At 55.9% G+C, this 56,913-nt stretch carries 56 protein-coding genes and 2 other annotated features (1 of these 58 only partly in view); of the genes, 22 read left to right on the plus strand and 34 right to left on the minus strand.

Annotation, left to right across the window (positions count from 1 at the left end):
- Positions 1–159 precede the first annotated feature (159 nt).
- The 3 genes from SOR61_RS01070 to SOR61_RS01080 form a co-directional block, all read right to left on the minus strand.
- On the minus strand, positions 160–831 hold the full coding sequence (locus SOR61_RS01070; protein ID WP_320610848.1) for a DUF1129 family protein: 672 nt from the start codon (positions 829–831) through the stop codon (positions 160–162).
- A complete protein-coding gene (locus SOR61_RS01075; RefSeq protein ID WP_320610849.1) occupies positions 794–1,162 on the minus strand; it encodes a PadR family transcriptional regulator in 369 nt (122 codons plus the stop codon). Before SOR61_RS01075 ends, SOR61_RS01070 begins: the two co-directional genes overlap by 38 nt.
- Positions 1,163–1,278: 116 nt before the next feature.
- Entirely contained in the window at positions 1,279–2,577 is a 1,299-nt protein-coding gene (locus tag SOR61_RS01080) for a chloride channel protein (RefSeq protein ID WP_320610850.1), read from the minus strand.
- Positions 2,578–2,742: 165 nt separating this feature from the next.
- On the opposite strand from SOR61_RS01080, the gene dusB reads away from it, so the two are divergent.
- Positions 2,743–3,732 (plus strand): tRNA dihydrouridine synthase DusB, encoded by a 990-nt coding sequence (gene dusB, locus SOR61_RS01085; protein ID WP_320610851.1) that lies wholly within the window; start codon positions 2,743–2,745, stop codon positions 3,730–3,732.
- 262 nt (positions 3,733–3,994) lie between these two features.
- Complete coding sequence (gene fusA, locus SOR61_RS01090; protein WP_320610852.1) at positions 3,995–6,058, plus strand: elongation factor G; 2,064 nt, start codon at positions 3,995–3,997, stop codon at positions 6,056–6,058.
- A 60-nt stretch (positions 6,059–6,118) separates the two neighbouring features.
- Here the strand turns inward: fusA and SOR61_RS01095 are convergent, their stop codons facing one another.
- The 5 genes from SOR61_RS01095 to SOR61_RS01115 are packed head-to-tail and all read right to left on the minus strand — an operon-like array spanning position 6,119 to position 11,001.
- Positions 6,119–6,619 carry a hypothetical protein gene (locus tag SOR61_RS01095; protein ID WP_320610853.1) on the minus strand — a complete coding sequence of 167 codons (501 nt, stop codon included), beginning with the start codon at positions 6,617–6,619 and terminating at the stop codon, positions 6,119–6,121.
- 12 nt (positions 6,620–6,631) lie between these two features.
- Complete coding sequence (locus SOR61_RS01100) at positions 6,632–7,915, minus strand: hypothetical protein (RefSeq protein WP_320610854.1); 1,284 nt, start codon at positions 7,913–7,915, stop codon at positions 6,632–6,634.
- On the minus strand, positions 7,900–9,684 hold the full coding sequence (locus SOR61_RS01105) for an ATP-binding protein (RefSeq protein ID WP_320610855.1): 1,785 nt from the start codon (positions 9,682–9,684) through the stop codon (positions 7,900–7,902). Before SOR61_RS01105 ends, SOR61_RS01100 begins: the two co-directional genes overlap by 16 nt.
- A 27-nt stretch (positions 9,685–9,711) precedes the next feature.
- On the minus strand, positions 9,712–10,422 hold the full coding sequence (locus SOR61_RS01110) for a response regulator (protein WP_320610856.1): 711 nt from the start codon (positions 10,420–10,422) through the stop codon (positions 9,712–9,714).
- Positions 10,423–10,455: 33 nt separating this feature from the next.
- A complete protein-coding gene (locus tag SOR61_RS01115) occupies positions 10,456–11,001 on the minus strand; it encodes an NUDIX hydrolase (protein ID WP_320610857.1) in 546 nt (181 codons plus the stop codon).
- A 217-nt stretch (positions 11,002–11,218) separates the two neighbouring features.
- Here SOR61_RS01115 and SOR61_RS01120 point away from each other — a divergent pair, with 217 nt between their 5' ends.
- From SOR61_RS01120 to SOR61_RS01145, 6 genes are all read left to right on the plus strand, one after another.
- Complete coding sequence (locus tag SOR61_RS01120) at positions 11,219–11,470, plus strand: hypothetical protein (protein WP_320610858.1); 252 nt, start codon at positions 11,219–11,221, stop codon at positions 11,468–11,470.
- A gap of 314 nt (positions 11,471–11,784) precedes the next feature.
- Positions 11,785–13,086, plus strand: coding sequence for a UDP-N-acetylglucosamine 1-carboxyvinyltransferase (locus tag SOR61_RS01125; protein ID WP_320610859.1), 1,302 nt, complete (start codon positions 11,785–11,787; stop codon positions 13,084–13,086).
- A gap of 99 nt (positions 13,087–13,185) precedes the next feature.
- Positions 13,186–13,668 (plus strand): 23S rRNA (pseudouridine(1915)-N(3))-methyltransferase RlmH, encoded by a 483-nt coding sequence (gene rlmH / locus SOR61_RS01130; RefSeq protein ID WP_320610860.1) that lies wholly within the window; start codon positions 13,186–13,188, stop codon positions 13,666–13,668.
- Between the two features lie 41 nt (positions 13,669–13,709).
- Entirely contained in the window at positions 13,710–15,452 is a 1,743-nt protein-coding gene (locus SOR61_RS01135; protein ID WP_320610861.1) for a phospho-sugar mutase, read from the plus strand.
- 125 nt (positions 15,453–15,577) lie between these two features.
- Positions 15,578–16,711, plus strand: a complete 1,134-nt coding sequence (locus tag SOR61_RS01140) for a D-alanyl-D-alanine carboxypeptidase family protein (protein WP_320610862.1) — start codon at positions 15,578–15,580, stop codon at positions 16,709–16,711.
- Positions 16,712–16,819: 108 nt separating this feature from the next.
- A complete protein-coding gene (locus SOR61_RS01145; RefSeq protein ID WP_320610863.1) occupies positions 16,820–17,038 on the plus strand; it encodes a hypothetical protein in 219 nt (72 codons plus the stop codon).
- A 14-nt stretch (positions 17,039–17,052) separates the two neighbouring features.
- On the opposite strand, the gene SOR61_RS01150 is transcribed toward SOR61_RS01145, so the two are convergent.
- Positions 17,053–18,663 (minus strand): class I adenylate-forming enzyme family protein, encoded by a 1,611-nt coding sequence (locus SOR61_RS01150; RefSeq protein WP_320610864.1) that lies wholly within the window; start codon positions 18,661–18,663, stop codon positions 17,053–17,055.
- Complete coding sequence (locus SOR61_RS01155; protein WP_320610865.1) at positions 18,663–19,118, minus strand: hypothetical protein; 456 nt, start codon at positions 19,116–19,118, stop codon at positions 18,663–18,665. The genes SOR61_RS01150 and SOR61_RS01155 overlap by 1 nt, the downstream gene beginning before the upstream one ends.
- A 187-nt stretch (positions 19,119–19,305) precedes the next feature.
- Between SOR61_RS01155 and spoVAD the strand changes: the two genes are divergently transcribed.
- Positions 19,306–20,334, plus strand: a complete 1,029-nt coding sequence (gene spoVAD / locus SOR61_RS01160; protein ID WP_320610866.1) for a stage V sporulation protein AD — start codon at positions 19,306–19,308, stop codon at positions 20,332–20,334.
- Positions 20,331–20,699 carry a stage V sporulation protein AE gene (gene spoVAE / locus SOR61_RS01165; protein ID WP_320610867.1) on the plus strand — a complete coding sequence of 123 codons (369 nt, stop codon included), beginning with the start codon at positions 20,331–20,333 and terminating at the stop codon, positions 20,697–20,699. The genes spoVAD and spoVAE overlap by 4 nt, the downstream gene beginning before the upstream one ends.
- A 49-nt stretch (positions 20,700–20,748) precedes the next feature.
- Here spoVAE and SOR61_RS01170 read toward each other — a convergent pair whose 3' ends face one another.
- Positions 20,749–21,648, minus strand: coding sequence for an FAD:protein FMN transferase (locus SOR61_RS01170; RefSeq protein ID WP_320610868.1), 900 nt, complete (start codon positions 21,646–21,648; stop codon positions 20,749–20,751).
- Positions 21,649–21,938: 290 nt separating this feature from the next.
- Between SOR61_RS01170 and SOR61_RS01175 the strand changes: the two genes are divergently transcribed.
- Both SOR61_RS01175 and SOR61_RS01180 read left to right on the plus strand, forming a co-directional pair.
- Positions 21,939–23,084, plus strand: a complete 1,146-nt coding sequence (locus tag SOR61_RS01175) for a nucleoside recognition domain-containing protein (protein WP_320610869.1) — start codon at positions 21,939–21,941, stop codon at positions 23,082–23,084.
- A 25-nt stretch (positions 23,085–23,109) separates the two neighbouring features.
- Complete coding sequence (locus SOR61_RS01180; protein WP_320610870.1) at positions 23,110–23,319, plus strand: hypothetical protein; 210 nt, start codon at positions 23,110–23,112, stop codon at positions 23,317–23,319.
- Between the two features lie 147 nt (positions 23,320–23,466).
- Here SOR61_RS01180 and SOR61_RS01185 read toward each other — a convergent pair whose 3' ends face one another.
- The 4 genes from SOR61_RS01185 to SOR61_RS01200 form a co-directional block, all read right to left on the minus strand.
- The gene (locus SOR61_RS01185) at positions 23,467–23,832 is read right to left on the minus strand and encodes a type II toxin-antitoxin system PemK/MazF family toxin (RefSeq protein WP_320610907.1); all 366 of its coding nucleotides are present in this window, start codon (positions 23,830–23,832) and stop codon (positions 23,467–23,469) included.
- A 208-nt stretch (positions 23,833–24,040) separates the two neighbouring features.
- The gene (alr, locus tag SOR61_RS01190; protein WP_320610871.1) at positions 24,041–25,165 is read right to left on the minus strand and encodes an alanine racemase; all 1,125 of its coding nucleotides are present in this window, start codon (positions 25,163–25,165) and stop codon (positions 24,041–24,043) included.
- Between the two features lie 235 nt (positions 25,166–25,400).
- Positions 25,401–25,724, minus strand: a complete 324-nt coding sequence (locus SOR61_RS01195) for a hypothetical protein (protein WP_320610872.1) — start codon at positions 25,722–25,724, stop codon at positions 25,401–25,403.
- A gap of 57 nt (positions 25,725–25,781) precedes the next feature.
- On the minus strand, positions 25,782–26,621 hold the full coding sequence (locus tag SOR61_RS01200; RefSeq protein WP_320610873.1) for an NAD(P)H-hydrate dehydratase: 840 nt from the start codon (positions 26,619–26,621) through the stop codon (positions 25,782–25,784).
- A 152-nt stretch (positions 26,622–26,773) separates the two neighbouring features.
- Positions 26,774–26,996: a binding site (T-box leader), on the plus strand.
- A 47-nt stretch (positions 26,997–27,043) separates the two neighbouring features.
- Here SOR61_RS01200 and pheS point away from each other — a divergent pair.
- From pheS to SOR61_RS01215, 3 genes are all read left to right on the plus strand, one after another.
- Complete coding sequence (gene pheS / locus SOR61_RS01205; RefSeq protein ID WP_320610874.1) at positions 27,044–28,069, plus strand: phenylalanine--tRNA ligase subunit alpha; 1,026 nt, start codon at positions 27,044–27,046, stop codon at positions 28,067–28,069.
- A gap of 18 nt (positions 28,070–28,087) precedes the next feature.
- Complete coding sequence (gene pheT / locus SOR61_RS01210) at positions 28,088–30,487, plus strand: phenylalanine--tRNA ligase subunit beta (protein WP_320610875.1); 2,400 nt, start codon at positions 28,088–28,090, stop codon at positions 30,485–30,487.
- A 99-nt stretch (positions 30,488–30,586) separates the two neighbouring features.
- The gene (locus SOR61_RS01215; RefSeq protein ID WP_320610876.1) at positions 30,587–30,838 is read left to right on the plus strand and encodes an IreB family regulatory phosphoprotein; all 252 of its coding nucleotides are present in this window, start codon (positions 30,587–30,589) and stop codon (positions 30,836–30,838) included.
- Between the two features lie 214 nt (positions 30,839–31,052).
- Here SOR61_RS01215 and tyrS read toward each other — a convergent pair whose 3' ends face one another.
- From tyrS to yfmF, 16 genes are all read right to left on the minus strand, one after another.
- Entirely contained in the window at positions 31,053–32,285 is a 1,233-nt protein-coding gene (gene tyrS, locus SOR61_RS01220; RefSeq protein WP_320610877.1) for a tyrosine--tRNA ligase, read from the minus strand.
- 71 nt (positions 32,286–32,356) lie between these two features.
- Positions 32,357–32,621 (minus strand) — a binding site (T-box leader).
- 63 nt (positions 32,622–32,684) lie between these two features.
- Entirely contained in the window at positions 32,685–34,382 is a 1,698-nt protein-coding gene (gene recN / locus SOR61_RS01225) for a DNA repair protein RecN (protein ID WP_320610878.1), read from the minus strand.
- 22 nt (positions 34,383–34,404) lie between these two features.
- Positions 34,405–34,866 (minus strand): arginine repressor, encoded by a 462-nt coding sequence (locus SOR61_RS01230; protein ID WP_320610879.1) that lies wholly within the window; start codon positions 34,864–34,866, stop codon positions 34,405–34,407.
- Positions 34,863–35,738: an NAD(+)/NADH kinase gene (locus SOR61_RS01235; RefSeq protein ID WP_320610880.1), complete on the minus strand. Its 876-nt coding sequence runs from the start codon at positions 35,736–35,738 to the stop codon at positions 34,863–34,865. Before SOR61_RS01235 ends, SOR61_RS01230 begins: the two co-directional genes overlap by 4 nt.
- Positions 35,735–36,550 (minus strand): TlyA family RNA methyltransferase, encoded by an 816-nt coding sequence (locus SOR61_RS01240; protein ID WP_320610881.1) that lies wholly within the window; start codon positions 36,548–36,550, stop codon positions 35,735–35,737. Before SOR61_RS01240 ends, SOR61_RS01235 begins: the two co-directional genes overlap by 4 nt.
- A complete protein-coding gene (gene dxs / locus SOR61_RS01245) occupies positions 36,540–38,393 on the minus strand; it encodes a 1-deoxy-D-xylulose-5-phosphate synthase (protein ID WP_320610882.1) in 1,854 nt (617 codons plus the stop codon). The genes SOR61_RS01240 and dxs overlap by 11 nt, the downstream gene beginning before the upstream one ends.
- Before the next feature lie 35 nt (positions 38,394–38,428).
- Entirely contained in the window at positions 38,429–39,301 is an 873-nt protein-coding gene (locus tag SOR61_RS01250) for a farnesyl diphosphate synthase (protein ID WP_320610883.1), read from the minus strand.
- A 5-nt stretch (positions 39,302–39,306) separates the two neighbouring features.
- Positions 39,307–39,540 (minus strand): exodeoxyribonuclease VII small subunit, encoded by a 234-nt coding sequence (xseB, locus tag SOR61_RS01255; RefSeq protein ID WP_320610884.1) that lies wholly within the window; start codon positions 39,538–39,540, stop codon positions 39,307–39,309.
- On the minus strand, positions 39,522–40,742 hold the full coding sequence (xseA, locus tag SOR61_RS01260) for an exodeoxyribonuclease VII large subunit (RefSeq protein WP_320610885.1): 1,221 nt from the start codon (positions 40,740–40,742) through the stop codon (positions 39,522–39,524). The genes xseB and xseA overlap by 19 nt, the downstream gene beginning before the upstream one ends.
- The gene (locus tag SOR61_RS01265; RefSeq protein ID WP_320610886.1) at positions 40,739–41,680 is read right to left on the minus strand and encodes a DNA-binding protein; all 942 of its coding nucleotides are present in this window, start codon (positions 41,678–41,680) and stop codon (positions 40,739–40,741) included. Before SOR61_RS01265 ends, xseA begins: the two co-directional genes overlap by 4 nt.
- 2 nt (positions 41,681–41,682) lie before the next feature.
- The gene (nusB, locus tag SOR61_RS01270) at positions 41,683–42,168 is read right to left on the minus strand and encodes a transcription antitermination factor NusB (RefSeq protein WP_320610887.1); all 486 of its coding nucleotides are present in this window, start codon (positions 42,166–42,168) and stop codon (positions 41,683–41,685) included.
- 186 nt (positions 42,169–42,354) lie between these two features.
- Positions 42,355–42,726 (minus strand): Asp23/Gls24 family envelope stress response protein, encoded by a 372-nt coding sequence (locus SOR61_RS01275; protein WP_320610888.1) that lies wholly within the window; start codon positions 42,724–42,726, stop codon positions 42,355–42,357.
- Between the two features lie 101 nt (positions 42,727–42,827).
- A complete protein-coding gene (folD, locus tag SOR61_RS01280) occupies positions 42,828–43,673 on the minus strand; it encodes a bifunctional methylenetetrahydrofolate dehydrogenase/methenyltetrahydrofolate cyclohydrolase FolD (protein ID WP_320610889.1) in 846 nt (281 codons plus the stop codon).
- Between the two features lie 2 nt (positions 43,674–43,675).
- Positions 43,676–44,548 (minus strand): prolipoprotein diacylglyceryl transferase, encoded by an 873-nt coding sequence (gene lgt, locus SOR61_RS01285; RefSeq protein ID WP_320610890.1) that lies wholly within the window; start codon positions 44,546–44,548, stop codon positions 43,676–43,678.
- Positions 44,545–45,825, minus strand: a complete 1,281-nt coding sequence (yfmH, locus tag SOR61_RS01290; protein WP_320610891.1) for an EF-P 5-aminopentanol modification-associated protein YfmH — start codon at positions 45,823–45,825, stop codon at positions 44,545–44,547. Before yfmH ends, lgt begins: the two co-directional genes overlap by 4 nt.
- A gap of 2 nt (positions 45,826–45,827) precedes the next feature.
- Entirely contained in the window at positions 45,828–47,111 is a 1,284-nt protein-coding gene (gene yfmF, locus SOR61_RS01295; RefSeq protein ID WP_320610892.1) for an EF-P 5-aminopentanol modification-associated protein YfmF, read from the minus strand.
- A 207-nt stretch (positions 47,112–47,318) separates the two neighbouring features.
- Between yfmF and ylxM the strand changes: the two genes are divergently transcribed.
- The 7 genes from ylxM (at position 47,319) to SOR61_RS01330 (ending at position 51,439) form a co-directional block, all read left to right on the plus strand.
- Complete coding sequence (gene ylxM, locus SOR61_RS01300; RefSeq protein ID WP_320610893.1) at positions 47,319–47,687, plus strand: YlxM family DNA-binding protein; 369 nt, start codon at positions 47,319–47,321, stop codon at positions 47,685–47,687.
- A 4-nt stretch (positions 47,688–47,691) separates the two neighbouring features.
- On the plus strand, positions 47,692–49,050 hold the full coding sequence (gene ffh, locus SOR61_RS01305) for a signal recognition particle protein (RefSeq protein WP_320610894.1): 1,359 nt from the start codon (positions 47,692–47,694) through the stop codon (positions 49,048–49,050).
- A gap of 69 nt (positions 49,051–49,119) precedes the next feature.
- On the plus strand, positions 49,120–49,359 hold the full coding sequence (gene rpsP / locus SOR61_RS01310; protein WP_320610895.1) for a 30S ribosomal protein S16: 240 nt from the start codon (positions 49,120–49,122) through the stop codon (positions 49,357–49,359).
- 12 nt (positions 49,360–49,371) lie between these two features.
- Positions 49,372–49,602 (plus strand): KH domain-containing protein, encoded by a 231-nt coding sequence (locus SOR61_RS01315; RefSeq protein ID WP_320610896.1) that lies wholly within the window; start codon positions 49,372–49,374, stop codon positions 49,600–49,602.
- A gap of 55 nt (positions 49,603–49,657) precedes the next feature.
- A complete protein-coding gene (gene rimM / locus SOR61_RS01320; protein ID WP_320610897.1) occupies positions 49,658–50,149 on the plus strand; it encodes a ribosome maturation factor RimM in 492 nt (163 codons plus the stop codon).
- Between the two features lie 3 nt (positions 50,150–50,152).
- A complete protein-coding gene (gene trmD / locus SOR61_RS01325) occupies positions 50,153–50,914 on the plus strand; it encodes a tRNA (guanosine(37)-N1)-methyltransferase TrmD (protein WP_320610898.1) in 762 nt (253 codons plus the stop codon).
- 30 nt (positions 50,915–50,944) lie between these two features.
- On the plus strand, positions 50,945–51,439 hold the full coding sequence (locus SOR61_RS01330) for a hypothetical protein (RefSeq protein ID WP_320610899.1): 495 nt from the start codon (positions 50,945–50,947) through the stop codon (positions 51,437–51,439).
- A gap of 75 nt (positions 51,440–51,514) precedes the next feature.
- Here the strand turns inward: SOR61_RS01330 and SOR61_RS01335 are convergent, their stop codons facing one another.
- The 3 genes in view from SOR61_RS01335 to SOR61_RS01345 are tightly spaced (at most 5 nt apart) and all read right to left on the minus strand, a layout consistent with a single transcriptional unit that may run on beyond the window.
- Positions 51,515–53,332: an NADH-dependent [FeFe] hydrogenase, group A6 gene (locus tag SOR61_RS01335; protein WP_320610900.1), complete on the minus strand. Its 1,818-nt coding sequence runs from the start codon at positions 53,330–53,332 to the stop codon at positions 51,515–51,517.
- 5 nt (positions 53,333–53,337) lie between these two features.
- Entirely contained in the window at positions 53,338–56,421 is a 3,084-nt protein-coding gene (locus SOR61_RS01340) for an FAD-dependent oxidoreductase (RefSeq protein ID WP_320610901.1), read from the minus strand.
- Positions 56,418–56,913, minus strand: partial view of an NAD(P)H-dependent oxidoreductase subunit E gene (locus SOR61_RS01345; protein WP_320610902.1) — the 3' portion only. Its footprint extends 47 nt past the window's final position; 496 of the gene's 543 nt are visible here — the last part of the coding sequence; its start codon lies beyond the right edge, outside the window; its stop codon occupies positions 56,418–56,420. The genes SOR61_RS01340 and SOR61_RS01345 overlap by 4 nt, the downstream gene beginning before the upstream one ends.

A 56,913-nucleotide genomic window follows, 5' to 3' on the forward strand; every position in this document is an offset into this window, starting at 1 on the left:
ACCGCTATATCCACTTTTACAACTATGAACGTATCCAGTTAAAAACCGGAGAGGCACCGCTGGCGCGGCGCCTCTCCACCTAAAACTTATTTTTCCTACCAGGGCGCTTTTTGTACTGTCCGCACAATTTGGAGCAGTTCAAACTCTGGGCGGAGTCTTTTATACTTTCACACGTTGTAAAAAGAAATATCCTAAGAAAAGCGCTCCAATTACTATAACTGCCACCGGTAACCAAACCATAATGGCAGGTTCTCTCAGGAAGATCGTGGGCAGGAAAATCGCAGACAACACAGCAAACATTCCAATCCATGTGACCAAAAAGGTTGTTTTCTTCCCCCACCTGGGCTCCTTTTTCTCAAGTGCTGTTTTCCCAATGTAATACACAAGAAACCAGGCTATCCCTATGACCACCACGCAGGAAATCATCTCTCCCACAGTCAGGGGCAGGTGAGAAATGCTGCTGTGCTGGGTCAAGGCCGACACGAAAGCCTTTACAAACCAAAGCACCATCATGATTCCTGACGTCAGAAATAAAATCTCTAGTGTTTCCTTTCCCCGCTCTTTCCATGTCCGCTTAGGAAGCGCCGAAACGATTTCATCGCAAAACTGCTTATAATCTGGACCGATCACCTGCTCCATGGTCTCTCCCCGTTCCTGGCCATCCAGAAGCATATCGAGAATATCCCGCCGCACTTCTTCCTGAAGCTGCTCGCTGATATTCTGTACCCGTAGGTACACCACGATGTCCGTCATTCCAGACTGACTATCCGGATGGAGCATTGTCTCCCGCTGGTTATTCTCCTTGAGAAGTTCTTTCGTCTTTCCTTTCATAGAAATCCTCCCTTTCAAACCCTGGCAGGGATTCCACTGCCTTCTTCATCTCAAAAAAGCTGCTTTGAAACGTCTTCAGTTCTTCCTTTCCTTTGGGGGTCAGTCTATAATACTTGCGTTTCGGTCCGATTCCAGAGTCCCGGTATCGAGCAGATACAAAGCCGCTCTTTTCCAGACGAAGGAGAAGCGGATAGATGGTTCCTTCCGAAATCGTCCCAAATCCGTAGCGCAGCAGCGACTGGGAAATCTCATATCCATAGGTCTCCTCTTTTGCGATAATGGCAAGGATGCTCCCCTGTAAAATGCCTTTGAGCATTTGCGATGGAATCACGATATGACCTCCCCTCTACCATGTATTACATGGTACATCTATATTGTAATACATAGTAGCCAGAACTGTCAAGCCCCTCTTTCATTTTGGAAAGAGGGGCTTGTTTCTGAACGATCTTATTCTCTTCTTATACTTTCCTCCTCGGGAATGGTCCCGGAGGCATCAGGGATCTTGGAGAAGGCAAACTTCTGCTTGGCATACAAGCCACTGTATCCCGAGAACAGGAAGCTCACTGCCACTGCCAATAAGAACCCACCGGGATTGCTGAACATGAAAATCTCAAATCCCAGGACCAACGCTGTCAACGGGCAGTTGGTCACACCGCAAAACAGGGATACCATACCGATCGCTGCCGCATAAGGCGCAGGAAGACCCAGAAGAGGCCCCACCACACAACCAAAAGAGGCGCCGATGGCAAAGGAAGGAACGATCTCCCCGCCCTTGAGCCCTGCCCCCAGGGTGATCGCGGTCAGCAGAAGTTTCAGAACAAAATCCCACGGGGCAGCTTCCCCTTTCCGGATGGCCTGGTCGATCATCCCCTGTCCGCTCCCCAAGTAAAGTTTACTTCCGATGAGACAGGTTAAAAGAACCACCACGGATCCTCCCACAACCACCCGCAGGTAGGGATTGGAAAACCATCGGTCCAGCAGGGTACGCACCCCCAGAAAGGTGTAGCAGACCAAAATACTCAGCAGTCCGCATGCGATCCCCAGGATCAAAACCCCGCCATAAAACAGGGGATCCGGCGTAGAAGCAGACAGATAGTAGGAGACTGCACGCACCCCCATCCATTGGGCAATGGTTCCGGCGGTAATGGAAGACACCACACAGGGAAACAGCGCCCCCAAAGGCAGCAGGCCCACACAGGAGATCTCCAGGGCGAAAATCGCAGCGGAAACCTGGCTGCCAAACACCGCAGAAAAGCCGGCGCTCATGCCGCACATAATGGCCAGGTCCTGAAACTCCTCTCCCATATGGACTCCCTTGCGGACCAGTTCTGACAGCGACCCCCCCAGCTGAAGGGCTGCCCCCTCCCGCCCTGCCGATCCACCGGAAAAGTGTGTCAGCAGCGTAGCGGCAAAGATGACCGGTGCCAGCAGGCGTGACACCGGCTGTTCTCCTCGGGCTGCCTGCACAATGAGGTCAGTCCCCCCTGCCGTCTTAATGCCGCCTTTCCGATACATCCAGACCACCAGCAGGCCGGCCAGCGGGAGCAGGAACATGGCCCAGCTGGTCTCATTCCGCACCGCCGAGGCAACTCCTAAGAGTCTGCCAAAAAGGCCGCCGATCACGCCGACCACTACGCCCGACAACAGGCCAAACAGCAGCCCTCGAATGTGTGCCCGGAGATTCTCCCGGCTGAATGCCATTTCCGCATACAGATCCCGGAGCAGGCCAACAGGTTTCTTCCCCAAGGTTCTCCCCCTCTTCTTGTATATTCGTATCCTCCGTTTTCTCGTTTATCATACCATATTCTCTGCCCTTTGCAATCGGAAATCTTCTGCCAGCCTTGTCAGGAAGATGCGCTCTATGGTATCATAACTCATAAACTGTATTCTATGAAAATGAGGTGATTCTCCTTGCAGATCGGTTCCGTTTCCATTGATTCCAAGCTGGTGCTGGCCCCTATGGCGGGGGTGACTGACCTGGCCTTCCGGAGCATCTGTCGGGAGCTGGGCGCCGGATATACCATCACAGAAATGGTCAGCGCCAAGGCCCTGTGTTATCAAGATAAAAAAACCATCCCGCTTCTGCGCCTCGGCCCTCAGGAACACCCTGCCGGTGTTCAGATTTTTGGCAGTGACCCTGTCTGCATGAAGGACGCCGCTGCCATCGCCGGTGAGGTCTCCGGCGCTGATATCATTGATATCAACATGGGATGCCCCGTTCCCAAAATCGCCAACAATGGCGACGGTTCCGGCCTGCTCAAAGACCTGGACAAAGCCTGCCAGGTGGCAGAAGCTGTCATCCAGGGCGCCGGAAGCCGTCCCGTCACGGTAAAGATGCGCCTCGGCTGGGACAAGGGAAACATTGTTTGTCTGGAGCTGGCCAAACGTCTGGAACAGCTGGGGGTGGCCGCCATCACGCTGCACGGCCGTACCAAAGTGCAGATGTATGCCGGTACCGCCAACTGGGATTACATCCGGGAAATGAAGCAAGCCCTTTCTATCCCTGTCATTGCCAACGGCGATGTGTTTTCCGGGCAGGATGCGGCCCGTATTTTGAAGTATACCGGTGCAGACGCTGTGATGATCGCCCGGGGTGTGTTCGGTAACCCCTGGATCTTCCAGCAGGCCAGGGCAGCCGTCGAGGGAAAACCGATTCCCCCTCTTCCTCCTCTGGCCCAGCGGTGCGACACTGCCGTCCGTCAGTTTCAAATGGCGGCAGAATATAAAAGCGAGAAGATCGCCTGCCTGGAGGCCAGAAAGCATTATGCCTGGTATCTGAAAGGGGTCCCTCACGCCGGTTACTGGAAAAGTGAGATCTCCAAAATCACCACGCTGGAGGATGTCTACCGTGTGACCGCAGGCATCAAACGGGAACTGAAGGATCCGGACGAAGGCCTGTAATACTCCACTCCTGGTCTGCACTTCTTTGCTGCAAAGCAAAAAAACTTTGGATTTTCTTTCTCTTTTCCCTTGATTTTTATGAAAGCGTATTCATGTGTAAGAAAAAACCCCTCTTTTTTTAGGTTTCTTTCGTAAATTTCTTATTTTTTTGTTGTCAGCAACTCGCTCTTGTTGTATACTTTACTTTATGGAGACAAATGACCCCGTTTTGCCACGGGTGACATTATTCCGTCCTATTTGTAAATAAGGAGAGAACACTGTTATGAGCTATTCCACCGACAAAATTCGCAACGTTTGTCTGCTCGGCCACGGCGGCAACGGCAAAACCTCTCTGGCTGAAAGCATGCTTTTCCTCACGGGTGCGATCGACCGTATGGGTAAAACCACCGACGGAAACACTACCTGCGACTATGATCCAGAGGAAGTCAAGCGTCAGATTTCCATCTCTATGGCCTGCGCTCCTCTTTCTTATGAGAACCATAAACTGAACGTGCTGGACACCCCGGGTAACTTTGACTTCGCCGGTGAAGTCTGCTCCGCTCTGTACGCTGCCGATGCAGGCGTGATCGTCTGCTCCGCCAAGGACGACCTGAGCGTTGGCGCTGACCGCGCATGGAAGATGCTCCGTGAACGCAACATGCCCCGCATCATCTATATCTCCCGCTGCGACGAAGAGAACGCCGACATGAACGCCACCGTCGCCGCTCTGAAAGACAAGTTCGGCACCGCTGTGACTCCCATCGTCTACCCCATTATGGGCGCTGGCAACGTCGTCACCGGTTTCGTGGACCTGCTCCACAAGAAGGCATATGACGCCAAGGGTGAGATCGCCATCCCCGCTGATGTCGCCGGCGATGTGGACAACGCCTATGCAGAACTCATGGAAGCTGCTGCCGGCGTGGACGAAGAGCTCATGGAAAAATACTTCGACGCTGGTGAGCTTTCCGCCGAAGAGATCATCCGCGGCCTCAAGGCCGGCGTGAAGGACGCCAGCATCGCCCCCGTGGTGTGTGGCAGCGCCATCACCGGAATGGGTACCAAGTACCTCATGAACTGCATCATCGACCTGGTTCCCAACCCCGCAGAAGCTGCTCCCGTGGCTGCTGAGGACGAAGCCGGCGAGGCAGTTGAAGTGAAGTGCGACCCCGCTGGTCCCACGGTAGCTTTTGTCTTTAAGACCGTTTCCGACCAGTATGGCAAGTACTCCTTTGTGAAGCTCCTGTCCGGCAAGCTCACCTCTGACATGAGCCTGGTGAATACCACCACCGGCCAAACTGACAAGCTGGGCCGTCTCTACGTGATGAAGGGCAAGAAGAACGAAGAAGTCAAGGAACTGGTATGCGGCGATATCGGCGCCATCGGCAAGATGGATCGTCTGAAAACCGGCGAAGCTCTGTGCGATCCCAAGTTCGCTGTGAAGCCCGCTGCCATCCCCTTCGCAGAGCCCTGCTTCTCCAAGGCCATCTCCCCCAAGACCCGCGGCCAGGACGACAAGGTCGCTTCCGGCCTCATTCGTATGAACGAAGAAGATCCCACCTTCACCATCGTCAACAACGCCGAGACCCATCAGGTGGTCCTGTCCGGCGCTGGCGATATTCAGCTGGACGTGCTGGTCTCCCGTCTGAAGAGCCGCTTCGGTGTGGACGCTGAGCTGTCTGACGCTCGCGTGGCATATCGTGAAAAGATCCGCAAGAAGGTGGAGGCCCACGGCCGTCACAAGAAGCAGACCGGCGGCAGCGGCCAGTTCGGTGACGTTTGGATCCGTTTCGAGCCCCAGGACGAGTCCGAAGAGATGATCTTCGCAGAAGAGGTCTTCGGCGGCAGCGTGCCCAAGAACTTCTTCCCCGCCGTGGAAAAGGGCCTGCGTGACGCCGTGAACAAGGGCGTTCTGGCTGGCTATCCTCTGGTTGGCCTGAAGGCTACTCTGTACGACGGTTCCTATCACCCCGTTGACTCCAACGAAATGGCCTTCAAGACTGCCGCTCAGTTGGCTTACAAGGAAGGCATTGCCAACGCAAATCCCACCATCCTGGAGCCCATCGGTGAGCTGAAGGTCACCATTCCCGACAGCTACCTGGGCGACGTTATGGGCGACCTGAACAAGCGCCGCGGCCGTGTGATGGGTATGAATCCCACGCCCGACGGCGATCAGATCCTGGAAGCTGAGGTCCCCATGGCTGAGATGACCACTTACGCCATTGACCTGCGCTCCATCACCCAGAGCCGCGGCTCTTTCTCCTTCCACTTCGTGCGCTATGAGGAAGCTCCTCCCGCAGCACAGCAGAAGGCCATTGAAGACGCAAAGGCAATCCAGGAAGAAGGCTAATCCTTTTGTCTAACAAAAAACGTGCGTACCGAAACGGTACGCACGTTTTTTCGATTTCTTTTACGATCCAGAATACAGAGACAGTTCTCCAGACCCACAGTCCAGGAGAAATACCCCTGCGTCGGTATCGATCTTCCACATGGGGGTCAGCACAGCCCGCGCCCCTTCCCCGCTGTAATGGTATCCCTCTGTAATCGAGGTGATCTCATGGCAGGTTTTCTCCAGTTTGGAAAGCCCCTGGACAAAGTCTACCAAGAGGGTCGCCGGCTCTCGCATCACCTGTATGTCGCAGTTTTCGGGAAACCCTTCTTTGGGCAGGTTCTCCGGCTCCATGATCATGGCAGTATCCCCGGGGCTTTGCGACAGAAAAATACTGTCCCATGGGATGATCTCTGGTTCCACGTCGATCCCGTTTTTTTTCAGGTATACAGTGGCTTGTCTGTATGTGATCTCTTCATAGGCATGGGACTGACGGTTTTGCACGAAGACGATCCCCAGCAGGCATATGTTTAACACAGCCAGCAAAAAGATAACAGTCAGCTTCAGTTTTGAGCGCTCCATACCGCACCTCCTTTAGCCCTGATCCCTGGGGATCCACCCCGCTTGAACAGCCCCTTTGCCGCCATCGTCACGATAGTAGAGCTGCAGCTCTTTGCCCGTCTGGCCCATGGCGTGTGCAGCTGCGGCCACCTGCCGCTCAGGGAGCACCGGGCTGCGTTCTTCGCCAACCGAATACTGCCGGAAATAGATCGTGTAGGAAATCAGATGCGTGCCCCGGAAAACAAAGCGCGCGCTCCAGCCATCCTCTCCCAGATAAACCGGGATGCCATCCAGAGTATAGGTGAAGCGCAGCTCCATCTCCCCTTCCGGCAGCACCGTGATGCTCTGACAGCGCATCTCTCCCAGTCCGCTCCAGACAGGACGCAGGCTCTGCAAAACTTCTTCTGCCTTGATCTGCAGGTCCTTGCTGCGTGATGACAACGCCTGGTATCTGGAGTCTCCATTTTCTGAACCATGGAACACAAGGCTTCCGTTCTTCTGGATCCTGAGGGTATCCGACCCCTCCTGGATCACTTCTCCATCCGCAGAGTGATAAAAGGATGCAGCCTGTTCATGGAAGCCCAACAGCTCCAGGATCCGATTCCTCCCAATGGTGTCGATCCCCTCCAGAGGGTTGGATGCTGTATACACCGGGCAGGCAGTCGGCAGATCCCCGATCATCATAAAGGGAGCCACGACCTCTGCGATCTCAGGGACCTCAAAGGCAAAGTGAACCTCTCCCTCCTTCTGCTTTTCGATGTTCCTGGGAAAAGAAAGGCCCGATTCCTTAATACGCGCCTTATAAAAATGCCCTGTTTTATCCTGGTAATAGTACACCGTATCGGCCCAGCCGCTGTTCATCGTCACAAAGAACAAGCGCGCCTCCCGTTCCTCCTGGTTGTCCTGCCCTGCAAAGGAAACATCGTAAAGAAAGTCATAAAACACCCAGGTGTCTGCCTGTTCCACCGCTTGTTTCCACTCATCCAGAGAGGCTTCCCTGGGCCGTTCCATAGACGCAACCGATTTGGTCAAAAACGCAGAGAACCCCTCTTGATAGAGGGCATTCACAGCGTTCTGGTCATACTGAACACCGTACCGCGTCCCCTGGGTTTTTACCATCATTCTGACCGGGGTTCCCCGATAGAGGGCGGTATCCTGCATGCCGTTGAGTGTCTGAGCGGTTTGGTTTGTCGTCCAATGAAAGGCATCTTGAAACATCCCTGTTTTTTTCACCAGAAACAAGGCCGTGCAGAGCAGAAGCAGGATCAACAGGTTTTCCAGCCGGTCAATGGTCCGCCGGTTCAAGGTTCTCCGCATCGCTCCGGCCCTCCTATATTCAGTTCCATTCGAATGGTGGTGCCAGGCTGCTGGCGATCCACCAGGGTGAGCACTCCTTTGTGCTGCGCTATGATCTCCTGCGCAATGGAAAGGCCCAGGCCGGTTCCGCCAGATTCTCTGGATCTGGCCTTATCCACCCGATAGAACCGTTCGAAAATACGCTCTCTGTCCTCTTCCGGGATGCCGATGCCGTTGTCCGAAACCTCCAGCCAGACCCAGTTCCCTTCTGTTCCGGCGGTCATCAGAATCCTGCCCCCATCCGGCGTATACTTGATGGCGTTGGACAGCACATTCATGATCACCTGCAAAATGCGCTCCCGGTCCGCCACAATGAAAGGCACCGCATCCTCTCCACGCAGAGCCAGGTAGTGCCCGTGGCGCTGCGCTTCCAGAAGGATCGCCTGGTAACTCTCCTTCAGCACCTGCCCAAAAGAGAACCGTCGGAGATTCAGCTGGCTCTGTCCAGAGTCAAAGCGGGACAAGGTCAGAAGGTCTTGTACGATATGGGTCATCCGGTCGCTCTCGTTGAGCACCACCTGCAGGAAGTTCTTTCTCATATCCGTGGGAAGGTCGGGGTTTTCCCACAACGTTTCTGCATAGCTGCGAATGTTGGTCACCGGTGTTCTGAGTTCGTGGGACACGTTGGCCACAAACTCCTGCCGCATGGCCTCATTCTTCACCTGCTGGGTCACGTCATGGATCACTGCCAGCACACCCACCTGCTTCTCTCTGTTGTAGGGAACCAGAAGAAGGAACAGGCTGCGGTCCTCCCGCACCATTGCCCGGTCCAGGCAGTCGCTCTCCATATTCAGTACAGTGTCCAGGGGGGCGATCTCCTCAAACAGATCCTCGTAGCGTACTGCGCCTCCCACCGGAATGGAGAGGGCCAGCATCTCTTCCGCAGCGGGATTGGAATGGATCACTTCTCCCGCCTGGTTAAAGGCCACCACTCCATCGGTCATGTGGAGAAAGAGCGTGCTCAGCTTGGTCCGTTCGTTCTCCACTTCCCGGATGGTATTTTTCAGCTGGTCCGCCATATCATTAAAGGTATTGGTCAGGACACCGATCTCGTCATGGGATTCCACCTGGATCTCATGGTCAAAGTCCCCCTCGGCCACACGCTTGGCGCCCCGTGTCAAGGCCAGGATGGGATTGACCATGGCGCGGGAAAGCAGGAAGGAAAGGAGCACAGAGATCACAAGACCAAAGGCCAGCGCCTCAATGATCAGCTGGAAAAGCTGTGTGTTGAGTTCCCGCACGGTATTCCGCTCATCCAGAATATAGATGATATAGTCCTGCCCGCCGCGCTCAATGGGCAGGGCCAGGTCCATGTAGTTTGTGGTCAGGTCGCTCTGGTTCCCTTCCTTCCCCTCCGTCATGGCGATGTAAAGGTTCGGCGTAATGCTGAGGGATTTGCCTTCATCCTCGTTAGAACCCACAAGATAGGCCCCTGTGGTACCATCCAGGATGTAATAGTTCCGGTTTCTTCCGTCCACTCCCAGCGCTCCCATTTTGGCTGTGAGCACCTGATTCAGCGCCTGGACGCCGTCTGTCTCTCCGTCCGTTTTCGTCAAGAGGTCCCGCACAAACTCCGTGTCATTGCTGAACACATCCGCCATCTGGGAGTAAAACTCGTTGAGATAGAAACGGTTCACCGAGTTGATCAGAAATGCACCCGCCAACGTCATCAAACAGACGACCAGCAGGGTCATGATCAGTGCGAGCTTGATATGCAGGCTGCGCAGCAACGTTCCTCACCCTCCCTCTGTCTTTCTTTATCCGTCGTTCTGAAACAGATACCCTGCTCCCCGACGGGTGATGATATATCTGGGCCGGGCAGGATTGTCCTCCACCTTTTCCCGCAGGCGCCGGACCGCAACATCTACCGCCCGCACATCGCCTACATAGCCCTCATAGTTCCACACTGCCTCCATCAGTTCCTGACGGGAAAAGACCTTTCCCTGATTGGAGGCCAGGTATGTCAGAAGTTCAAACTCCCGTTGGGTCAATTCCAGGTCGTTCCCGTCTTTCCTGGCCAAGTTGGCTCCCTGGTCGATCACCAGACGGCCGAAGTCCAGATAAAGCGCCTCCTCTTTCTCTGTTGGCTCACTCAACATCCCGACCCGACGAATGTTCGCCTTGATCCGTGCCATGAGTTCACGAATGGAGAACGGTTTGGTGATGTAATCGTCAGCCCCCAGGTCCAGCCCGAGAATCTTATCCTGCTCGGCTTCCCGGGCAGTAATGATCAGAACAGGGGTGCTCTTGCCCTTGTCCCGAATGGTCTTGCACACTTCAAACCCATTCATGCCAGGCAGCATGAGATCCAACAATATGAGATCTGGATTTTCCTCCAGGGCCAGCTGCAATCCGGTAACGCCATCGAAGGCTTCCAGCGTCTCGTAGCCTTCCTTCTGGAGATTGAACCGCAGAATATCAACAATATTCTTTTCGTCCTCCACGATCAGCACCCGTTTTACGTCCATTGCACATCTTTCCCTTCTTCCAATGCCGCGTTTTTACTTTTTTCTCTCCTCAAGCAGCAGCGACGCTTTCAGGATCCCCGCCAGAGACTTTCCATCCCGGATCTCGCCCCGCCGCACCATATCCATGAGCTCAGAAAACGGGATCTTCACGGTTTCTACAAACTCACCATCATCCGGATGGACAGGGCCTTGTTTTAGATCCTCTGCAAAGAAAAGGTAGATCTTCTCTGCAAAGATCCCTGGGGAGGAATAACTGCATCCCATGGGAAGAAAGGTTCCGGGTATCAAGCCGGTCTCTTCCTCCAGTTCTCTGAGGCCCGCTTCTCTGGGGTTCTCTCCCTTTTCCAGTTTACCAGCCGGAAGCTCCAGCACCACTTCCCCCATGGGATAGCGGTACTGGCGGACCAGAAAGACATTCTCCTGGGTATCCATGGCAAAGATCGCCACCCCGCCCGGGTGTTCCACCACTTCCCGGTTGGTGATCCTTCCGTCCAATAGCCGCGCTTTGTCCCGGCGCACATTCACGATAATTCCTTCATATACCGTCTGCTGAGAGACCATCTCTTCTTTCAGTTCCATATTTTCACCTCAACCATTTCAAAATCAATTGCGAATCCACGCCCTCTTCCTCGTTGAGCGACAAGGCAGGGCCTGGATGTTCGAGCCAGTTTAACCCTATAATTATAGCATATTCCCCTTTCTTATGCCAACGTTTTTCCCTGGTAAGCTTTACATTTGCACGCCGCCCCTCCTTTTTCTATAATGATGAAGATCCCATCATTCTGAAGGTTTTTCTATGACCATTTCTGTCAGCGGTGCAGGGGCTGTCCTCTACTTTTCCTACCAGGAACTGCACGCTCACCCCGCCTTTTCCGGGACACTGACCCGGGAGACTGCCCACGCCCTGGTCCACGCTGCCCTGGCCGCTTCGGCGCAGCCGATCCCTTCTTCCATGGAAGTCAGCTGCTTTCCCGCCCGACATGGCGTGCTTCTGTTCGCCTTTCCTTCCATGCCGTTTCGACCGTTTTCGGCAAGGAATTTTTCATAGACTGATGAAATAATTTCACTAAAATCTCATATTTTGTTAAATTTCATCTTTCATTTTCCTGTGCATAATGGTATAATGGCTAAAAGTGTGACGACGAGTCCTTTCGTCGCCATTAACATGTTGTGCCAAAATCTATGGTTTTGATTTACTTCCTGCACAAGGTTCGCACCCCTCTCGCTTCTTTTTGCGTTGTTCATACATGGGGTGCGCGAAAAGCGGAAATGATAGATACGGCGTTCCCCAGCGTTTTGCTGCGCCGATCTCTTCCTATATACATCGATAGAATCGACTGAGCATGAAAAGAAGGTGCCGTTTTGACAAAATATGTGATCTGCGGTGGAAAGCCTCTCCATGGTGAGGTTGAAATCAGCGGCGCAAAAAATGCCGCTGTGGCTATTCTCCCTGCTGCCCTTCTGGTAGACGGCGTCTGCCGGATTGAAAATGTTCCCAATATCAGCGACGTAACCCTGATCCTTGGCATTATGCAAGACCTGGGTGCCAAGGTAAAAATGATCAACCATACCACAGTAGAGCTGGATTGCTCCTGCGTTTATAAACAGAATGTGCCCTATGAATTAGCCCGGCAAATTCGCGCCTCTTACTACCTGATCGGTGCGCTGCTGGGTCGCTTTGGGCGGGCAGAAGTGCCCCCTCCTGGCGGCTGCGACCTGGGAGTACGTCCCATTGACCAGCACTTGAAGGGGTTCTCTGCCATGGGCTCTGAGATCCAGGTGGAAAACGGCTTTATTTATGCCGCTGCTCCCTCTGGCCGTCTTCACGGCGCCCAGGTCTATCTGGACGTGGTGTCCGTGGGCGCTACCATGAACATCATTCTGGCTGCTTCCCTGGCCGATGGTCTCACCATCATTGAAAACGCAGCCAAAGAGCCTCATATTGTTGATCTGGCCAACTTCCTCAACTCCATGGGGGCTGATATCATGGGGGCTGGAACCGACGTCATTAAGATCCGCGGCGTGAAAAAGCTGCGCGGCGGTTCCTATTCCATCATTCCTGACCAGATCGAAGCGGGCACCTATATGACCGCAGTTGCTGCCGCTGGCGGTGAGGTCCGGATCAATAACATCATCCCCAAGCATCTGGACTGCATCACAGCCAAGCTGGTTGAGATGGGCGTGGATATCAAGGAAGACGGAGATTCTCTCATCGTCCGCCGGTTTGGTAAGCTCACCCGAACCAACGTAAAGACCATGCCCTATCCCGGCTTCCCCACTGACATGCAGCCTCAAATCGCAGCTGTGCTCTGCCTGGCAGAGGGCACCAGCATCCTCACCGAGGGCGTTTGGGACAATCGCTATCGCTATGCAGACGAGTTCCGCCGCATGGGTGCCAACATCCAGGTGGATGGGAAGATCGCTGTGATTGAAGGCGTGCATCAGTTGACCGGCGCACCGGTTTGCGCCTGCGACCTTCGTGCCGGCGCCGCCATGATCGTAGCCGGTCTGGCCGCCCACGGTATCACCGAGATCGACCAGGTCTATCATATCGAGCGCGGTTACGAGGGTATTGTGGAAAAGCTGGAAAAATTAGGCGCAGATATCCACATTAAATACTTGCCGGACGATGACTGGCGCAGCAATGGAAGTAGTGTCGGCTGACCTTCTTGCGTCAGCCCGGGTCCGTTATGCCCCAAATACCAACGGACAGCGGGTTTCCGCTGTCCGTTTTTCATTTTTTATCCCATAAGGAGGTTTCCTATGCTTTCCATTCAGCTGCTTTGCGTGGGGAAACTAAAGGAAAAACATTTTTCTGCCGCCTGCGCAGAGTACGAAAAGCGGTTGAACCCATTCTGTAAGCTTTCGGTCATAGAGTTGCCGGAAGAACGCCTCCCCGATACCCCATCCCCTGCACAGATCGAAGCGGCATTGGAAAAAGAAGCTGCAGCCATTTTTCAGAAACTCCCAAAGGGGGGAAAGCTGATCGCCTTATGTGTAGAAGGCGGGCTTCTCTCCAGCGAGCAGCTGGCCTCTCAGGTCAGGAAATGGACGGTAGAGGGGACCTCCTCACTGACACTGGTGATCGGCGGCTCTTTCGGTTTACATTCCAGCGTCAAAGACAGAGCCCAGCTGCGCCTATCCATGTCCCCTATGACCTTCCCCCATCATCTGGCACGGGTCATGGTGTTGGAGCAGCTCTACCGATGCTTCCAAATCAATGCCGGTACCCGTTACCATAAATAGTCCCTGCTGCGGGCTGTAGTATCCAGAAAGGAGATCTCTCCATGTCTTATGAAACCCACTATTCTCGCTGGCTCAACAGCAGCGCGCTCACTCAGGAAGAACGCAACGAGTTGAAGCAAATTGCCTCTGATCCCAAAGAAATCGAAGACCGGTTCTATGGTCTTCTGGAGTTCGGCACCGCCGGCCTTCGGGGCGTCATGGGGCTCGGCTTGCGCCGTATGAATGTCTACGTCATCCGACACGCGACCCAGGCCTTTGCCCAGGTGATCCTGGCAGAAGGCGCTGACGCTGCAAAAAAAGGGGTAGCGATCTGCTTTGACTGCCGCCACCACTCTCAGGAATTTGCTCGGGAAGCTGCCTGCGTGATGGCTGCCAATGGTATCCCCGTCAGACTCTTTTCCGCCATGCGCCCCACGCCGGAGCTCTCCTTTGCTGTCCGGGAATATGGATGCATCGCCGGCCTCAACGTGACCGCCAGCCACAATCCCCCGGAATACAACGGCTATAAGGTTTACTGGTCGGATGGCGCACAGCTGCCTCCCCAGCATGCCGCTGCCATCGCCCAGGAGATGAATCGTCTGGATGTGTTTGACGACGTCAAAACCATGTCCTACGACGCTGCCACCGAGCAGGGCCTCATCTCTCTGCTGGGGCAGGAAACCGATGACCAGTTCCTCTCCCATGTTCTCGATCAAATCAATGACAAAGCCTCTGTGGCCAAGGTGGCTGACACCTTCCGTATGGTGTACACCCCCTTCCATGGAACCGGCTACCAGCAGATTCCCTATGTTCTGAAAGAACTGGGCATTCAGCATCTCTACTGTGTCCCTGAGCAGATGGTGATCGACGGTTCCTTCCCCACAGTCTCTTCCCCGAACCCGGAGACCCCCGAGAGCTTCGCCCTGGCCGTCGAACTGGCCAAAAAGGTCGATGCGCAGCTGATCCTCGGCTCCGACCCTGACGCAGACCGGGTGGCCATTCAGGTGAAAAACGGACAGGGAGATTACGTACAGATCACAGGAAACCAGACCGGCGTTCTGCTGCTGGACTATCTCATCGGCGCCAAGAAGCGGGCAGGCACTCTCCCCTCTGACGCGGTCGCCCTGAAATCCCTGGTCACCACCAACATGGCCAGAAAAGTGGCAGTGGCCAACGGGCTGCGGTGCTACGACACCTTCACCGGCTTTAAATTCATGGCCGAAAAAAAGAACCAGCTGGAGGCCGCTGGAGAAGGCCACGTGATCTTCTCCTATGAGGAGTCCATTGGATACATGATCGGTGACTACCTCCGGGACAAAGACGCCATCACCGCTTCCCTCCTGCTCACAGAGATGACGGCTTGGTATGCCAGCCAGGGTATGACCCTTCTGGATGCTCTGCAGCGTCTCTACGAGACGTATGGCTACTACGGCGAAAAGACCCTGAACCTGGTGATGCCCGGTCTGGAGGGGATGACCAACATGAAAACGATCATGGCAAAGCTGCGCCAGGCCCCCCCCAAGCAGTTGGCCGGCACCGCCGTGGAATTCCATCGGGATTATCAAAGCGGCACAGAGACCAACACTGCCACCGGCGAAACCTCTGCTATGGAGTTGGTTGGGTCCAACGTCTTGAGCTACCTTTTGACCGACGGCACCACCATCGTGGTTCGTCCCTCCGGCACTGAGCCGAAGATCAAGGTCTATATTTTGGCCACAGGTCCCGACTGGGCATCCTGCCAGAGCAAGATGGACCAGTACCAAATCTGGGCCAACTCCCTTCCCGCTCTGGCGCAGAAAGACTGATCCTGTTTATACCCCCCTGCGGCGTATGCCGCAGGGGGGTCTTTGTTTTTTGTCAAAGCATAAAGTTTCCTCCTGGTGCATACCCTTGCAGTAATCAAGTTTCCCCTGGTCAGGAGGTTTCTCCCATGAAAAAATTCTGGATTTGCACCCTTTGTATCCTTTTCCTATGTTCTCTTCTTCCTGTTTCCGCTGCCGGTCCGGAGACCAACGCCAAAGCAGTGCTTCTCATGGAAAAGACGACCGGAGAGGTCCTCTATGAAGAACATGCTCACGACCAGCTGGAACCTGCCAGCGTCACAAAGGTGATGACCATGCTCCTGATCATGGAAGCGCTGGATCAGGGGCAAATCACCAAAGAAACCATGGTCCCTGTCTCCGCTGCTGCCGCCGGAATGGGCGGTTCTCAGGTCTATATGAAGGAAGGAGAATCTTTCTCCGTTCATGATATGCTCAAAGCCATTGCCGTGGCCTCTGGCAACGACGCCTCTGTGGCCATGGCAGAATATCTGGCGGGAAGTGAAGATGCGTTTGTCGAGAAAATGAACGCAAAAGCCAAGGAACTTGGCATGAACGACACCATCTTCATGAATTGCACCGGACTGCCAGCGGAAGGACACATCACCTCCGCCTACGACATTGCCTTGATGTCACGAGAGTTGATCCTCCATCATCCGGACATCCGAACCTACACCACGATCTGGATGGACACTCTGCGGGACGGTACCTTCCAACTGTCCAACACCAATAAACTCATTCGATTCTATGACGGAGCAACCGGTCTGAAAACCGGTTCCACCGACTCCGCCCTCTACTGTGTCTCTGCCACAGCAGAGAAAGAAGGGATGGAACTCATTGCTGTCGTTTTGGGCTCTCCTACCTCCCAGGACCGCTTCGAGACAGCCAAGGCCCTTCTCTCCTATGGATTTGCCGGGTTTTCTCTGGTGACTGCTGCGCCCTCTGAGCCCCTGTCCCCCATCCCTGTGACGTTGGGTACCCAACCCACTGTACAGCCCGTCCTCACCAAAGAAACGAAGCTCCTGCTGCCCAAAGAGGATGCCGGGAAACTCACCACCACCCTCTCTCTCCAGGATACCATCGAAGCCCCCGTTGCCAAAGGACAGGAGATCGGCACGCTGACCGTCCTGGTGGATGGAAAAGCCAAAGAAACCATTCCCATCGCAGCCCAGGAAGAGGTACCCCGTCTCTCTCTCTGGCAGGTGTATACTGCCCTTCTGTCTCTGCTCTTCTGTTCCCAGTAAAACTTCAATAAAAAGACGAATGCACGCCCTGTGAACGGATCGTACATTCGTCTTTTTTCATCCGAAAGAATATTTTTTCCCTACTATGCTGCCATGAGGTGATCATCTATGACCCCTTCTCAAGAAAGCACGTTTATCACTCTTATGGCGAATTTGCTGGCAGAACATCTATCCGAAGAAGAGGCTGCCAACGTCGCCTCCATTCTCACCCAACTGGGCGGTTCGCTCGCTTTCGTCGCAGCAAGAAAAGCGCTGCAACAGCAGCGAAAAACAAAAAAGGATTCTTCTACCAAGGACAAAACAACAAACGACGCCTCTAACTCGTAAGTCAGGCTTTTCTTTTATAGATGCGTTTCCTGTTCCAAAGCAAGATAGTCCAGCTTGCCTCGGTCAGTCAAGGGGAGTTCCTCTCGGAAACAGTAGGCAGCAGGCAGCATGTAGTTGTTCAGCTGTTGCTTACACAAAGCCCGCAAAGTTTCCTCCAGTTTACCCTGGTCTACTCCAGAGGAAGGGACAATGTGAGCAACTGGCATCATCTCGCCTTTGGGACTCTCTCCCCCCACCACAGCGCAGCTTTCCACCGCTTCATTGCGCAGCAGGCATTCTTCAATGACCGAAGGAAAAATCTTAAATCCATTCCGGGAAATCATGCGCTTACGACGCCCTGTGATCACAAGGCTGCCGTCTTCTTTACGGAATCCTTCGTCTTTGGTCCAGACCCAGAGAAGGCCTTCCGGACCTGGTTGCAGTACCTGGCTATTCGCTTCAGGCATGCCATAGTAACCGTTCATCACCGTGTTGCTATGGATCAGGATCTCTCCCTGCACCCCATCCGGGACCGCTTCCCCGGTTTCCGGGTTCACCACAGCGATCCGGCAGCCTTGCATGGGCTTACCCACACTGCCCACCTCAAAACTATCCTCATGATTCAGGCAAACGATGCCGCAAACTTCCGACATCCCGTACTCTTTGATGAGCCGCCCGGAAGCGCCCCGCTGGGACAGGTAACGGTTAATTCTCCGCTCCATCTCAGCAGTCATGGCATCGCCCCCGCTTCTGGGTACCTTCAAAAACGAAAGATCCGCCTGCTCCGTGGCTTTGCTCCTCAGCAGCAGCTGCCAATAGGACGTCGTGCCGGACACCTGCTGCGGCCGGTAGCGGACCAGCAGATCCCCCAGCTCGTGGGGCAAAAAGAGCGGAGCCAAAATCACCGTCATCCCCATGCACAGGGGCACATGGATACACTGGCACAAACCAAAGGCAGAAAACACCGGCAGAAGGGTCAAGGTAGCTCCTCCCGGACCATACTCTGTTTTCGCCGCAGTATACTGCATGAGAGAGCAGGAAAAAGCCCGCCGGGACAAGGTCACACCCTTGGCAGGTCCCGTAGTTCCTCCGGTGTAGGTAATGGCCACCGGTTCTTCCCACCGCTCGGTCTCCGGCTCTTCTTTGGAGGGTTCTGCAAGGAATGCTTCCCAAGATACACATCCCCCTCCTGCGCGGGCACGCCAGCTTCCCAGCCGCAGTTTCTCTCCCAACTGGTGGGGAACATAGGGAGAAACAGGAAGGACCACAAAATGCTCCGTGGGTGCTTCTCCCCGGTTGGCATAAATTTTGGAAAAAGCCAGTTCCAACACTATGACCACCTTGGACCCTGCCCTGGTCAGGTAGGGCTCCACTTCGCTGGGTGCCAGTTTCATGTCCACCCAGTTGGCCACAGCGCCAATGCGATCAATGGCGTAAAAGGCAATTACGCTCTCCGGCGTATTTAAGGTGAACAGCGTCACAACGTCCCCCGCCTGAACGCCCATGGCCCGCAAGCCGGCCTCAGCGCGAAGAATCGCCTCAAAAAAGCTCTGGTAGGACAGGCTCTGCTCTCCGCATCGCAGCGCGATGCTCTCTCCTCGATGGAGGTTCTCCCTCCAGAGGTCCTGATAAATGGCGTGTTTCATCAGTCAAGGAGGGTCAGTTTCGGACCGCCGTCCGGATTCCGGTCCGGGCCATCAGGCCCTTTTTTATTGACCGCGATGCTGTCCGGATTGATGGTAGACTTTCTCAGCATCAGCCCGGGAATCCCGGATGCAGCAGCCAGCGCAGCGCACTGCGACTGCATGTAGGGGAAGAGCTGATCATAGACCTCAGCATGGACCTGGCGCTTTACCTCATCGGTAAACGCCCCATTGCACTGGAAGATTCCCACCAGCTCAATCGTCATCACAAATTTACCGCCTGCAAACTCCTTATCGCGGAAGGTCTGCTGCAGTTTTCCCATGCAGCGGCTGCCGTCTGCGGCAAAGTTTACGTTCAAAGAAAAAGAGCTGTCCAGCTGTACTTGTCCGGACCGATCTAACTTATTCACCAGGTGGATCTCCTGCACCTTTTGTGTCAGCAACGATGCGTTTGCCATAGAAAAAGGCTCCTTTCTATCCTGTGTGTCATAGGAGGGTTTTTGTTATTATAGTACAGCCCAGAAAGAAAAGTCCAGTTTTTTTCCGATTTCCTTTTTCCAAGACAGGGGAATCTTCCGCTTTCCTGCATACTTCTTCCGGTTTTGCACAAGCTATCAAAACCATCCGAACAAGGAGGAATCTGACGTGGATACAAAAAAGCTGGGGCGGCAGACCGTCCGCTTTGCGCACCCTCCTTCCATTGTTGGATACGGCAGCGCCGCAGGCCACATGGAAGGACAAGGTCCCTTGGGACACTGCTTTGACTTCATCAGCGAAGACGACCGCTTTGAAGAGAAGAGCTGGGAAAAAACGGAGACCGCCATGCAAAAACAGGCTCTCTCTTTTGCTCTGTCCAAAGCAGGGATCAAAGCCAGCCTGTTGGACTATGTGTTTGCCGGAGACCTTTTAAACCAGTGTATTGCCACCTCCTACTCTCTTCGCGGGGAGAATGTCCCCCTCTTCGGTTTGTATGGAGCCTGCTCTACTATGGCGGAAGGCCTCTCCCTCAGCGCCATGCTCATCGACGGCGGATTTGCTTCCTATACCGCCGCCCTGACCTCTTCCCATTTCTGCTCTGCGGAGCGGCAGTACCGCAGTCCCCTGGAATACGGCGGACAAAAGCCGCCTACCGCGCAATGGACGGCAACTGGTTCTGGCGCTGTCATTCTCTCTCGTCGGGGCCCTGGCCCCTTCCTTACCCATGTCACCACCGGAAAGGTCATGGACAAAGGGATTACCGACGCAAATAATATGGGCGCTGCCATGGCTCCCGCTGCCTATGATACCATTCGCACCCATTTCGAGGAGACAAACCGTTCCCCTGATTTTTATGATTTGATTGTCACCGGGGATCTGGGAAGCTTAGGCGCAGAAATTGTGGCCGACTTTTTCCGCAGCGACGGTGTTGACCTGCATAAAAATTACCGCGATTGCGGCGTACTCCTCTTTAATCCATCCCGGCAGGATGTCCATACCGGCGGTTCCGGCTGTGGATGCAGCGCATTGGTGTTAACCGGATATCTTCTCCGGGAAATGAGCCAGGGTAGGATAAATCACCTGCTCTTCTGCGGCACGGGTGCCCTCCATTCTCCCATCTCTACCATGCAGGGAGAGAGCATCCCCGGGATCTGTCACGCCGTATCCATCAGCACCGAAAAGGAGGAGAACCTATGAGCAGCCCTGCAACCTATGTCGCTGCATTTCTCTGCGGCGGCGTACTCTGTATGATCGGTCAAATTCTCATCGACCGCACCAAGCTGACCCCCGCTCGGATCCTCATTGTCTATGTACTAGCTGGACTGGTGTTGGGTGCCACCGGACTGTATCCCCACTTGATACAGTGGTGCGGCGCCGGCGCCACCGTTCCTCTCACTGGGTTTGGCTATAACCTGGCCTCCGGTGTATCCAAGGCGGTAGCCGACCACGGCTTTCTGGGCGTACTCACAGGAGGGGTCACTGCCGCCGCAGGGGGGATCACCGCCGCAATTTTCTTCGGATACCTGGTTTCCCTGCTCTTCCATCCCAAGCCAAAGCAATAACGCAAAACAGCATCCTGCAACAGGATGCTGTTTTTTATCTCGTTTCAGTTCACGTTTCCGTAAGATACGCGCCAAAGCCAGAAGATTGGGTCATCGTGCCATCTTCTGTGACAAACAACGCCTCAACCCCTTCCAGGCTCTCAATCAGCGCCATTCCTTTTTCCTCTCCCAGAAGCAGGCAGGTGGTGGACAACGCATCTCCCTGTACAGAAGTGTCAGAGAGGATCGTCACCGAAGCCAGACCATTCTCTGCCGGGAAGCCCGTATACGGGTCCAAAATATGGTGGTACCGCTGGCCATGGTAGATAAAGTACCGCTCGTATACCCCAGATGTCACCAGGCTCTTGTCCGAGGCTGCTACCGTGCACAGCAAACTGCCCTGGGCCTGATTGGGGTCTTGCACCCCGATCAAAAAGGCCTGTTCCTCAGACTGCCCACCGATCAGCAGGATGTTGCGACCCAAATCCAGCACAGCGTGCTCCACGCCATTGGCAACCAGGACTTCCTTCACTTTGTCGGCAATGTAACCTTTGGCAATGGCCCCTAAATTGACTTTCATCCCTTCCCTTGCCAAGTAGGCTTTTCCATCCTCAATGAGAAGGTCTTTGCTGCCAATGAGGGGCAATGTCTGTGCCAATTCTTCCCGGGTGGGATAATGCCCTGTTTCCTGATCGTGGATGTCCCACAGATCGATCAGCGGACCCGCCGTCACGTCAAAGCGGCCTTCGGATAGAGTCGCATACTCTTTTGCGGTCCGCAGCACCTCTTCGGTCTCCGGTGCAATGGTTACCCAGGATTTTCCTGCCGCTTTGGCCAGCTTATCCAAATCGCTGCCCTCTTTTTCTACGCTGAGGAGAGCCTCCAACCGGGAAATTTCATCAAAGGCCAGATCAATGGTCTCCGGGTCTTCCCAGTCAAACAGGGTGATTGTAACCACAGTGTCCAGCATAAAGTTCGTCTTGGATATGGATTGCGGCTCCTTCCCTGCGCATCCCGCAGTAGTTAACAGAAGAAGCAGCGACAACAACAATGCCATTCCTTTTTTCATCGGGTCTCTCCCTTCCTATCGATAAGTTGATCGCGTCTTCAATGAAACCCTCGTTGATACCAGCGGTTTCGTTATTCCGCTATTATACCAAATCTCCCTAAATCCGCAAGAGGGACAGGATTTTGTCAGGACAAGCAAGCTTTCTCCCGCCCTGTCATACCCTTTACCATACACGATCAGGGGGTACCATCATGAAATACCGAATGAAAGACACCGTAGATTTGCTGGCTCTGCTCCTTCTGGGCATCCTTCTTTTTACCTTTCCAGAGGTCAGCGCCGCCGCCGCACAAGCTGGGATCTCCCTCTGTCTTCGTCTGCTGGTCCCCTCTCTCTTTCCTTTTTTTGTTCTCTCTTCCTTGCTCATCTCCACAGGCGTGGTCCAGATTTGTGTCCGCCCGTTGTCCCGCCTCTTTAGTCCCATTTTCGGGACTGGAAGTGCAGGGGCCACCATTTTCCTTTTGGGTATGGTGGGAGGCTATCCCGTAGGGGCACGTACCCTCTCTCAACTGGTCCAACGGGGGGAATGTTCCCGAGAGGAAGCCCTCAGACTCTCCCTTTTCTGTAATAACTGCGGTCCGGCCTTTTTCATTGGCGCCGCCGGAGTCGGGGTATTTGGCTCCAAAACAGCAGGCTTTCTTCTTTTGACCGCCAATTTTGTTTCTGCACTTCTGCTTGCCGTCTTTCTCCGGATTTGGAGGGGAAAGGTGGCTTCCCTCTCTTCCAGTTCTTCTTCCAGCAGCACTGTTTCTCTTCTGACGGTATTCCCCGACTGTGTGAGCGTCGCCTTTTCCTCTACCCTATCCATCTGCGCCTATGTCATTCTTTTTTCTGTACTGACTGCTCTGGTGGATGCCTCCGGCATACTCCCCTTCTTTGTAGAAAACCTCTCCTCTCTTACCCCCGTTGGAAGTACTCCGGGCCTCTGGCGCAGTTTTCTCATGGGGCTACTGGAACTCTCCACCGGGACCGCTTCCCTGCAAGATGTCGCTTACGCTCCCGCCGCTCTGCTGCTGGCTGCGTTTCTTCTGGGATGGGGTGGCTTTTCTGTTCACTGTCAGTCCCTCCCCTTTTGGCGAGAAGCGAACATTCCTGCCGCTCCCTACCTGGCCGCAAAATTTACGCAGGGGATCTTAGCCGCTTTCATTACGGTATTGGCCGCTCCTCTGCTCCCCCTTTCCCTGCCTGCAATGGCACCCACCACCGCTTCCCTGCCCTCTCCCTCTCTTCTCCAACAGGAACTGCTTGCCCTATGGGGATTGGCAGGGGGATATTTCTGTCTTTTCGGAAAAAAAGGTGTGGAAAAGACAGGGAAAAGTCGGTATAATAACCCCAAATGATGAAACCGTCAGGAGGGACCTTCCCATGCTGTTTGCAAAGAAAATTGAACCCCGATGCAGCTACTGTCAGCGGGGAAAATCCATTGATTCGGAAACGGTTCTCTGCAAAAAGAAGGGCGTGACCCAACCTGACCACGCCTGCCGATCCTTTCGCTATGACCCGCTCAAGCGGGTCCCTCCCCGCCCTGCTGTTCCGGATTTCAGCCGGTTAAAAGACGAGGACTTCTCTCTGTAATTCAGTTTTCTATTACAAAAGTCCCCCGGACCCTTCTTGGGTCTGGGGGACTCGTTTTCTCTATGTAAGGCAGAGAAGCCCTGTTCATTCCGTTTGTGGAACGGGCTTTCCCGGCAAAGCATGTGCCGGGATGCCCGCAACAAAGAATTAGACGAGAGTATCCGGATGCAGACCAAAGCTCACGGCTATGGCAGCGTCCACCCGATGCATCATGGGACCATCCACTCGTCCCATATGCTCCCGCAGGCGTTTCTTATCCAGCGTTCGGATCTGTTCCAAAAGGATCACAGAATCCTTCGGCAGGCCGTACTGCCGGGCAGCCAGCTCAATATGCGTCGGCAGCTTTGCCTTCCCTGTCTGGGATGTGATCGCCGCGGCGATCACCGTCGGGCTGTGCCGGTTCCCGGTGTCGTTCTGCACGATGAGCACCGGACGCACACCACCCTGCTCGCTGCCCACAACCGGGCTGAGATCAGCATAAAAGATATCTCCGCGCTTGACGCTCTTATCCACAATGCTCACACTCCGAAGGAAAATAGTATCCTGCGTCACACGGGACCAAGTTTCCTATGTAACGCGGTACTATGAGTCTCCCACGGACAGACGGTCTTTATACCTCTTCGGAGAAAAAACCGTCTCTGGCCCGAATCCATCCCGGAGGGATGGGTTCGCCCCCCTCGTTCTATCCTATGCAGCAGGTTCTTTTTCGGGAACCCTGTCGTTACAGATAGACTCTGGGGATGCGCTTGGTGAGCACACACAGAAGCTCATACGAAATGGTGTTCATGATCTCAGCGCCGGCTTCCACAGACTGGGTGTCCACACCGTCGCTGCCATAGATCACAGCCACGTCGCCTTCCTTCACCTCGGGGAAGTCGGTTACGTCCACCATGCACATATCCATGCAGATCCGCCCGGTGACAGGGGCCTTTTTCCCGTTAATGAGCACGGTGATCTTATTGGAGAACCCGCGGCAATAGCCGTCACCATAGCCGATAGGAATCACAGCCAGGCGGGAATCCCGCTTCAGGGTATTCGTCCGGCCATAGCTCACCGGAGTCCCCGCAGGCACACTGCGGACCGTGGCCACCCGGCTCTTCAGCTCCAGCACAGGCACCAGGTCGCACAGGCCCGGGTCCATGTTCGCATCGGGGAAGTGGCCGTAGAGCACAATGCCGGGCCGGATCATATCCAGATAGGTAGCGGGATAGAGAAGGGTGGCTGCGCTGTTGGCGCAGTGCCGAATGGCAAACTCGTAGCCCAGCTCCTTGACCCGACGAATGATCTCCAGGAACCGCTCGAACTGCATCATGGTATACTCCTCGCTCCCGTCGGAGTCGGAGAAGTGGGTGAAGATGCCCTCTGCCTTCAGACCGGGCAGCTGCACCGCCTCATAGATCTCCTTGGCAGACTGCTCCATCTGTTCCTCGTGGCACAGAAAGCCAAGACGGGTCATGCCTGTGTCGCACTGGATGTGCACCGTCAGCGTTCCGCCGGCTTTTACTGCTCCGGCAGACAGGGCCTTTGCATAGTCCAGATCATAGCAGGCCTGAGAGATCCCGTACTTCACCAGCTCCTCTGTGTAGATGGAGGGAGTGCAGCCAAGGATCAGGATCGGGGCCTTGATCCCGGCGTCCCGCAGCTCGATGGCTTCGTCCAGACAGGCGACCCCCAGGTAGTCCGCCCCCAACTCTTCCAGCTTCTTCGCCACCGGTACAGCGCCATGCCCATACGCATCGGCTTTGACCAGTCCCATAAATCGGGTGCCATAGGGCGTCAGTCCCCGCAGCGCACGATAGTTATGCTCCAGACGTTCCATGGATACTTCTGCCCAAGTGCGTTTCATTTGTGCGTTCATTGTTCAATCCTGTCCTTTCTCTGTCGTGGATTTTTGCTGAATAAAATCAGAAAAGCTGCATCGGATCACTGTAGGGCCGTCGCTGCGGATCTCCCCCTGCAGGAGGGTCTTCTGTGCTTTATCAAACCATAAAATCTGTTCCAGGCCTCGACCGGGTTCCTTCTTCGGGTCTCGGACGCAGACACGCAGGGCCTCTCTCTCCCCCAGCATCTCCGTTCCTGTCTCAGCGATATATCCCGTGGACATCGCTGCGATCAATGACGGAAGGGCATCCACCGGAGAAAGCAATTCCTGCAACGGTTTCCGGCTCTGTTATCACCATGGTAAGCCCATCCTTCCTGGTGCCGGAAAAAGTCACCGTATAGTCGTAGACCCGCTCTCCATAGTCTGCGGTGATCTCCATCCTTCCGCTGCACCGGTCCATAGCCAGAAAGTCTGAGCGAAGCTGTAATATCTGCTGGTTGTCCGCTTCCTCTCCCACGCAAGCGCAAAGAAACACCGCCATCAGCAGGAAAAGTACGGGCGCATAACTCTTTCTTATACCCACGGTATCTGCCTCCCATCCATTGTTGGTTGGGCAGCAGACCACGCAGGGATGCGTCATTCACTCTGTGATCTCACGCAGGGCAGCAGGAATTTGCCGCAGCAGATCTCCAGGGGTCATGCCATACTCCCCAAAGCGCTCTGCGGCCAAATCCCCTGCCCGACCGTGCAGCCAGACGCCGGCAGGAATTGCTTTCTCCGGTGGGAGTCCTTGTCCCAAAAGGGAGAGCAGTATCCCCGCCAGCACGTCACCGCTGCCTCCTTTGGCCATGCCCGGGTTTCCGGTGGTGTTGCAGAACACGGTTCCGTCGGGAAAGGCCGTGATGGTCCGATGCCCTTTGAGCACCAGTACGCAGCCGTGCTGCCGGGCAAACGCCAAAGCGGCAGCCTCCCGGTCGGGGCCAATGGCCTTCTCCCGCGTCAGCCGGAGAAATTCCCCGTCGTGAGGTGTTAAAACCGTCAGCCGGCCTTGTCTGGTGTCCAAAACATCTATATGCTCTGCCACCGCATTTATACCGTCTGCATCCAACACAAGGGGGGCCTCCACTTTTTCTACCAGCCGAAGGGTGCGTACATCGGTCTTCCGGCTGCGGCCCAGCCCAGGGCCAATGAGCACCCCGTCACTCTCATTCATTTTTTTCAGCAAAACCGGAAAGTCCGGCACGGGAGACGGCATGGCCTCCCCACACTTCACCGCCAGTACCGGCCAGATCTCTCGAGGTACCGAGAGAAAAACCAACCCGGCCCCTGTCCTCACTGCTGCCTGCGCCGCAAAGGCCGGCGCACCGGTAAAGCCTACGCACCCGGCCAAAATATGCACCTTGCCAAAGTTCCCTTTGTGTGCGTTCCGGTCTCGCCGGGGCAGCCAGCCGCGGATCTGTTTTTTTGTCACTTCTATCATACGTGTTCTCCTCCTTACGGCCTATTCTGCCCAAAAAGGAACGGATCTGACCGCCGGTTTCCCGCCAAAAAGACCCTTTTCCTTGATTCTCCTGCTATTATAATTTTTTCCATCTTGCATTTCAACCTTTTTTGTGGTACCCTTACTAAGATATAAAGACGATGAAGGGGAAAATAGCGGGTTTGGTGCTCGCAGAGAGGGACGGCCACCGGCTGCAAGCCGTCCTGGGCTCTGCCGCTTGGTTCGCCCTGGAGTTCCGGCGGGGAAATACGCCGGCGGCTGGTTCACCGTTACCGGACAAATGAAGTGCGCGCAGGGAGGCCCTGCGCGAAAGTTCGGGTGGTACCGCGGAAGACTTTGCCTTTCGTCCCGTTTTCGGGATGCAAAGGCTTTTTTTATTGTTTGTGATTGGAGGATGCAGAATGAAGGAGCAACTGGAAAAAATCAAACGGGAAGCTCTGGCGGCTCTCACCGCCGCAAAAGAAGCTGCCGACCTGGAATCTCTCCGGGTCAAGTATCTGGGTAAAAAGGGAGAGCTCACCGCTGTTCTCAAGCAGATGGGTAAGCTCTCTGCGGAAGAGCGCCCGGTCATCGGCCAACTGGCCAACGAAGTCCGGGAAAAGCTCACCGCTGAAATCGAAGTCCAGAAGAAAAAGATCGAAGAGGTCAAGCTGGAAGCCCGCCTGAAGGCTGAAGCTGTTGACGTGACCATCCCTGGCCAGGCAAAAAAGCTGGGCCATCAGCACCCCATGTACATTGCCCTGGAAGAGATCAAGGACATCTTTGTGGGCATGGGCTTTACCATTCTGGACGGCCCCGAAGTGGAGCTGGCTTACTATAACTTTGACCGTCTGAACGCTGAGGAGAGCCACCCCTCCCGAGACTGGTCCGATACCTTCTACTTTGACAAGGACAGCCGGGTGATGCTCCGCAGCCAGACCTCTCCCATGCAGGTCCACGCTATGGAGACCAAGCCCCTGCCCATTCGCATCCTGGCTCCCGGCCGGGTGTACCGGAAGGACGAGGTAGACGCAACCCACTCCCCCATGTTCCACCAGGTGGAGGGCATGGTCATCGACAAGAACGTGACCATGGCAGACCTGAAAGGCACCCTGAACGCCGTCATGGAAAAGCTCTACGGCGAGGGCACCAAGACCCGCTTCCGCCCCCACCACTTCCCCTTTACCGAACCCTCCTGCGAGATGGACGTGCAGTGCCACAAGTGCGGCGGCGTCGGCTGCCCCACCTGCAAGGGCGAAGGCTGGATCGAGGTGCTGGGCGCCGGTATGATCCATCCCAAGGTGCTGGAAATGTCCGGCATCGACCCCGAAGTCTACTCCGGCTGGGCCTTTGGTATGGGTCTGGAACGTATCGCTATGCGCCGCTTCAAGATCGCTGACCTTCGTCTGATCTTCGAAAACGACGTCCGCTTCCTGGAACAGTTCTAAGAAAGGAGAGAACTCAGTATGCTGCTGTCTAGAAAATGGCTCAATGAATTCGTCCCTGTGGACGCCAATGACCGCGACTTCGCGGAAGATATGACCCTCTCCGGTTCCAAAGTGGAAGTCACGGAAGTGGAAGGGCAGGAGATCTCCAACGTGGTAGTTGGCCGCGTGGTGGAGATCAAGCGCCACGAAAACTCTGATCACATGTGGATCTGCCAGGTGGATGTGGGCGAGGATGCTCCTGTCCAGATCGTCACCGGCGCACAGAATGTATCCGCCGGTGACCTGGTCCCGGTTGCCAAGCATAACAGCACCCTGCCCGGCGGTATCCATATCAAAAAAGGCAAGCTCCGTGGTGAGGAGTCCTGGGGTATGCTCTGCTCCTACAAGGAGTTGGGTATGGCCGACAACGACTGGCCCCACAGCGTGGTGGACGGCATCTTCCTGCTGGAGTCCGATCCCGAGCTGAAGGCCAAGGGCCTCAAGCCCGGTGATGACATCTGCCAGGCTCTCGACTTCAACGACCACGTAGTGGAGTTTGAGATCACCCCCAACCGCCCCGACTGTCTGTCCGTGATCGGTCTGGCCAGAGAAGCCGCCGTCACCTACGGCAAGGAACTGTCCCTCCATGAACCTGTGGTAAAGGGCGGCGGCCCTGGTGTCCTCACCGACCTGCTGGACGTGGAGACTCCCGCAGATGACCTCTGCCCCCGCTACACCGCCCGTATGGTGCGCAATGTCAAGATCGGTCCCTCCCCCAAGTGGCTGCGGGAACGTCTGCGTGCCTCCGGCGTCCGTCCCATCAACAACATCGTGGACATCACAAACTATGTCATGCTGGAGTATGGTCAGCCCATGCACGCTTTTGACTACCGCTATGTGAAGGGCGGCAAGATCATCGTACGCCGGGCTGAAGACGGCGAAACCCTCACCACCCTGGACGGTAACCAGAGAAACCTGAACAGCTCCATGCTGGTCATTGCTGACGAGACCCGTGCAGTGGGCCTGGCCGGCATCATGGGCGGCGAAAACAGCGAGATCGTGGACGACACCGTGGACGTGGTCTTTGAGTCTGCCAACTTCAACGGCGCCTGCATCCGCCGCACTGCCCTCTCTCTGGGTATGCGGACCGAGGCTTCCGCCAAGTTTGAAAAGGGCCTGGACATCATGAACACTCTCCCCGCTGTCAACCGTGCCTGTGAACTGGTCGAGCTGCTGGGCGCCGGTGAGGTCCTGGATGGTGTCATTGATATCCTGAACTTTGTGCCCCAACCCAAACAGCTGAAGCTACGTGCTGAAAAGATCAACGAGCTCCTGGGCACCGACATTGAGGCACCGGAGATGTGCCGCATCCTGGAGAACCTGGGCTTCGGCGTAGAGGGCGACACCATTACCGTTCCCTCCTGGAGAGGCGACGTGGAGCACTACTCCGACCTGGCAGAAGAAGTGGCTCGTTTCTTCGGCTACAACCAGATCCCCACCACTGCCATGCGGGGCGTGACCACCCAGGGCGGCTACAGCAAGGAGCAGATCCTGGAGAGAAACCTGGGCATCGTCTGCCGCAGCATGGGCTGTGACGAGATCATTACCTACTCCTTCATCAGCCCTACCTATTACGACAAGATCCGCATGCCCGAGGATTCCCCGCTCCGCCAGTCCCTGAAGATCATGAATCCCCTGGGCGAGGACACCTCTATCATGCGTACCACCGTTCTCCCCTCCATGCTGGAGATCCTCTCCAGAAACTTCAACTTCCGCAACAAGTCTGCCCGCCTGTATGAGCTGGGCCGCACCTATTTCCCCAGAGAGGACGGCATGGCCGACGAACCTAAGATCCTCTCCCTGGGTATGTATGGCGCTGACGAGACCTTCTTCACCCTGAAGGGTGCGGTGGAGACCGTGCTGAGCAGCATCCGGGCAGAAAACATCACCTACGAGACGGAAACCACCAACCCCTCCTACCATCCCGGCCGCTGCGCCAAGGTCTTTGTCAACGGTCTGGAAGTGGGCGTGTTTGGCCAGATCCATCCCCTGGTGGCAGACAACTACGGTGTGGACGCCGAGCTCTACTGCGCTGAGCTGAAGTTCGACGCTCTGATGAACAGCTGCGGCTCTGATCCTGAGTACAAGCCCCTGCCTAAGTTCCCTGCTGTGACCCGTGACATCGCCGTTCTGGTGGACACCCAGGTCACCGTGGGCGCCCTGGAAGGCTCCATCCGCGCCGCCGCCAAGGGTCTTCTGAAAGAAGCCGCTCTCTTTGATATCTATACCGGCAGCAACCTGCCGGAGGGGAAAAAGTCTGTGGCCTTCAATCTGATCCTCCGGGCAGACGACCGCAGCCTGACCGCCCAGGAAGCCGACGAGGAAGTGAAGCACATCCTCGCCAACCTGGAAAAGGACTTTGGCGCGGTCTTGCGGTAAAATTTTTCCAGGTTTTCTCCTTTTCCCCCTTTACTTTCTCTTTTGCGAGGAGTATGATAGGTACGATTAGGTTACATTTAGTAGGATGGGGGGAGTATTATGGACGCCGAGTTCACCCGAAAGTTTCAGGTCGTACAAGAATCCAACAACGAAATGAAGGATATCCTCACGTCTGTGTACAAGTCTTTGAGTGAAAAAGGATACAATCCCATCAATCAGATCGTTGGTTATATTCTCTCGGAAGACCCCACCTACATCACCAACTATAACAACGCCCGTACTTTGATCCGGAAACTGGACCGGGATGAACTGCTCCAGGAGTTGGTACGCCAATATCTCACCTCTCATTGAGCGCAGTACGAAGAGACTGTTGATACGCCGCAGGCAGCAAGATTCTTGCTGCCTGCGGTTTTTCTTTTATACAACAACATCCCCCTTCCATGCCTAATGGCATGGAAGGGGGATGTTTAACAGCCGGATTTCTCCGTCTATACGATTTGTAATAATACGGTTTGTATTCTCCAGGAAACGACATCGGTTTCCTTCACCCCGGAAAGAACGCCTCTTACTTTTCCATGTAGGCTCTGTGGAAGACCTTCTTACCCTTCTTGATGACCAGACCGTCGCCGCACTCGCAGTCACCGCAGCCCCAGCACTGGTCGATGTCCGTCACTTTCTCGCCGCCAATGCTGACACCGCCCTGCTGCACCAGGCGGCGGGCCTCCCCGCGGGAAGCGGCCAGGCCGCACTTTACCAGCAGAGACAGAATGTCGATCTTGCCTTCCTTGAAGTCCTCCTCCTGCAGGCAGGTGCAGGGCATGTTGGAGGTATCTCCGCCCTTGGAGAACAAGCCCCGAGCGGTCTCCTGGGCCTTATTGGCCTCTTCCTCACCGTGAACCAGCTTGGTCAGCTCATAGGCCAGGATCTCCTTTGCGGTGTTCAGCTGTGCGCCTTCCCAGCTGTCCATCTTGTCGATCTCTTCCATGGGCAGGAAGGTGAGCATACGGATGCACTTGAGCACATCGTCGTCGCCCACGTTGCGCCAGTACTGGTAGAACTCATAGGGAGACGTCTTGTTGGGGTCCAGCCATACAGCGCCGGAGGCGGTCTTGCCCATCTTCTTGCCTTCCGAGTTCATGAGCAGCGTGATGGTCATGGCGTAAGCGTCCTTCCCCAGCTTCCGGCGGATAAGCTCCGTGCCGCCCAGCATGTTGGACCACTGGTCATCGCCGCCGAACTGCATGTTGCATCCGTACTCCTGGAAGAGGTGGTAGAAGTCATAGGACTGCATGATCATGTAGTTGAACTCCAGGAAAGACAGACCCTTCTCCATCCGCTGCTTGTAGCACTCGGCACGCAGCATGTTGTTCACGGAGAAGCAGGCACCCACATCCCGCAGCAGCTCAATGTAGTTCAGCTTCATGAGCCAGTCAGCGTTGTTGACCATGATTGCCTTGCCTTCTCCAAAGTCAATGAACCGCTCCATCTGCTTCTTGAAGCACTCACAGTTGTGCTCAATGGTCTCTACCGTCATCATCTGGCGCATATCGGTCCGGCCGGAGGGATCACCCACCATACCGGTGCCGCCGCCCACCAGAACCACAGGGCGGTTGCCTGCCATCTGCAAACGCTTCATCAGGCACAGCGCCATAAAGTGGCCCACGTGCAGGCTGTCTGCGGTGGGGTCAAAGCCAATGTAGAAGGTAGCTTTTCCGTTGTTCACCAGGTCGCGGATCTCATCCTCATCGGTGACCTGGGCAATGAGGCCGCGGGCTTTCAGTTCTTCGTAAATCTGCATGGTACGATTTCTCCTTTTCCTACGTGATTTCCTGAACAGGGGAAAAGAAAACGTCCCCTGTCATCGCAATGACAGAGGACGATCAATATCGTGGTACCACCTCTATTTACCCCTTCCTCACGAAAGGAGCCTCAGCGAGTAGAAGACAGCCTACGCTCTCCCTACCCTATGCGCAGTAACGGGCGCACCCGACATACCCTACTTCTTCCCAGTGGACGGAAGGTTCAGGCAGCTGCTCCGGGAGGTAACTTCACCGACAGCGCTCTCCCCCTTCCACCAACCGGGGGCTCTCTTGGCAGCGGACTGCAGGCTACTTCTTCCCTTCATCACAGTAACAGTATACTCAATTCTTGTGGATTTTACACCTTTTTGTCCGCTTTGTCAACACATAACAGGGTTCTATTTTTCCTGCGCTTTTTTGTAGCGCTCTGCCTCCCGCAGCAGCTCCTCCGCCCCATCCAGAATCGCCTGGGACACATGGGTGCCGCCGGTGAGGCGGGCCAGTTCTTTCTTGCGCCCCTCCCGATCCAGGGAGGCTACCTTTGTATAGGTCCGTCCATCCTGCTCCTGCTTTTGCACGGAGAGATGCTGGTCGGACATAGCTCCGATCTGAGCCAGATGGGTCACGCACAGCACCTGGCAGTCCTGGGATAAGCGACTCATTTTTTCTGCCACTTTCCCGGCGGCCCGCCCGCTGACCCCCGTATCCACCTCGTCAAAAATCAGGGTCATGATCTGGTCATTCTCTGCCAGCACATTTTTCAGCGCCAGCATGATCCGGCTGAGCTCGCCGCCGGAGGCCACTTTGGCAATGGGCTTGACTTTCTCGCCCACATTGGCAGACATGAGGAACCAGACTTCATCTGCTCCTGTTTCGTCCATCCCCAAGTCTCCTCCCTTGGGAGAAAATTCCACCTGAAAGCGGACCTTGGGCATATCCAGCTGGCGCAGTTCCTCCTGAATCCTGGTGGTCAGCGTCTCAGCTGCCGCGCGGCGTGCGGCAGACAGGGCTTCTGCCTGTTTTCTGACCTCTGCGGTCTTTTTCTCCCGCTTCTTTTCCAGCTTCAGCAGGGTATCCTCTGCCATCTCGATCTGGTCCAGTTCCGTCCGGCAGCGCTCCAAATAAGCCAGCATGTCCTGGGTGGTCGCACCGTATTTTTTCTTCAGGCGATACAGCTGATCCAGGCGACTCTCCACGTCATCCAGTTCCTGGGGAGAAAAAGAAAAGGTCTCCCGCAGGTCCCGCAGACGCTCTGCAATATCCTCTGCCCCGTAGCGAAGTTCCGACACCGACCCAGACAGGTCCAAAAGTTCCTGAGAAACCTCGCCCCCTCGGGACAGCAGGTGCTCTGCCTCTGCCAGGAGTCCCGCAGCGCCTTCCCGGCTGTCGTCGCCAAACATGGCCTCGTAAGCCCCTTCTACCGCTGACATCAATTGGTCTGCGCTGCGAAGGATCTTCTTCCGCCGGTCCAGCTCTTCCTCTTCCCCCGGCTGGAGGTTGGCGCGCTCCAGCTCTCCGATCTGGAACTGAAGAGCGTCCATTCGCCGGGCCTTTTCTGCCTCGTTCATTTGCAGGGATGCCATTTCCCGCCGCAGAGCGGACAGTTCCTCATATCCCTTGCGATATACCGTCAGAGGAGTTTCCAGCCCGCCGAAACTGTCCAGATACCCCAGATGGCAGGTCTCATCCAGCAGCTGCTGGCCATCGTGCTGGCCGTGAATATCGATGAGCTGGCTGCCCAGAACACGGAGCTGCACCACCGTGCAGGGTACACCATTCACACGGCAAAGATTCTTTCCGTCCGCCTGCATCTTTCTGGAGATGAGCAGTTCCCCGTTTTCATCGGGCCCAATTCCGGTCTCTTCAAACCACGGAAGAGGAGGCAAATCTCGAAACAGTGCCGTGACCAGGGCAGACTTCTCCCCGGTTCGGATCAGGTCGCGGCTGGTTCTCTCCCCCATCACAGCGCTGATAGAGTCGATCACGATCGACTTGCCTGCGCCGGTTTCGCCGGTCAGCACATTAAACCCCGGACCAAACGAAATATCCACCCGATCGATCAAAGCTATGTTTTCAATATGGAGCAGAGAAAGCACAATACCCCTCCCTTATCCCCTGTTAAGGGTTCTTTTCCAACATTTTTACAATATCCAGGCACAGTTCTTCGGCGTCCTGGTTGGTGCGCATGATCAAAATCGCCGTATCGTCTCCTGCCAGACTGCCCACCATGTTGGGCAAATGCATCCCATCCATGGCAGAGCAGGCAGCGGAGGCCAGACCCGGCATGGTTTTCAGCACCACGAGATTCTGCGCATTGTCAAAAGAGGTCACACTCTCCCGGAAGATCGTATTCAGTCGTCCTGCCACATTCAGAGAGGTCTTCCGTTCACTCACCGCGTATTTATAGGTGCTGTGTCCGGTCAGTTCCTTGACCAGATGAAGTTCTTTGATGTCCCGGGAAATGGTGGCCTGGGTGGATTTCATCCCCCGTTCCCTCAGCTTCTCCAGGAGCTGATCCTGTGTCTCTATGTCATATTCCTGAATAATCGCAAGGATCTCCGCCTGTCTTCGGGCTTTCATGAGCGAATTCTCCTTTCCAGCTTGTGGTTGATCATCTCGTAGAAGCTCTTTTCCGAGAGCTTGACCAGGCAGAGGCACCGCCGGGAACGGCAGACCTCTACAGTATCCCCTGCAAAGAGTTTAAACGCCTTTCCGCCATCCACAGAGAGATACGCCGTCTTGCGGCTCTGCTTCGGCACCATAATATCAATGAGACGCTTCTTATCCAGCACCATGGCCTTCGCCTGGAGGGTATGGGCGCTGATGGGCGTCATGATAATATTCTCTGCTGTGGGCTCGACGATTGGTCCGCCCGCAGAGAGGGAGTAGGCCGTGGACCCGGTGGGTGTGGACAAAATAACGCCGTCTCCAAACACATTGGAAATCAAGGTCTTATCCCCATACACCTGCAGGTCGATGACCCGCGCCACAGCGCCTTTGGTGATGACCGCGTCGTTCAGTGCGGTGCTCCGGAAGATCACCCGGCCGTCCCGAATGACCCGTACATCCAGCAGCATCCGGTTTTCCAGGGTATACTCCCCGCTGATCAGTCTGGTCAGCTGCAGCAGCTCGCCCTGCTCCAGCTCCGCCATAAAGCCAACGCTCCCCATATTCACGCCTACAATGGGGACCCCAAAACTGCTGGCATCCTTGGCTGCGTGAAGAATGGTGCCGTCTCCGCCAAAGCAGACCAGAAAATCTGCATCCGGCAGCTCGGCCTTCATTTCCTTGATCTTAATGTTGGGGTCAAGATCCCCTAAGGTAGACTTCTCCACCGGGAAGGGGAAGCAATACACGGTCTTCACCCCTGCTGCGCTCAGCAGCTGCTCCGCACTTTTTGCCGCCTTCAGCCCCTTGTCCCGAAAGGGATTGGGGCACAGGATAATTTTCACGACTCGTTTCCCTCCAATCGTTCATGGGATGCCCGAACCAGCGCCTGCAGGTCCCCGTCATAAGGGGGCTGCTGGGCTACGGTCAACTGGCCTAAATACTCAATGTTGCCTTCCGGCCCGCGAATGGGCGAGAAGGTCAGATCTTTCACATAGAAATTACACTCTTCTGCGTGGCGCAGGAACTGTTCCAGAACCTCCAGATGGACCTTTTGGTCTCGGACTACGCCCTTTTTTCCTACCTTTTCCTTTCCGGCTTCAAACTGCGGTTTGATGAGGCAGACCAGTTGACCGGTCTCCTTCATCAGCGGCCGCAGAGCAGGAAGGATCAAACGCAGAGAGATAAAAGACACATCCACGCTGCCAAAATCCAGCTTTTCCGGGATGGTCTCTTCGGTGAGGTAGCGCACATTGGTCCGCTCCATACAGACCACCCGGGGATCGTTGCGCAGGCTCCAGGCCAGCTGGCCATAGCCCACGTCCACTGCATATACCTTGGCCGCGCCGTTTTGCAGCATGCAGTCCGTAAATCCGCCGGTGGAAGCGCCGGCATCAATCGCCACCACCCCCTCCAGGGAGGGCAGGTCAAAGGTCTGCATGGCCTTTTCCAGCTTCAATCCCCCCCGGCTTACATACCGCAGGGTCTGGCCATGGATCTCCAACTGTGCATTTTCAGGAACCGAAGCGCCTGCCTTATCCATGCGCTTTCCTTCCCAAAAGACCTGACCGGCCATAATGATCGCCTGGGCCTTATGGCGGCTTTCCACAAGACCCTGCTCCACCATCAGAACATCCAATCTCTTCTTACTTGCCATACACCGCCACCTCCCGCGCTTTCTCATACAACGATACAGCATCCAGTCCGCAAAGGCTTCTCAACTGAGGAATGGTCCCGTGGGGGACAAAGCGCTCGCCACAGGAACATACGGCGGAAGCCTTCAGTTGGATGCCCTCCAAGGCTGCTGCTGCCAACAGGCCCTCCCCAGGCGCTCCCATGGAGACGCACTCCTGCGCCACCAAAAGCCGTCCCGTTTTTCTCAGGGAGTCCAACACCTGCTCTGTGGGCAAAGGAACGATCTGGTTGAGTTTGATCACCTCTGCCGAAATACCATCCTTCCGCAGCCGGTCGGCTGCCAAAAGAACATTACCAGTCAAGGTCCCGAAGGTGACCATGGTCAGGTCACGTCCCTGGCGAAGCACACAGGCAGAGCTGTTTCCGTGTTCCTCATTATAATGGTTTTCCCCGCCGCGGGGGTATCTTACCGCCACAGGGCCAGAAATTTCATAGATCGCCCGGCGCATCATGACAGACAATTCATCCAGACTGGCAGGACAGAGGACCGTCATGCCGGGAACGGTCTTGAGAAACGCAGGGTCAAACAGGCCCTGATGGGTCTCCCCATCGTCTCCCACCAGTCCCGCGCGATCCACGCAAAACACCACATGCAGCCGATCAATGGCTACGTCGTGGATCAGCATATCATAGCTGCGCTGTAGGAAAGTGGAGTACACCGCAAAGACCGGGATCATCCCCTGCTTTGCCAGCCCCGCCGCCATGGACACAGCGTGTGCTTCCGCAATGCCCACGTCAAAAAATCGTTGGGGAAACTCCTCCGCAAACTTGGCCAAACCGGTGCCGGAGGTCATAGCCGCCGTAATCCCACAAATTCGCTTATCCTCCCGGGCCAGGACACACAGTTCCTTTCCAAACCGGGCTGAGAAGGTCTCTTCCTTCCCGGGATAGCGCAGCGCGCCTGTATCCCGATAGAACGGACCGATCCCGTGGAACGCATCCGGGGTTTTTTCGGCCAGGGGGTAACCCTTACCCTTTACGGTCTTCACATGCAGCAGCACGGGACCTTTGACGGTGGCTGCAAAAGCCAGCAGACGGGTCAGGCCCTTCACATCGTGGCCGTCCACGGGGCCCATGTACCGGAACCCCATATTTTCAAACATACTGCAAGGCAGGAGGCTGGCTTTGACCCCCTCCTTTACTTTATGGATAAAACGATACAGCCCTCGTCCGGGCGGTGTCGCATTCATGATCTTTCGATAAACTCCCTTGGCCCGCAGATACTGCGGTTTCAGCCGCTGCCGCGCCAGATGCTGGGCAATGCCTCCCATGCTGGCATCAATGGACATGCCGTTGTCATTGAGAATGACCACCAGCGGTTCTCCACTCTGGCCCGCCATGGACAGGCCTTCATAGGCAAGCCCCCCGGTGAGGGACCCATCTCCCAAGAGTGCCACCACACGGTAGTCCTCTCCCAAGCGGGTGCGGGCTTCTGCCATTCCCAGGGCAGTGGATACTGCCGTGGACGCATGTCCGGCAATGCAGGCGTCGTGTCGGGACTCCGCCGGCTTGGGAAAACCGGCGATCCCGCCAAAAGCACGCAACGTCTCCATCCGGCCATTGCGTCCGGTGAGGATCTTATGCACGTAGCACTGATGGCCCACGTCAAAAACCAACCGGTCCTTTCCGGTGTCATAGACCCGGTGCAGCGCCACGGTCAGCTCCACGATCCCCAGGTTCGATGCCAGATGCCCCCCTGTTTGGGACACCACATCGAGCACCCGCTCCCGCAGTTCCTGACACAGCTCTTCTGCCTCCCGGTCGCTGATCTTACCAAGGGAAGGAAATTCCTTCCGTTCGCTCAAAATAACTCCTCCTTCGGTCTCCCTACGTTTCCGCGTCACTGGTTCCGCCCAGCCAGCATACGGGCCAGGTCGCACAAAAATGCACGGCAGGAGAACCGGGACAAACTGGCAATCGCCTGGTCTGTCAGGTCCTGAATTTCACGCTGACAGCCCTCGATGCCCTTTAACTTAACAAATGTAGATTTTTCATTGGCCTGGTCTGAACCAACAGGCTTACCCAAAGCCTGTTCATCCCCCATCACATCCAGAAGATCATCTCTCATCTGGAAGGCCAGTCCGATCTTTCTGGCGTAGTCTGCAACGTCCTCTTCCGCTTCCGGGGATGCGTTGGCAGCGATCGCCCCCAGCCGGGCAGCCGCCTCGATCATACAGCCTGTTTTCAGCTTCTCGATCGTAATGATCTCCTCGTAGGTCAGCGCCTTCCCTTCCCCGTCCAGGTCCAGGATCTGACCGCCTACCATGCCCGCCGGGCCAGCCGCCCGGGCCAGACAGGCAACCCCACGGGTGATCTGTTCCGGCGTCAAGGTGGCCTGCGCCAGGGTGGAAAACGCCGCCGTCAAAAGGCCATCTCCTGCCAAAACAGCCGTGGCCTCGCCATAAACCTTATGGTTGGTGGGCTTTCCCCGCCGGAAGTCGTCATCATCCATACAAGGTAGATCATCATGGATGAGGGAATAGGTATGGATCATTTCCAGCCCGCAGGCAAAGGCCAGCGCATCTTCCGGCTGGCCGCCCAGCATCCGGCAGACTTCCAGAGTCAAAACAGGACGAATCCGTTTTCCCCCCGCCAAAAGGCTGTATGCCATCGCCTCCTGCAGGGCACCATACGATGGCCAGGCTGCTGCATAGTCCCTCAGGGCCTGCTCAATGCACTGCTGGTCTTCTTTCAGCTGCTTTGCAAATTCCATGGTTCTCACTCCTTCGGGAGGAAAGGATTCTCCACCAGTTCTCCCGTTTCGCTGGTGTGCAGCTTCCGCACTTTCTGTTCTGCTTTATCCAAAAGGCCAGTACACTGCTTCATGAGTTTGGCACCTTCCTCATAGAGAGCAAGGGACTCCTCCAACGGCTGCTCCCCTGCCTCCAGCTGGGCAACGATCTCCTCCAGCCGCTTCATGGCCTGCTCAAAGGTCAACTTTTTTTCCGCCATTGGTTTTTCTCCTTTCCCGTTGCGGTACAGGTAATGATACCGTCAGACAGCCGGACCTGAAGATCCTCTCCCACTTCCACCTGTCCAACTGAAGACAGCACCCCGCCCTCTTGGGTCTGGGCAATGGCGTATCCACGGCCCAACACCTTAAAAGGACTCAGCGCATCCAGAGAGGCAGCCACCTGTCCCACCCGATGCCGGCTGGTCTCCATCGTCCGTTTGATCCCGCCGTCCAGGCGCTGTGCATAATAGTCCAGCAGCAGGCGCTTCTCCTGGATCGTACGCAGGGGAGACTGCAAGAAGGGACTGCTGCCCAGACGCGCCAGGCGGTCCCGGCGCCGCTGGATCTCCCGCTCGATCCCCCGGTCCATCCGGGAGGCCCAATGGGCTAACGTATCCCGGAGATCTTCCTGATTTGGTACTGCCAGCTCCGCACCATTGGATGGCGTAGAGGCCCGAAGGTCTGCCACAAAGTCCGCAATGGTCACATCCGGCTCATGGCCCACCGCCGAAATAATAGGGATCGACGAGCGGTAGATCGCCCGAGCCACCTCTTCGTCGTTAAAGGCCCATAGGTCCTCCATGGAGCCGCCGCCCCGGCCCAGAATGATCAGGTCAGGGTTTCCCCAGGCGTTCAGCAGATCCAGTGCCTGGCAAATCTCTCCCGGCGCCTCTTCCCCCTGCACACGAACGGGCACCACCAGCACCTGGGCCAGGGGGTACCGGGCGCCCAAAATGCGGATCATATCCCGCACCGCCGCGCCGGCCGGAGAGGTCACCAACGCCACAGTCCGGGGGAACGCTGGAATCGGCTTTTTATGAGCAGGGTCAAAGAGCCCCTCCCGATACAACCGGTTTTTCAGCTGCTCAAAGGCAAAGGCCAGTTCCCCCACTCCGTCAGGCACCAACTTGCTGCAATAGAGCTGGTAGGCGCCGTCCCTGGGAAAGACCGACACTCGTCCGGCTGCGATCACTTTCATGCCGTTTTCCGGTCGAAACCGCAGGGACATTGCCTCCCGGCGGAACATGACGCAGCGAACGCTGCCTTCCGCATCCTTCAGGGAAAAATAGTGGTGTCCGGAGGGATACACTTTGTAGTTTGAAATTTCACCACGCACCAGAACCTGTCCCAGCAGGCGGTCCCGGTCAAGCAACTGCTTGATATACTGATTGAGCGCGGTAACAGAAATAGGCTCGGTCATAACCGTTCTTCCTTATGATGTAAGCGCCAGGCCAAAACGGCTGCGCCCATGGCATTGTCTGTAGAAAACCGGGGCGCAGCAAACACAGCGCCGCAGGCTTTTATCATAGTTTCCCGCAACAGCTGGTTGGAGGCAACACCCCCGGCACAGAGGACCGGAAGGCCCGGATATTGTTCCAGCGCCTGCTTTGTGGCGGTCTCAACGCCCCGGATCACAGAGTGAAGCACATACCAGCAGATGTCTGCTGCCGGCCAGCCAGCCTCCGCCAGCCCATTCATTTTATTTTCCACACCGGAAAAAGAAAAGGTACTGTTCGTCACCTTCACACGAAAACTTTCCCGCTTGTCCGCTTGCAGAGACAGGGCATCCACCGCCTTTCCTGCCGGGAAGGCAAGTCCCAGCCGTTTTCCCGTCCGGTCGATCAGCTGTCCTGCTGAGATATCTGAGGTCCCGCCGATGCAATGGGCTTGTACCATCACCCCATGGGGCTCTACGTAGAGGAGCTCCGTGGTCCCCCCCGACAGATGCCACACCAGATGAGGCCGGTCCAGCAGGTCCATCCGGCCGGCAGACCATGCCGCCGCTGCGATATGCCCCTGCTGATGGGAGCAGGCATAAAAGGGCACCCCCAGGAGCGTCGCCATACTTTTCCCCTGGGACTCCCCTGCCAAAAAGCAGGGCATGTAGGACCCTTCCACCTCTCTCGGCCTTGTGCTGGCGCCCACTGCCACCGGCAGCCCGGGAAGTCCGTCCTGCCGCAGCTGCGCCATCATGTCAGGCAGACGCTTCACATGCTGGAACAACGCCTCGCTCTGGCGAAGCCCCAGGGACCCTTCCGGGACCTCCAGCAGCTTTCCTGCGTTGTCTCCCCGCTCTCCGTCAAACCAGGCCACCGAAGTGGTATAGTTGCTGGTATCAAATCCAAGGACCACAGCCATGTTCAGGCCTCCTCTTCTTCCTTGGCCGGGGCAGAGGTCAGCTCCGGGAACTCCTCCCGGACAAAGGCGCCCAGAATGCCGTTGATAAACGAGACCACTTTCTCCTCCTCGTACTTCTTGGCGATCTCTACGGCGTCGTTGATGGAAGCCGCTGCGGGAATCGAGGGCATATATAAAATCTCATACATAGCCACCCGCATGATGGCCGCCGCTGTCCGTGGGATCCGGGCAAAGCTCCAGTTCTTGGAGTGCTGGGCAATGTACTGGTCCAGTTCAGGTCCGTGCACCGCAACGCCCCGTACCACTTCTTTGATGTATTGAATCTGCTTTTCGTTGGGATACTCCCGATATAATCCGGTCTCTTCTCCCCACCGCAGGAAGTTCTCTCGATCCATTCGTTCCTCAAGGAACTGATCCGCTGTCTGATTCGAAAAACCAAAGGCATAGGAGCAATGAATGGCAATCTCTCGTGCAGATGTTCTGGTCATAATCTGGTTCCTCCAAAGGCGGCGGATTTCCTGCCGCCTGTTCTCATGAATGTAACGTCATACATTTTCATTATATACACGAATATACAAAAAAGGAAGTCTCTCCTTACGATTTGTCAAAACTTTTTCCATGGCAAAAGGAGGCCCGCAGCGTAATGCGCTGCGGGCCTTTCCCGGTTCGATCTTTTATTCCTCGGGCTTGTCAAAGGTAACGCCGCCCACGCGAACGTTCACCGCTGCCACGTGAAGGCCGCTGGTGGCCTCAACGCTGGCGATCACAGCTTCCTGCACCTTCTGTGCAACGTCGGGAATGATGCTGCCATATCGAATCTGAATCGACACGTTAATGGTGATATTATCGGACTCCCAGAGGATGCTGATCCCCTTGGTCAGCTTTTTCCGTCCCAGGATCTGCTCACTGACAGTGCTGCCAGCCAGTCCGGTCACACCTTCCACTTCCAGCGCAGCCGCACCGGCGATCATCTCCAGCACTTCCTCAGAGATGTATACATCGCCATGCTCTTCGCTGCGGGAATAATATTCTCTGATTTCACTCATCTTGTTATCCTCCGTTGATTAACAGGATCGTATCTGTTTCCTATCTTATGGATTATACCATATCCCATATGAGCGGGCAAGCTTTTCTTGTCTTCTCCCGCTTACTGTCCCTGGTGCTTCCGGGCTGCCAGCAGGGTGTTCTTCATGAGCATAGCCCGGGTCATGGGCCCCACACCGCCGGGCACCGGGGTGATGGCCGAAGCCACCTCACGGACTGCTGCATAGTCCACGTCTCCGCAGAGCTTGCCTGCCTCGTTGCGGTTCATGGCCACGTCGATCACAACGGCGCCGGGCTTCACCATATCGGCAGTGACCAGGTCCACCTTGCCTACCGCAGCCACAAGGATGTCAGCGCTCCGGCAGACCTCCGCCAGATTGGCCGTTCTGGAGTGGCAGATGGTCACCGTGCCGTGCTTTTGCAGAAGCAGAAGCGCCATAGGCTTGCCCACGATATTGGAACGGCCCACTACCACGCACTGCTTCCCCTTGGGATCAATGCCGTACTCGGCCAGGATCTCCATAATACCATAGGGGGTGCAGGGCAAGAAGCCCTCTTTCCCTACCAGCAGAGCACCCATGTTCATGGGGTGGAATCCATCTACGTCCTTATCCGGAGAGATCGCCATCAGAACTGCTTCCTCATTGATCCCCTCTGGCAGGGGAAGCTGGCACAGAATCCCGTCAATGTCTTCCCGCTGGTTGAGTTTCTCCACCAGTGCCACCAGTTCTTCCTGGGTAGTCTCTTCCGGCAGGGCATACTCCTCGCTGAGGAAGCCGCACTCTTCGCAGTCTTTCCGTTTGCTGTTCACATATACGCGGCTGGCGGGATTATTTCCCACAATGATCACCGCAAGGCCGGGCTTTCTTGCCAGAGATTCTGCCTCTTTCTTGACCGCTTCCTTGCATTTCGCCGCCAGGGCTTTCCCGTCTAAAATCATTCCTGCCATCGTTACTGCTCCTCTCTTTGCTTTGCTTTTTGATTCACATACAGTTCCTCCCGGTTGGGATGGGTCCGAAGCTTCCAAACCAGCAGCACCAACGCCACTGCGCAGCTCACGAATCCCAGCATTTGAGAGGTCCGAATCCCTGTGGAAAAGAAATACAGGCTGTCGGTTCGGAGTCCTTCAATGAGTCCCCGGCCAAATCCATACCAGGTAACATACAGGAGGAAAATCATCCCGTCAAACATTCGGAGGTTCTTCTTGACCACCCACAGCAGCAGCAGGAACCCAACAAGGTTCCACACCGACTCATACAGGAAGGTCGGGTGCACCTCCATATACTGGACCGTGCCGTCCACCACCGTTTTGATCCCCATCCGCCAGGGCAGAGTCGTGGGCCCGCCGTAGGCCTCTACGTTCACAAAGTTCCCCCATCGACCGGCGATCTGCCCGATGAGCAGGCAGAACGCACACAGGTCTGCCAGGGCGAGAAAGGAGATCTTCTTATGTCTGGCCACCAGAAAAGCGATGATGGTCCCGGCGATGATGCCGCCGTAAATGGCCAGCCCTCCCTTGTGGATATCCAGACAGGCCAGCAAGTCCAGGCTGCCATCCGGCTTCCGATACAGCTCGGAATAAAAAATAATGTAGTACAGCCGCGCCCCGATGATCCCACCGGGAGCGGCCAGCAGCAGGGTGTCCAGGAAATCGTCCGACGTAATGCCGAACTTCTTCCCCTGGGTCAGCCCGAAGCAGGCTGCCAGGAAGAATCCCGCTGCAATGATAACGCCATACCAATAGACGGAAAAATCGCCAATGGAAAAAGCCACACGGTTCAGATGAAAGGTCAGGCCAAGCCCCGGAAAGGTCACTGTGTTCATTGTGCCTTCCCTCCGGGCCGGATGACCGCCAGGGCTGCCTGCTCGGGACGAATCCAGCGGCGCAAAAACGCCTCTGCGTCCTGACGAGTGATGGTCTCATACACCTCCGGGAACGACCAGGGCGCCTGATCACTGAAATATCCCTTCGCCTGCTCTACGCAGAGGGTCTCAAACGAGTTCAGTGCCCGGACATAGTTGCCGTAGGCTGCCTTCTTCAGCCGACGGAAGAGCCCCTCGTCGATGCCCTCCCGGCCCAATCGGGCCCCTTCCTCCAGCAGGATATCCCGCAGCTTTTCCGGCTCCTTACACTCCCCGTCTGCCACCAGGAAGGCACAGCCAGGATAGTCCATATACCCCAGATAGAAGTTGCTGTCTATCAGGCCTTCCTCGTACAGGCGACGATACAGGGGACTGGAATGCCCAGCCCACGCTTCGCAAGCCAGATCCCCCAACAGACGCTGCCGGAACTGAGCCGCGCCGTCCTGGGCAGGCTGTACCTTGATCCCCAGCTGTACCAACGGTGCGGACACTGCCATTTCCCGGCTGGTCTCCCGCTGGAACACTTCTTCGGGCTCCTGCTGACCGCAGTCCCGAGGAATAGGGGTCTTCTTCTCTTTGGGCAGGATTTCCCGGGCCATGGCGCAGACCTGTTCCGGGTCCACGTTACCTGCCACACACAGAACCATGTTAGAGGGGGTATAGAACGCCTCGTGGCAGTGGTACAACGTCTGTGCCGTAATCTCTCGGATGGACTCCACCGAACCCGCCACCGAATTGCGGACCGGATGATGTTGGTACAACGCTTCCAGCAGCATGTGGTAGACCTGCCAGCTGGGGTTGTCCTCGATCATGCGGATCTCCTGACCAATGATCCCCTGTTCCTTCTCCACGCTCTCTTCCGTAAAGTAAGGGACCGACACAAACTCCAAAAGGATACGCAGGTTTTCATAGAACCGATCGGTACACTCAAAATGATACCCCGTAATGGCCGTGCTGGTAAAGGCGTTGGGAGAGGCACCGGTGGCAGACAGCTTCTGCAAGGCATTTCCGTCCGGGGTGTCGAACATTTTATGCTCCAGGTAGTGGGCGATGCCCATGGGGGTGTCCAGCCACTGGCCCCCCAGCTGGAAGCGAGTGTCCATCCCGCCGTAGCGGGTGGCAAAAAACGCAAAGCATTTTCCAAACTCCGGCTTGGGGAAGACATACACCCGCAAACCGTTCTCCAGGGTCTCCTCAAACAAGGTCTCCCCCAGGGTTTCATAGGTATGCTTGACCATCGTTATCCCTCCTTTCCGTTCAGCCGATATACACTGTCCAGGCGAATCTTCCGGGCCTGCTCTACGATCCGGTCCAGAGAGATCCCTTCCACTGCTTCTGCCAGTTCCTCCGGGGTAAAGGCGGTTCCTGTGACACACCGATTGAGCCAATATTCTTCCAGACGTCCCTGGGCATCCAGAGAGGCCCGCAGGCTCCCCACGGCAGAACGACGCGCGGTTTCCCACTCTTCCTGGGTGATCTCTCCCTTCTGACACGCTGCCAGCTGGGCCAAAATCTCATCCTCCGCCTTCTGGAAGTTCTGAAACTCCACGCCGGAATAGACCACCATCATGCCCTTGCTCAAGGCCAGAGAAGAGCTGGCAAAATAGCAGAGGGACAATTTTTCTCTTACATTTAAAAAGAGCTTGGAGTTGGTGGTCCCACCAAAAATTCCGTTTAAGAGCATCCCGCAGGCCACGTCTTCCTTGCTCCGGAAGCCGCCCCCGGTCCGAAAACCCATAATGAGCTTCCCCTGGGTCACATCCATGGAATCTGCAAAGCGGCGGACATCAGCCGTGGGCTCCGCAACCACCTGCGTCTCCGGGACCGGTCGACGGTTCCCCTGGGGCAGCCCCTGAAAGGCTGCACGAAAGGCCTTTTCTACCCGGTCAGGCTCCGCCGAACCACAATAGTAGAGGGAGACCGGCGCGCTGCTCAGCAGGGCCTGGTACCGGGCATACAGCGACGCTCCGGTAATGGCCTGCACCTGCTCCTCTGTCCCCAGTTTGCTCACTCCATAGGCTTCCTCTTCACACATGAGGCTGCGCAGACGGGAGAGAGAATACTGCAGTTTATCATTGACCTCACTGCGAATGCGATGGATCAAATTCTCTTTTTCACTTTCTACATAGGCCGGGAGAAATCCGTTCCCACCCCCGGCAGGAGCCAGGACGATTTCCCCTAACAGGTTGGCCGCCGACTCCAATACCTGGGACGATTCCGGCACAAAGGCATCATCCAGAAAACTGCCCCAGAAGCCAATGCACTGCACTTCCCCTTTCTTTCGGACAATGGGTTCAATCCCACCACCGTACATATCATCCAAAGCGGCAGACAGCTGCTCCATATCCGGGTGGGCAGCAGTACCCCGGCGAAGGACTTTGGGCAGCAGCGCGTTCAGCGACGCTGTCTCCTGGGAAAGCGGCTCTAAAAACGTCACCGACAGCAGGGACGTTTTGAATTTTTTCGTTTGCACCATCCGCAAGGTCACGCCGGGTGCAAGCTCACGTTCTGTCACAGGGAGCATAGGATCCCTCCTTTTCCATTGCTTGGTCTGGCCCCTATTGTACCATACTCTTTTAAAAAGGGAAAGAGCACGGTATCCTCCAAGGAAATCCTGTCCAATCGTCCAATTTTCATACAATTTCCTCTTGACAAATTTCTCCGGATACGGTAGGATAATCAATGTTGTAAAGGAAATTAACTTTACACGCCGCACATAGGAGGGTATCGGATGAAAAATCAAGCCTATCGGATGACCATGCTCTATGACTTCTATGGCGACCTCCTGACCAAACGGCAGAAAGAGTTCTACGACCTGTACTACAACGATGACCTCTCTCTGGCAGAAATCGCCGAGAATTACGACATCACCCGTCAGGGTGTTCGGGATATCATCGTTCGGGCCGAAAAGACATTGGAAGACATTGAGGAAAAAACCGGGCTCATCAAGCGGTATCACCGCACCAGAGCGACCACCGCCACCCTGCGCAGCCTCTGCGATCAGCTCCAGAGCCTGAATGACTCCAGGCTGCGGGACAGCGAAGTTTCTGACCTGTGTTCCAAACTGTACAGCGCCATCGACGACCTGGGGAGGGATTGATTCCATGGCATTTGAAGGTTTAACCGAAAAACTCTCCTCCGCGTTTAAAAAACTGCGGAACAAGGGCCGTCTGACCGAAGCCGACGTGAAAGAAGCCATGCGAGAGATTCGCCTGGCCCTGCTGGAAGCCGACGTCAGTTACAAAGTCGTCAAGGACTTTATCAAAGGGGTCACGGAAAAAGCCGTCGGCGCAGAAGTGCTGGAAAGCCTCACCCCTGCCCAGGCGATTGTCAAAATCGTGAACCAGGAACTCATCGACCTCATGGGTGGAGGCAGTTCCAAAATCACCATCGCCTCGCAGCCTCCCACCGTAGTCATGATGGTAGGTCTCCAGGGCGCCGGTAAAACCACCAACGCAGCAAAGCTGGCCGGACTCATGCGCAAGCAGAATGGAAAGCGTCCCCTGCTGGCCGCCTGCGACATCTATCGTCCCGCCGCTATCCAGCAGCTGGAAGTGGTGGGCAAGCAGCTCAACATCCCTGTCTTCCAGATGGGCCAGGAAAACCCGGTGACCATCGCAAAGGAAGCCATCGCCCACGCCAAGCAGCACGGCAACAACATGGTGTTCCTGGACACCGCCGGACGTCTCCACGTGGACGAAGCCCTGATGCAGGAGCTGCAATCCATCAAAGAGGCCGTGAATCCCAGCGAGATCCTCCTGGTGGTAGACGCCATGATCGGCCAGGACGCTGTGAACGCCGCCAAGGCCTTTGACGACGCCCTGGATATTGACGGCGTGGTCCTCACCAAGCTGGACGGCGACGCCCGGGGCGGTGCTGCCCTCTCCATCAAGGCCGTGACCGGCAAGCCCATCAAGTTTGTGGGCATGGGAGAAAAGCTGGATAACATCGAGGTATTCCACCCCGATCGCATGTCCTCCCGTATTCTGGGCATGGGTGATATGCTCACCCTGATCGAAAAAGCCGAACAGCAGTTCGACATACAAAAAGCCCAGGAGCTGGCAGAAAAACTGAAGAAGAACCGCTTCACTTTGCAGGATTACTACGACCAGCTGATCCAGATCAAAGGGATGGGTTCCATGGATGAACTTCTGAGTATGATGCCCGGCATCAATTCTAAAGCGCTGGAAGGGGCCTCTATCAACGAAAAGGCGCTCTCCCGCACCGAAGCCATCATCCTCTCTATGACACCCCAGGAGCGGGAAAACCCCGCCATTCTCAACAGCAGCCGGAAGAAACGAATTGCTGCCGGCTGTGGTCTTCAGGTGGTGGATGTCAACCGCCTGCTCAAGGAGTTTGGTATGATGCAGCAAATGACCAAGCAGATGTCCAAGCTGGCTGGAAAGCGCCGGAAAGGCAAGTTCGGCAAATTCCCCGGTGGTCTGCCCGGTCTCCCCTTTTAACTGATTCGGTTGGTTTCCGTATGTACGGTTCCATAGATAGCATGTAAAATATTTGGAGGTGAAACGAACATGGTTAAGATCAGACTTCGCAGAATGGGCTCCAAGAAAAACCCCTTCTATCGTATCGTGGTTGCCGACTCCCGGTATCCCCGTAACGGCCGCTTCATTGAAGAAATCGGCACCTATGATCCTCTGCAGGAGCCCGCTGCCCTGAAGGTAGACGCAGAACGCGCTCAGGCTTGGATCAAGACTGGCGCTCAGCCCACCGAAACCGTGAAGGCTCTGCTGAAAAAGGCCAACGCCATCTGATTTGGAGGGCACATGAAGGACTTGCTCACTTATATCGCCCAAAATCTGGTGGAACATCCCCAGGCCGTGGACGTAAAGGAGACGGAAACGGACGGTAATGTTGTGCTCGAACTCCGCGTTGATCCCAGCGACATGGGAAAGGTGATTGGCCGTCAGGGTCGTATTGCCAAGGAAATCCGCACACTGATGCGCTCTGTCGCCCAGCGCCAGGGCAAGAAGGTTTCCGTCGAAATTATGGATTAAAAAGTGGCGGCGCTTTACTGCGTCCGCCATTTTTCCTTTTTAAGGAGGGTTCCCCTTGAAAGATCGTTTTTTAGAAGCAGGCATCATCGTGAACACCCACGGCATCGCCGGAGAAGTGAAAATCATGCCCTGGGCCGATGAGCCCGAGTTCCTGCTGGATTTTGACACTCTCTATATTGACGGCCAGCCCGTTACACTCCGCTCCGCCCGGGTCCACAAAAACTGCGTTCTGGCAAAGCTTCATGGCATCGACTCCATCAACGACGCCATGAAGCTCCGCAACAAAGTGGTTCACATCGACCGGGAAGACGTGACCCTGGAAGAGGGCGCCTTCTTCTTGGCCGACCTGATGGGGCTGGACGTGATCGACGCAGACACCGGCGAGACCCTGGGCAAGATCGCAGATATTTTGACCCCTCCCGCCAGCAATGTCTATGTGGTTAAAGGCGGGGCAAGGGAACACATGATCCCCGCCGTGGAGGAGTTTATCGTAGAGACCAACGTGGACGCAGGCTACCTGAAGGTCCGCCTCATCGAAGGGATGTGACCCATGGACTTTCAGTATCATATCCACATTATGACCCTCTTTCCTGATGTGGTGGGCGACATGCTCTGCGAATCCATTCTGGGACGAGCCCAGGAGCGGGATATCATTCGCATCGACTGCCACCAGATCCGGGACTACACCCTGAACAAGCAGAAACAAGTGGACGACTACCCATATGGCGGCGGTCATGGCGCTGTAATGCAGGCTGACCCCCTCTACCAATGCTGGAAGCACATCTGTGACCAGGCAGGGGAGCCCATTCACACCATCTACCTCTCCCCTGCCGGGACCGTCTTTAAGCAGGAGGATGCCAAGCGTCTCCAACGGGACTACAACCAGCTGATCCTGGTCTGCGGTCACTACGAGGGAATTGACCAGCGCTTCATTGATGAATGCGTGGACGAGGAGATCTCCCTGGGTGACTTTGTCCTCACTGGCGGTGAAATCCCTGCCATGGCTCTGGCAGATGCTGTCTGCCGTCTGGTTCCCGGCGTTCTCTCTGACGCCGAATGTTTTACCGACGAAAGTCACTGGGACGGGCTGCTGGAGCACCCCCAATACTCTCGCCCTGAGGTCTGGCACGACCGCCGAGTTCCCCCCATCCTTCTTTCCGGCCATCACGCCAACATTGCCAAATGGCGGAGGAAGCAGGCCATCATCCGGACCCGGGACCGCCGGCCGGATATGTATGAAAAGTTAGACCTCTCCTCCAAAGCAGATAAAAAACTCTTAAAGGAAATTGCTGAAGAAGAAGCCACGGAATAACCCCTTTCTATCAGAATGGAGGTAAGCCTTATGAAACGAACCTTCGCCCTTCTCCTTCTTTCCTTATGGTTCGCTATCATGCTGTTTGGCTGCACATCCTCTCCCACTTCTCCTTCCACGGAGAATTCCGATAAGGCGACGACATCCGACGCAACAGAAGCACCCCTCCCGGAAACGAAGGAGGATGTCCTCTCTCTGTTTGCGCAGCGCAAACAGGAGTCTTGGGTGGTGTTGGATTGTATCCTCACCCCGGACCATGCCTCGGACCGTGTGGGAGTGGTCCTGTTCCAGGACGGAGACAGCGTCAACGCCGCCTTTCTTCGCCGGGACGGGGTCTATCAGCAGTGCGGTGTCATGGCCCGCGCCGCCGACCCGCTCCAGCTCACCTATCTGGGAGACGGAACCATCTCTTTTCACATCCGGACAGAGGATGGATCTGTCTATCTTCAACAGATCACCTGTACCATCCAGGGCAACGACGTCAGCTTTGTTGCAAAAACAGGACCCAGAGAAACCACAGCATAACATAAATAGAAAGCCCTCGGTATCCATTGGAATACCGAGGGCTTTTTTGTATCCGTTCTTAGAACCGCACCGGGCTTACTTATTGACCACGAAATTCTCGTTGGTCAGCTCATTGTACTTGCCCCGCTTGACATAGTGGGTGTGCAGGTACTCATGAGATGCATGGCAGCCGGGGCCGCCCCACTCTTTGTAGAAGTCCATGAGGGACTTGTTCTCGTGGGACTTACGGACGACCTTCCGCTCGTCCTCGCCGTAAATGGCTTCCATTCTCTTCTGGCGGACGATGTTGATGTCTTCCTGGGGTCTGGGCTGACCACCGCCGGTGATGCAGCCGCCGGGACATCCCATGACCTCGATGAAGTGATAGGGAGAGGTCCCCGCCTTCACCTGTTCCATCAGCTTCCGTGCGCCGGCGTAGCCGCTGGTGACAGCGATCTTGACCTCGAAGCCTTCCGCAGCCTTCCACTCAGGCTTTACGTTCTCCAGCTTGATGGTCGCCTCGCGGATCTGCTCCAGACCCACGATGGGAGAAACGTGCAGGTTGGGGAAGGGCAGCTCACGGCCGGTGATGATCTCATACACGGTACGCAGAGCAGCTTCCATCACGCCGCCGGTGACACCGAAGATGTCAGCCGCACCGGTGGAGAAGCCCAGAGGAGCGTCAAATTCTTCGTCCGGCAGTGCCAGGAAGTTGATGCCCATGGACTTGATCATATCGCCCAACTCTCTGGTGGTCAGAACAGCGTCCACGTTGGGCACGCCGTCGTTGCTCATCTCAGGACGGGCACACTCCGTCTTCTTGGCGGTACAGGGCATGACGGACACCACATACATGTCCTCCGGCTTCTTGCCGATCTTCTTGGCATAGTAGCTCTTCAGCACAGCGCCAAACATCTGATGGGGCGACTTACAGGTGGACAGATGCTCCAGCTGATCGGGATAGTTGTGCTCGATGAACTGGATCCAACCGGGAGAGCAGGACGTCATCATGGGCAGAGTGGCCTTGCCGCCGCTGAGAACAGAGCGGAACCGCTCCAGGAACTCGGTGCCCTCTTCCATGATGGTGAGGTCGGCGCCCCAGTTGGTGTCGAACACGTCGTCAAAGCCCATCCGATGCAGGGCAGCAGCCAGCTTGCCGGTCTCACAGGAGCCAGCGGGCAGGCCGAAGCACTCGCCGATGCCCACACGAATGGAAGGTGCAGGCTGGACCACCACATGCTTGGTGGGGTCGTTCAGGGCCCGGATGACCCGGTCCTTATGGCTGGTCTCTCTCAGTGCGCCCACAGGACATACCACCACACACTGTCCGCAGAAGGTGCAGGCCGTGTTGCCCATGGGCAGGCCAAAGGCGGGGGTCACCACGGTCTGGAAGCCGCGGTTCTCTGCGGTGAGGATCGAAGTGGTCTGGATATTCTTACAAACGCTAATGCAGCGACGGCACAGAATGCACTTGTTGGGGTCACGGGTGATGGATTCGCTGACGTCGATGGGCAGAAGGTTCCGCTCTCCTTCGTAGGGAGAATCCTCAACACCCAGCTCGCGGCCCAGAGCCTGGAACTCGCAGTCCTGGTTTCTGGCGCAGGTCAGACATTTCTTATCGTGGTTGGAAAGCAGCAGCTCATACATGGTCTTCCGCGCTTCCTGCACACGGGCGTTGTTGGTGTCAATCACCATGCCGTCCCGGGCTTCCACCATACAGGAGGCCTGCAGGTTCTTGGCAGGGGGGCTGACCTGCTCTACCACGCAGATACGGCAAGCGCCGTACTGATGGATACCTTCCAGATAGCACAGCTTAGGAATGTGAATGCCGTTGAGCTCTGCGGCCTGCAGGATCGTGCTGCCGGCCGGCGCAGTACATTCTTTCCCGTTGATCGTGAGTTTAATATCTGCCATTTCACTTACCTCCTGTCACAACGCAGGCAACGGCTTGCTTCCGCACGAGCATCCAGCTCATGCATACCAAGGTTACGCTCGCAGAAGCTGCCAACTGCTTTCTCCGCCTCAACCTGTCTTGTGAGGAAGCGGTTGTGGGGAACGATATCACCCTCGATATGATAATCGGTGATCTCCTGCTCGAAGCCCTTCGCCAGGATGCCTTCGCCGCCCAGGTACTTGTCAATGCCTGCAGCAGCCACCTTTGCCTCATGGACTGCGTTTACGATGTCCTTCGGACCACGGTGTGCGTCGCCGCCCACAAAGACGCCGGGAATGGAGGTAGCCTGCGTATAACGATCAGCAACCACACGGTCGCCGTTGAGCTGAATTCCACCCTTAAAGATCTTGGTATCCGGAGTCTGAGAAATTGCGGGAATCGCAATGTCAAACTCTTCCACGTAGCTCTCCCCGCTGGGCACTGCCTTACGACGGCCGGAGCTGTCGAACTGGCCCAGGTTCTGCTTCATGATACAGATGCTGTTCAGCTTACCGCCGATGCCAATGAAGTCCGTGGGGTTCACCAGGGTGCGGATCTGCACGCCCTCTTCGATGGCGTCCTTGATCTCCACCTTGTCAGCGGGCATATCCTCTTCGGTACGACGATAGAGCATGACCACTTCCTTGGCGCCCAGACGCACTGCGGTACGGGCGGAGTCGATGGCGGTGTTGCCGCCGCCGATGACAGCGACCTTCTTGCCGGCGAAGTTCAGGTCCTTCTTCAGGATCACCCGCTTCAGGAAGTCCAGGCCATGATAGACCCCTTCCAGATCTTCGCCGGGGATGCCCAGCTTCAGGGTCTTCTGTGCGCCGATGGCAATAAAGACCGCATCATAGTTCTTCTGCAGGGAACGGAAGGAGACGTCCACACCCACCTTGGTGTTCAGGATGATGTTGACACCGGTCTTCATGATGTTGCCGATCTCCACGTCAATGATATTCTGCGGCAGACGATAGTCGGGAATACCGTAGGCCATAATACCGCCGGGACGGTCTTCCGCTTCAAATACGTCCACCTGATAGCCCAGGCGGGCCAGATAGTAGGCGCAAGTCAGACCGGAGGGGCCTGCACCAATGATGGCCACCTTCTTATCCAGCTTGGCGACCGGCTTGAAATCTTCGTCGCTGGGGAAGCCCTGGCTGTAAGCCCAGTCGGTGGCAAACCGCTTGAGCTCGCAGATATTCATGGCTTCGTCTACGCTGCCGCGGCGGCAGCGGCTCTCACAGGGATGGGTACAGACACGGCCGCAGATACCGGAGAAGGGGTTATCCCGCAGCATCACGCGGGCAGCGCCCATATAATCGCCGGTAGCGATGAGGCTCATGTAACCGGGAATGTTGATGCCGGCGGGACATGTGTTCTCACAGGGGCTGGAAACCAGGTCGCCGCAGACACCAGCGGAACATCGCTTCTCGATGATGTGCTCTTCGTATTCTTTCCGGAAATATTTCAGCGTAGAGATCACGGGGTTGGGGGCGGTCTGGCCCAGGCCGCACATGGCGGTGTCCTTGATGATCGCACCCAGGTGCTCCAGGGTCTCAATGTCGCCGGGCTGACCCTGACCTTCAGTGATCCGGTTCAGGATCTCCAGCATCCGCTTGGTGCCCACACGGCAGGCAGTACACTTACCGCAGGACTCTTCCTGGATAAAGTCCAGATAGAACCGGGCGGTATCCACCATGCAGGTGTCCTCGTCCATAACGATGAGGCCGCCGGAACCCACGATGGAACCCAGAGCTGCCAGGGATTCATAGTCCAGGGGAGTGTTGATGTTTTCTGCGGTGATACAGCCGCCGGAAGGACCGCCCGTCTGCGCAGACTTGAACTTCTTTCCGTTGGGGATACCACCGCCGATGGAGTAGATCACCTCAGACAGGGGGGTGCCCATGGGCACTTCCACCAGGCCGGTGTTCACGATGTTACCGGACAGGGCAAACACCTTGGTGCCGGGGCTCTTTTCCGTACCGAACTGACGGAACCAGTCCGCACCGTTGAGCATGATAGCGGGTACAGTAGCCAGCGTCTCCACGTTGTTGATGATGGTGGGCTTGCCAAACAGACCGCTCTGGAAGGGGAAGGGGGGCTTCTGTCTGGGCTCGCCGCGCTGGCCTTCCACGGATGCCATCAGGGCCGTCTCCTCGCCGCAGACGAATGCGCCGGCACCGATGCGAATTTCAATGTCAAAGTCAAAGCCGGAGCCAAAGATATCCTTACCCAGGACCCCTTCTTCTCTGGCCATCTCCAGGGCAGCGCTCAGACGCTCCACTGCGATGGGATACTCTGCACGGATATACACCACGCCGTGCTTGGCGCCGATGGCATAACCACCGATCAGCATACCTTCAATAACGCTATGGGGGTCGCCTTCAAAGACGGAACGGTCCATAAATGCACCGGGGTCGCCTTCGTCGGCGTTACAGATGATGTACTTTTCCTCGCCGGGCTCGTGATATGCAGCTTCCCACTTCACACCGGTGGGGAAGCCGGCGCCGCCGCGGCCGCGAAGGCCGGACTTCTTCAGCTCCTCAATGGCTGCCATACGGTCGCCGCGCTCCAGGATCTGGGCCAGGGCCAGATAACCATCCTTGGAAACATAGCTGTTGATGCAGTTCACGTCAATGAGACCGCAGTTACGCAGGGCGATTCGGACCTGATCCCGGAAGAAGGCCACATCATGGATGTTGGAAACTCTCTTCTTCTGAATGCTGTCATAGAACGTATATTCATTGACAGGCTCTCCGCCGATGAAGTGCTTCTGCACCACGTCCTTGACCCGCTCCGGCGTCATCTCCGTGTAGTAAGTCTCATCTGGCAGAACATAAACCACAGGGCCCACTGCGCAGGTGCCCATGCAGCCTCTTTCGATAACGGCGACCTTGTCGCCCAGGCCGGCCTTTTCCAGTTCATCCACCATGGCATCCCGCACGTCCTTACAACCGGAGGACATACAGCCCGTGCCGTAGCAAACCATGCAAAGGTGGCTGTATTGACCCATCTTTTCCAGATAGGCTTCCTTCATTTGCTGAAGGTCAGCAATACTTTTAATCATGCTTCGGCACCTCTTTCTGCCAGTTCTTCAGGAAAGTCCATATACTGCGTCAGGATACCCCGCAGCTTTGCCGGGGTCACCTGCTTATAAACATCGTCATCCACCATCATGGCAGGTGCAAGACCGCAGGCGCCGATACAGCGCGCGATCTCAAAGGTAAACTGGCCATCCTCTGTGGTGCCGCCTACCTCAACGTCCAGTTCCTGCTTAATGGCGTCTACAACCTTTTTGCCGCCTCTGACATAGCAGGCAGTACCCTGGCACATACGAATCGTATGCTTGCCCCGCTTCTGGGTGGAGAAGAACGAGTAAAAGCTTACTACGCCGCTCACCTCAGACAAGGGAAGGTCCATGCCATCCGCGATGAACTCCTGCAGTTCCATGGGAAGATATCCAAAAATTTCCTGGGCTGCATGGAGCACCATGATCAGAGAGCCTTCCTTTTCTCTATACTGCTCAATCACCTCCGCAACGGCATCGTACAATGCCTTC

This window comes from Evtepia sp., assembly GCF_034090835.1.
In the GTDB taxonomy this organism is placed as follows: Bacteria; Bacillota; Clostridia; order Oscillospirales; family Oscillospiraceae; genus Evtepia.

What these genes read in the sequence shown, in the direction of transcription:
- SOR61_RS01115 (WP_320610857.1), bottom strand. Translation starts at nt 11,001, where the DNA reads ATGGAACTGAAAGAAGAGATGGTCTCTCAGCAGACGGTATATGAAGGA.
- SOR61_RS01180 (WP_320610870.1), top strand. Translation starts at nt 23,110, where the DNA reads ATGCTGTTTGCAAAGAAAATTGAACCCCGATGCAGCTACTGTCAGCGG.
- SOR61_RS01265 (WP_320610886.1), bottom strand. Translation starts at nt 41,680, where the DNA reads ATGGCTGTGGTCCTTGGATTTGATACCAGCAACTATACCACTTCGGTG.
- SOR61_RS01155 (WP_320610865.1), bottom strand. Translation starts at nt 19,118, where the DNA reads ATGGCAAACGCATCGTTGCTGACACAAAAGGTGCAGGAGATCCACCTG.
- SOR61_RS01240 (WP_320610881.1), bottom strand. Translation starts at nt 36,550, where the DNA reads ATGGCAAGTAAGAAGAGATTGGATGTTCTGATGGTGGAGCAGGGTCTT.
- alr (WP_320610871.1), bottom strand. Translation starts at nt 25,165, where the DNA reads ATGAAACGCACTTGGGCAGAAGTATCCATGGAACGTCTGGAGCATAAC.
- tyrS (WP_320610877.1), bottom strand. Translation starts at nt 32,285, where the DNA reads ATGCAGATTTACGAAGAACTGAAAGCCCGCGGCCTCATTGCCCAGGTC.
- SOR61_RS01215 (WP_320610876.1), top strand. Translation starts at nt 30,587, where the DNA reads ATGGACGCCGAGTTCACCCGAAAGTTTCAGGTCGTACAAGAATCCAAC.
- yfmH (WP_320610891.1), bottom strand. Translation starts at nt 45,825, where the DNA reads ATGGTCAAGCATACCTATGAAACCCTGGGGGAGACCTTGTTTGAGGAG.
- SOR61_RS01175 (WP_320610869.1), top strand. Translation starts at nt 21,939, where the DNA reads ATGAAATACCGAATGAAAGACACCGTAGATTTGCTGGCTCTGCTCCTT.
- SOR61_RS01200 (WP_320610873.1), bottom strand. Translation starts at nt 26,621, where the DNA reads ATGATAGAAGTGACAAAAAAACAGATCCGCGGCTGGCTGCCCCGGCGA.
- yfmF (WP_320610892.1), bottom strand. Translation starts at nt 47,111, where the DNA reads ATGCTCCCTGTGACAGAACGTGAGCTTGCACCCGGCGTGACCTTGCGG.
- nusB (WP_320610887.1), bottom strand. Translation starts at nt 42,168, where the DNA reads ATGACCAGAACATCTGCACGAGAGATTGCCATTCATTGCTCCTATGCC.
- ffh (WP_320610894.1), top strand. Translation starts at nt 47,692, where the DNA reads ATGGCATTTGAAGGTTTAACCGAAAAACTCTCCTCCGCGTTTAAAAAA.
- SOR61_RS01340 (WP_320610901.1), bottom strand. Translation starts at nt 56,421, where the DNA reads ATGATTAAAAGTATTGCTGACCTTCAGCAAATGAAGGAAGCCTATCTG.
- pheT (WP_320610875.1), top strand. Translation starts at nt 28,088, where the DNA reads ATGCTGCTGTCTAGAAAATGGCTCAATGAATTCGTCCCTGTGGACGCC.
- ylxM (WP_320610893.1), top strand. Translation starts at nt 47,319, where the DNA reads ATGAAAAATCAAGCCTATCGGATGACCATGCTCTATGACTTCTATGGC.
- SOR61_RS01250 (WP_320610883.1), bottom strand. Translation starts at nt 39,301, where the DNA reads ATGGAATTTGCAAAGCAGCTGAAAGAAGACCAGCAGTGCATTGAGCAG.
- SOR61_RS01095 (WP_320610853.1), bottom strand. Translation starts at nt 6,619, where the DNA reads ATGGAGCGCTCAAAACTGAAGCTGACTGTTATCTTTTTGCTGGCTGTG.
- SOR61_RS01110 (WP_320610856.1), bottom strand. Translation starts at nt 10,422, where the DNA reads ATGGACGTAAAACGGGTGCTGATCGTGGAGGACGAAAAGAATATTGTT.
- SOR61_RS01120 (WP_320610858.1), top strand. Translation starts at nt 11,219, where the DNA reads ATGACCATTTCTGTCAGCGGTGCAGGGGCTGTCCTCTACTTTTCCTAC.
- xseA (WP_320610885.1), bottom strand. Translation starts at nt 40,742, where the DNA reads ATGACCGAGCCTATTTCTGTTACCGCGCTCAATCAGTATATCAAGCAG.
- trmD (WP_320610898.1), top strand. Translation starts at nt 50,153, where the DNA reads ATGGACTTTCAGTATCATATCCACATTATGACCCTCTTTCCTGATGTG.
- SOR61_RS01330 (WP_320610899.1), top strand. Translation starts at nt 50,945, where the DNA reads ATGAAACGAACCTTCGCCCTTCTCCTTCTTTCCTTATGGTTCGCTATC.
- SOR61_RS01170 (WP_320610868.1), bottom strand. Translation starts at nt 21,648, where the DNA reads ATGCTGGACACTGTGGTTACAATCACCCTGTTTGACTGGGAAGACCCG.
- SOR61_RS01070 (WP_320610848.1), bottom strand. Translation starts at nt 831, where the DNA reads ATGAAAGGAAAGACGAAAGAACTTCTCAAGGAGAATAACCAGCGGGAG.
- SOR61_RS01135 (WP_320610861.1), top strand. Translation starts at nt 13,710, where the DNA reads ATGTCTTATGAAACCCACTATTCTCGCTGGCTCAACAGCAGCGCGCTC.
- SOR61_RS01335 (WP_320610900.1), bottom strand. Translation starts at nt 53,332, where the DNA reads ATGGCAGATATTAAACTCACGATCAACGGGAAAGAATGTACTGCGCCG.
- SOR61_RS01100 (WP_320610854.1), bottom strand. Translation starts at nt 7,915, where the DNA reads ATGCGGAGAACCTTGAACCGGCGGACCATTGACCGGCTGGAAAACCTG.
- SOR61_RS01145 (WP_320610863.1), top strand. Translation starts at nt 16,820, where the DNA reads ATGACCCCTTCTCAAGAAAGCACGTTTATCACTCTTATGGCGAATTTG.
- SOR61_RS01315 (WP_320610896.1), top strand. Translation starts at nt 49,372, where the DNA reads ATGAAGGACTTGCTCACTTATATCGCCCAAAATCTGGTGGAACATCCC.
- SOR61_RS01230 (WP_320610879.1), bottom strand. Translation starts at nt 34,866, where the DNA reads ATGAAAGCCCGAAGACAGGCGGAGATCCTTGCGATTATTCAGGAATAT.
- pheS (WP_320610874.1), top strand. Translation starts at nt 27,044, where the DNA reads ATGAAGGAGCAACTGGAAAAAATCAAACGGGAAGCTCTGGCGGCTCTC.
- folD (WP_320610889.1), bottom strand. Translation starts at nt 43,673, where the DNA reads ATGGCAGGAATGATTTTAGACGGGAAAGCCCTGGCGGCGAAATGCAAG.
- SOR61_RS01140 (WP_320610862.1), top strand. Translation starts at nt 15,578, where the DNA reads ATGAAAAAATTCTGGATTTGCACCCTTTGTATCCTTTTCCTATGTTCT.
- xseB (WP_320610884.1), bottom strand. Translation starts at nt 39,540, where the DNA reads ATGGCGGAAAAAAAGTTGACCTTTGAGCAGGCCATGAAGCGGCTGGAG.
- rlmH (WP_320610860.1), top strand. Translation starts at nt 13,186, where the DNA reads ATGCTTTCCATTCAGCTGCTTTGCGTGGGGAAACTAAAGGAAAAACAT.
- spoVAE (WP_320610867.1), top strand. Translation starts at nt 20,331, where the DNA reads ATGAGCAGCCCTGCAACCTATGTCGCTGCATTTCTCTGCGGCGGCGTA.
- SOR61_RS01275 (WP_320610888.1), bottom strand. Translation starts at nt 42,726, where the DNA reads ATGAGTGAAATCAGAGAATATTATTCCCGCAGCGAAGAGCATGGCGAT.
- fusA (WP_320610852.1), top strand. Translation starts at nt 3,995, where the DNA reads ATGAGCTATTCCACCGACAAAATTCGCAACGTTTGTCTGCTCGGCCAC.
- rpsP (WP_320610895.1), top strand. Translation starts at nt 49,120, where the DNA reads ATGGTTAAGATCAGACTTCGCAGAATGGGCTCCAAGAAAAACCCCTTC.
- SOR61_RS01150 (WP_320610864.1), bottom strand. Translation starts at nt 18,663, where the DNA reads ATGAAACACGCCATTTATCAGGACCTCTGGAGGGAGAACCTCCATCGA.
- lgt (WP_320610890.1), bottom strand. Translation starts at nt 44,548, where the DNA reads ATGAACACAGTGACCTTTCCGGGGCTTGGCCTGACCTTTCATCTGAAC.